At 37.0% G+C, this 57,671-nt stretch carries 49 protein-coding genes, 11 tRNA genes, 1 rRNA gene and 1 riboswitch (1 of these 62 running past the window's edge); of the genes, 11 read left to right on the forward strand and 50 right to left on the reverse strand.

What is annotated here, in order from left to right:
- From ACI48O_RS19570 to ACI48O_RS19630, 13 genes are all read right to left on the reverse strand, one after another.
- Positions 1-292 (reverse strand): 16S ribosomal RNA (locus ACI48O_RS19570); the annotation flags it as partial.
- Between the two features lie 110 nt (positions 293-402).
- Positions 403-476, reverse strand: a tRNA-Gly gene (locus ACI48O_RS19575).
- A 17-nt stretch (positions 477-493) separates the two neighbouring features.
- Positions 494-570, reverse strand: a tRNA-Pro gene (locus ACI48O_RS19580).
- 6 nt (positions 571-576) lie between these two features.
- Positions 577-653: transfer RNA gene (locus ACI48O_RS19585), tRNA-Arg, on the reverse strand.
- A gap of 61 nt (positions 654-714) precedes the next feature.
- A tRNA-Leu gene (locus ACI48O_RS19590) sits at positions 715-800 on the reverse strand.
- A gap of 60 nt (positions 801-860) precedes the next feature.
- A tRNA-Leu gene (locus ACI48O_RS19595) sits at positions 861-945 on the reverse strand.
- Between the two features lie 17 nt (positions 946-962).
- A tRNA-Lys gene (locus tag ACI48O_RS19600) sits at positions 963-1,038 on the reverse strand.
- Between the two features lie 6 nt (positions 1,039-1,044).
- Positions 1,045-1,119 (reverse strand) — tRNA-Gln (locus ACI48O_RS19605).
- Between the two features lie 18 nt (positions 1,120-1,137).
- Positions 1,138-1,214: transfer RNA gene (locus ACI48O_RS19610), tRNA-Asp, on the reverse strand.
- Positions 1,215-1,227: 13 nt separating this feature from the next.
- Positions 1,228-1,299, reverse strand: a tRNA-Glu gene (locus tag ACI48O_RS19615).
- Positions 1,300-1,310: 11 nt separating this feature from the next.
- A tRNA-Ser gene (locus ACI48O_RS19620) sits at positions 1,311-1,401 on the reverse strand.
- 7 nt (positions 1,402-1,408) lie between these two features.
- Positions 1,409-1,483 (reverse strand) — tRNA-Asn (locus ACI48O_RS19625).
- 157 nt (positions 1,484-1,640) lie between these two features.
- On the reverse strand, positions 1,641-2,114 hold the full coding sequence (locus ACI48O_RS19630) for a SprT family protein (protein WP_435563535.1): 474 nt from the start codon (positions 2,112-2,114) through the stop codon (positions 1,641-1,643).
- Positions 2,115-2,198: 84 nt separating this feature from the next.
- Between ACI48O_RS19630 and cmpA the strand changes: the two genes are divergently transcribed.
- Positions 2,199-2,312, forward strand: a complete 114-nt coding sequence (gene cmpA / locus ACI48O_RS19635) for a cortex morphogenetic protein CmpA (RefSeq protein WP_435563536.1) — start codon at positions 2,199-2,201, stop codon at positions 2,310-2,312.
- A 23-nt stretch (positions 2,313-2,335) separates the two neighbouring features.
- Here cmpA and ACI48O_RS19640 read toward each other — a convergent pair whose 3' ends face one another.
- The 6 genes from ACI48O_RS19640 to acpS form a co-directional block, all read right to left on the reverse strand.
- The gene (locus ACI48O_RS19640; RefSeq protein WP_435563537.1) at positions 2,336-4,513 is read right to left on the reverse strand and encodes a Tex family protein; all 2,178 of its coding nucleotides are present in this window, start codon (positions 4,511-4,513) and stop codon (positions 2,336-2,338) included.
- A 307-nt stretch (positions 4,514-4,820) separates the two neighbouring features.
- Complete coding sequence (ndoA, locus tag ACI48O_RS19645; protein WP_147535908.1) at positions 4,821-5,171, reverse strand: type II toxin-antitoxin system endoribonuclease NdoA; 351 nt, start codon at positions 5,169-5,171, stop codon at positions 4,821-4,823.
- Between the two features lie 4 nt (positions 5,172-5,175).
- A complete protein-coding gene (locus tag ACI48O_RS19650; protein WP_435563538.1) occupies positions 5,176-5,457 on the reverse strand; it encodes a CopG family ribbon-helix-helix protein in 282 nt (93 codons plus the stop codon).
- Positions 5,458-5,620: 163 nt separating this feature from the next.
- On the reverse strand, positions 5,621-6,781 hold the full coding sequence (gene alr, locus ACI48O_RS19655; protein WP_435563539.1) for an alanine racemase: 1,161 nt from the start codon (positions 6,779-6,781) through the stop codon (positions 5,621-5,623).
- A 185-nt stretch (positions 6,782-6,966) separates the two neighbouring features.
- On the reverse strand, positions 6,967-7,980 hold the full coding sequence (locus ACI48O_RS19660) for a LolA family protein (protein WP_435563540.1): 1,014 nt from the start codon (positions 7,978-7,980) through the stop codon (positions 6,967-6,969).
- Positions 7,981-8,162: 182 nt separating this feature from the next.
- Positions 8,163-8,522 (reverse strand): holo-ACP synthase, encoded by a 360-nt coding sequence (gene acpS, locus ACI48O_RS19665; RefSeq protein ID WP_435563541.1) that lies wholly within the window; start codon positions 8,520-8,522, stop codon positions 8,163-8,165.
- A 125-nt stretch (positions 8,523-8,647) separates the two neighbouring features.
- Between acpS and ACI48O_RS19670 the strand changes: the two genes are divergently transcribed.
- On the forward strand, positions 8,648-9,235 hold the full coding sequence (locus tag ACI48O_RS19670; RefSeq protein ID WP_435563542.1) for a rhomboid family intramembrane serine protease: 588 nt from the start codon (positions 8,648-8,650) through the stop codon (positions 9,233-9,235).
- A 38-nt stretch (positions 9,236-9,273) separates the two neighbouring features.
- On the opposite strand, the gene ACI48O_RS19675 is transcribed toward ACI48O_RS19670, so the two are convergent.
- The 6 genes from ACI48O_RS19675 to hemY form a co-directional block, all read right to left on the reverse strand.
- Complete coding sequence (locus tag ACI48O_RS19675) at positions 9,274-10,701, reverse strand: PH domain-containing protein (RefSeq protein WP_435563543.1); 1,428 nt, start codon at positions 10,699-10,701, stop codon at positions 9,274-9,276.
- Entirely contained in the window at positions 10,694-11,173 is a 480-nt protein-coding gene (locus ACI48O_RS19680; protein WP_435563544.1) for a PH domain-containing protein, read from the reverse strand. The genes ACI48O_RS19675 and ACI48O_RS19680 overlap by 8 nt, the downstream gene beginning before the upstream one ends.
- A gap of 70 nt (positions 11,174-11,243) precedes the next feature.
- Positions 11,244-12,209, reverse strand: coding sequence for a UV DNA damage repair endonuclease UvsE (gene uvsE, locus ACI48O_RS19685; RefSeq protein ID WP_435563545.1), 966 nt, complete (start codon positions 12,207-12,209; stop codon positions 11,244-11,246).
- Between the two features lie 96 nt (positions 12,210-12,305).
- Entirely contained in the window at positions 12,306-13,760 is a 1,455-nt protein-coding gene (gene cshA, locus ACI48O_RS19690; RefSeq protein WP_435563592.1) for a degradosome RNA helicase CshA, read from the reverse strand.
- 347 nt (positions 13,761-14,107) lie between these two features.
- Entirely contained in the window at positions 14,108-14,794 is a 687-nt protein-coding gene (locus ACI48O_RS19695; RefSeq protein ID WP_435563593.1) for an alpha/beta hydrolase, read from the reverse strand.
- 166 nt (positions 14,795-14,960) lie between these two features.
- A complete protein-coding gene (hemY, locus tag ACI48O_RS19700; protein WP_435563546.1) occupies positions 14,961-16,376 on the reverse strand; it encodes a protoporphyrinogen oxidase in 1,416 nt (471 codons plus the stop codon).
- Between the two features lie 330 nt (positions 16,377-16,706).
- Here hemY and ACI48O_RS19705 point away from each other — a divergent pair, with 330 nt between their 5' ends.
- The gene (locus tag ACI48O_RS19705; RefSeq protein ID WP_435563547.1) at positions 16,707-17,465 is read left to right on the forward strand and encodes a hypothetical protein; all 759 of its coding nucleotides are present in this window, start codon (positions 16,707-16,709) and stop codon (positions 17,463-17,465) included.
- Between the two features lie 12 nt (positions 17,466-17,477).
- Complete coding sequence (locus ACI48O_RS19710; protein ID WP_435563548.1) at positions 17,478-17,906, forward strand: transposase; 429 nt, start codon at positions 17,478-17,480, stop codon at positions 17,904-17,906.
- A gap of 154 nt (positions 17,907-18,060) precedes the next feature.
- Here ACI48O_RS19710 and ACI48O_RS19715 read toward each other — a convergent pair whose 3' ends face one another.
- The 3 genes from ACI48O_RS19715 to ACI48O_RS19725 all read right to left on the reverse strand — a co-directional run bounded on the left by ACI48O_RS19715 (position 18,061) and on the right by ACI48O_RS19725 (position 22,011).
- Complete coding sequence (locus tag ACI48O_RS19715; protein WP_435563549.1) at positions 18,061-19,428, reverse strand: UDP-N-acetylmuramoyl-tripeptide--D-alanyl-D-alanine ligase; 1,368 nt, start codon at positions 19,426-19,428, stop codon at positions 18,061-18,063.
- A 63-nt stretch (positions 19,429-19,491) separates the two neighbouring features.
- Positions 19,492-20,574 carry a D-alanine--D-alanine ligase gene (locus ACI48O_RS19720; protein WP_435563550.1) on the reverse strand — a complete coding sequence of 361 codons (1,083 nt, stop codon included), beginning with the start codon at positions 20,572-20,574 and terminating at the stop codon, positions 19,492-19,494.
- Positions 20,575-21,234: 660 nt separating this feature from the next.
- Positions 21,235-22,011 (reverse strand): hypothetical protein, encoded by a 777-nt coding sequence (locus tag ACI48O_RS19725; RefSeq protein WP_435563551.1) that lies wholly within the window; start codon positions 22,009-22,011, stop codon positions 21,235-21,237.
- A 236-nt stretch (positions 22,012-22,247) separates the two neighbouring features.
- On the opposite strand from ACI48O_RS19725, the gene mgtE reads away from it, so the two are divergent.
- Together mgtE and ACI48O_RS19735 are read left to right on the forward strand one after the other, a co-directional pair.
- On the forward strand, positions 22,248-23,606 hold the full coding sequence (mgtE, locus tag ACI48O_RS19730) for a magnesium transporter (RefSeq protein WP_435563552.1): 1,359 nt from the start codon (positions 22,248-22,250) through the stop codon (positions 23,604-23,606).
- 201 nt (positions 23,607-23,807) lie between these two features.
- Positions 23,808-24,998 (forward strand): FtsW/RodA/SpoVE family cell cycle protein, encoded by a 1,191-nt coding sequence (locus ACI48O_RS19735; protein ID WP_435563553.1) that lies wholly within the window; start codon positions 23,808-23,810, stop codon positions 24,996-24,998.
- 57 nt (positions 24,999-25,055) lie between these two features.
- Here ACI48O_RS19735 and ACI48O_RS19740 read toward each other — a convergent pair whose 3' ends face one another.
- Entirely contained in the window at positions 25,056-26,381 is a 1,326-nt protein-coding gene (locus ACI48O_RS19740; RefSeq protein ID WP_435563554.1) for a hemolysin family protein, read from the reverse strand.
- Between the two features lie 270 nt (positions 26,382-26,651).
- Here ACI48O_RS19740 and ACI48O_RS19745 point away from each other — a divergent pair, with 270 nt between their 5' ends.
- The 3 genes from ACI48O_RS19745 (at position 26,652) to ACI48O_RS19755 (ending at position 28,704) form a co-directional block, all read left to right on the forward strand.
- Complete coding sequence (locus ACI48O_RS19745) at positions 26,652-27,518, forward strand: SPFH domain-containing protein (protein WP_435563555.1); 867 nt, start codon at positions 26,652-26,654, stop codon at positions 27,516-27,518.
- A gap of 12 nt (positions 27,519-27,530) precedes the next feature.
- Positions 27,531-27,689 (forward strand): type II toxin-antitoxin system antitoxin, encoded by a 159-nt coding sequence (locus tag ACI48O_RS19750; protein WP_435563556.1) that lies wholly within the window; start codon positions 27,531-27,533, stop codon positions 27,687-27,689.
- A 166-nt stretch (positions 27,690-27,855) separates the two neighbouring features.
- The gene (locus ACI48O_RS19755) at positions 27,856-28,704 is read left to right on the forward strand and encodes an undecaprenyl-diphosphate phosphatase (RefSeq protein WP_435563557.1); all 849 of its coding nucleotides are present in this window, start codon (positions 27,856-27,858) and stop codon (positions 28,702-28,704) included.
- Between the two features lie 43 nt (positions 28,705-28,747).
- Here ACI48O_RS19755 and ACI48O_RS19760 read toward each other — a convergent pair whose 3' ends face one another.
- The 4 genes from ACI48O_RS19760 to ACI48O_RS19775 form a co-directional block, all read right to left on the reverse strand.
- Positions 28,748-29,902, reverse strand: coding sequence for a mannitol-1-phosphate 5-dehydrogenase (locus tag ACI48O_RS19760; RefSeq protein WP_435563558.1), 1,155 nt, complete (start codon positions 29,900-29,902; stop codon positions 28,748-28,750).
- Between the two features lies 1 nt (position 29,903).
- Positions 29,904-30,341 carry a PTS mannitol transporter subunit IIA gene (locus tag ACI48O_RS19765; RefSeq protein ID WP_435563559.1) on the reverse strand — a complete coding sequence of 146 codons (438 nt, stop codon included), beginning with the start codon at positions 30,339-30,341 and terminating at the stop codon, positions 29,904-29,906.
- Position 30,342: 1 nt separating this feature from the next.
- Positions 30,343-32,469: a BglG family transcription antiterminator gene (locus ACI48O_RS19770; RefSeq protein WP_435563560.1), complete on the reverse strand. Its 2,127-nt coding sequence runs from the start codon at positions 32,467-32,469 to the stop codon at positions 30,343-30,345.
- A gap of 260 nt (positions 32,470-32,729) precedes the next feature.
- A complete protein-coding gene (locus ACI48O_RS19775) occupies positions 32,730-34,145 on the reverse strand; it encodes a PTS mannitol transporter subunit IIBC (protein WP_435563561.1) in 1,416 nt (471 codons plus the stop codon).
- Positions 34,146-34,470: 325 nt separating this feature from the next.
- Between ACI48O_RS19775 and ACI48O_RS19780 the strand changes: the two genes are divergently transcribed.
- Positions 34,471-34,773 carry a hypothetical protein gene (locus ACI48O_RS19780; RefSeq protein ID WP_435563562.1) on the forward strand — a complete coding sequence of 101 codons (303 nt, stop codon included), beginning with the start codon at positions 34,471-34,473 and terminating at the stop codon, positions 34,771-34,773.
- 109 nt (positions 34,774-34,882) lie between these two features.
- On the opposite strand, the gene ACI48O_RS19785 is transcribed toward ACI48O_RS19780, so the two are convergent.
- From ACI48O_RS19785 to ACI48O_RS19830, 10 genes are all read right to left on the reverse strand, one after another.
- Positions 34,883-36,526 (reverse strand): CE1 family esterase, encoded by a 1,644-nt coding sequence (locus ACI48O_RS19785; RefSeq protein WP_435563563.1) that lies wholly within the window; start codon positions 36,524-36,526, stop codon positions 34,883-34,885.
- Between the two features lie 53 nt (positions 36,527-36,579).
- The gene (locus ACI48O_RS19790) at positions 36,580-37,557 is read right to left on the reverse strand and encodes an alpha/beta hydrolase fold domain-containing protein (RefSeq protein WP_435563564.1); all 978 of its coding nucleotides are present in this window, start codon (positions 37,555-37,557) and stop codon (positions 36,580-36,582) included.
- 134 nt (positions 37,558-37,691) lie between these two features.
- Positions 37,692-38,387 (reverse strand): TerC family protein, encoded by a 696-nt coding sequence (locus ACI48O_RS19795; protein ID WP_435563565.1) that lies wholly within the window; start codon positions 38,385-38,387, stop codon positions 37,692-37,694.
- A 69-nt stretch (positions 38,388-38,456) separates the two neighbouring features.
- Positions 38,457-38,552: riboswitch (yybP-ykoY riboswitch) on the reverse strand.
- A gap of 81 nt (positions 38,553-38,633) precedes the next feature.
- Complete coding sequence (locus tag ACI48O_RS19800) at positions 38,634-39,917, reverse strand: SLC13 family permease (protein ID WP_435563566.1); 1,284 nt, start codon at positions 39,915-39,917, stop codon at positions 38,634-38,636.
- An 80-nt stretch (positions 39,918-39,997) separates the two neighbouring features.
- The gene (locus tag ACI48O_RS19805) at positions 39,998-41,164 is read right to left on the reverse strand and encodes a sialidase family protein (RefSeq protein ID WP_435563567.1); all 1,167 of its coding nucleotides are present in this window, start codon (positions 41,162-41,164) and stop codon (positions 39,998-40,000) included.
- Between the two features lie 22 nt (positions 41,165-41,186).
- Entirely contained in the window at positions 41,187-41,636 is a 450-nt protein-coding gene (locus ACI48O_RS19810) for a NanQ anomerase/TabA/YiaL family protein (protein ID WP_435563568.1), read from the reverse strand.
- A gap of 8 nt (positions 41,637-41,644) precedes the next feature.
- On the reverse strand, positions 41,645-42,673 hold the full coding sequence (gene pdxA, locus ACI48O_RS19815; protein ID WP_435563569.1) for a 4-hydroxythreonine-4-phosphate dehydrogenase PdxA: 1,029 nt from the start codon (positions 42,671-42,673) through the stop codon (positions 41,645-41,647).
- A 13-nt stretch (positions 42,674-42,686) separates the two neighbouring features.
- Positions 42,687-43,586, reverse strand: a complete 900-nt coding sequence (gene dapA, locus ACI48O_RS19820; RefSeq protein ID WP_435563570.1) for a 4-hydroxy-tetrahydrodipicolinate synthase — start codon at positions 43,584-43,586, stop codon at positions 42,687-42,689.
- Between the two features lie 11 nt (positions 43,587-43,597).
- Positions 43,598-44,755, reverse strand: a complete 1,158-nt coding sequence (locus tag ACI48O_RS19825) for an iron-containing alcohol dehydrogenase (RefSeq protein ID WP_435563571.1) — start codon at positions 44,753-44,755, stop codon at positions 43,598-43,600.
- Positions 44,739-45,989 (reverse strand): four-carbon acid sugar kinase family protein, encoded by a 1,251-nt coding sequence (locus ACI48O_RS19830; protein WP_435563572.1) that lies wholly within the window; start codon positions 45,987-45,989, stop codon positions 44,739-44,741. The genes ACI48O_RS19825 and ACI48O_RS19830 overlap by 17 nt, the downstream gene beginning before the upstream one ends.
- Positions 45,990-46,160: 171 nt before the next feature.
- On the opposite strand from ACI48O_RS19830, the gene ACI48O_RS19835 reads away from it, so the two are divergent.
- Entirely contained in the window at positions 46,161-47,948 is a 1,788-nt protein-coding gene (locus tag ACI48O_RS19835) for a sigma-54-dependent transcriptional regulator (RefSeq protein ID WP_435563573.1), read from the forward strand.
- 323 nt (positions 47,949-48,271) lie between these two features.
- Here ACI48O_RS19835 and ACI48O_RS19840 read toward each other — a convergent pair whose 3' ends face one another.
- From ACI48O_RS19840 to ACI48O_RS19870, 7 genes are all read right to left on the reverse strand, one after another.
- Positions 48,272-53,263 (reverse strand): sacsin N-terminal ATP-binding-like domain-containing protein, encoded by a 4,992-nt coding sequence (locus ACI48O_RS19840; protein WP_435563574.1) that lies wholly within the window; start codon positions 53,261-53,263, stop codon positions 48,272-48,274.
- A gap of 466 nt (positions 53,264-53,729) precedes the next feature.
- Positions 53,730-54,914 carry a spr1629 family repressor/antitoxin gene (locus tag ACI48O_RS19845; protein WP_435563575.1) on the reverse strand — a complete coding sequence of 395 codons (1,185 nt, stop codon included), beginning with the start codon at positions 54,912-54,914 and terminating at the stop codon, positions 53,730-53,732.
- A 27-nt stretch (positions 54,915-54,941) separates the two neighbouring features.
- Positions 54,942-55,712 carry a spr1630 family ClpXP-sensitive toxin gene (locus ACI48O_RS19850; protein ID WP_472850886.1) on the reverse strand — a complete coding sequence of 257 codons (771 nt, stop codon included), beginning with the start codon at positions 55,710-55,712 and terminating at the stop codon, positions 54,942-54,944.
- A gap of 100 nt (positions 55,713-55,812) precedes the next feature.
- Positions 55,813-56,304: a Tn7-like element transposition protein TnsE gene (locus ACI48O_RS19855; protein ID WP_435563577.1), complete on the reverse strand. Its 492-nt coding sequence runs from the start codon at positions 56,302-56,304 to the stop codon at positions 55,813-55,815.
- Between the two features lie 111 nt (positions 56,305-56,415).
- Positions 56,416-56,646 carry a hypothetical protein gene (locus tag ACI48O_RS19860; protein ID WP_435563578.1) on the reverse strand — a complete coding sequence of 77 codons (231 nt, stop codon included), beginning with the start codon at positions 56,644-56,646 and terminating at the stop codon, positions 56,416-56,418.
- Between the two features lie 168 nt (positions 56,647-56,814).
- Positions 56,815-57,273, reverse strand: a complete 459-nt coding sequence (locus tag ACI48O_RS19865) for a hypothetical protein (RefSeq protein ID WP_435563579.1) — start codon at positions 57,271-57,273, stop codon at positions 56,815-56,817.
- 24 nt (positions 57,274-57,297) lie between these two features.
- Positions 57,298-57,671, reverse strand: partial view of a hypothetical protein gene (locus ACI48O_RS19870; protein ID WP_435563580.1) — the 3' portion only. It continues 208 nt past the right edge of the window; the window shows 374 of its 582 coding nt (coding positions 209-582); its start codon lies beyond the right edge, outside the window; its stop codon occupies positions 57,298-57,300.

A 57,671-nucleotide genomic window follows, 5' to 3' on the forward strand; every position in this document is an offset into this window, starting at 1 on the left:
CGCATCGTCGCCTTGGTGAGCCGTTACCTCACCAACTAGCTAATGCGCCGCGGGCCCATCTGTAAGTGACAGCCGAAACCGTCTTTCAGCTTTCCCTCATGAGAGGGAAAGGATTATCCGGTATTAGCTCCGGTTTCCCGAAGTTATCCCAGTCTTACAGGCAGGTTGCCCACGTGTTACTCACCCGTCCGCCGCTGATATCAGGGAGCAAGCTCCCATCAACCCGCTCGGCTTGCATGTATTAGGCACGCCGCCAGCGTTCGTCCTGAGCCAGGATCAAACTCTCCAAGAAAGTTGATTTAGCTCATAAAGTTACGTTGGCTAGTGTTTCTCGACCGAAGTCAATCACACTATAAAATATTATTGTTGACGTTTGTTTGTTTAGTTTTCAAAGAGCAATATTGGAGCGGGTGATGGGAATCGAACCCACAACAACAGCTTGGAAGGCTGTGGTTTTACCACTAAACTACACCCGCATATATAATAAATGTAATGGTCGGGAAGACAGGATTCGAACCTGCGACCCCTTGGTCCCAAACCAAGTGCTCTACCAAGCTGAGCTACTTCCCGATATAATGGCGCGCCCGAAAGGAGTCGAACCCATAACCTTCTGATCCGTAGTCAGACGCTCTATCCAATTGAGCTACGGGCGCATTTTTTAATTGACAGCTTAATTATTATATCAAACCTGACTGTCTGTGTCAACAGTTTTTTTGGTGCGGCCGAGAGGACTTGAACCTCCACGGGGTTGCCCCCACTAGGCCCTCAACCTAGCGCGTCTGCCATTCCGCCACGACCGCGTTTAACAGCGACAAAATTTATCTTACCACCATTTCAGTTGTAAAACAACTGGTAATGAATGGTGCGGGTGAAGGGAGTCGAACCCCCACGCCTTGCGGCGCTAGATCCTAAGTCTAGTGCGTCTGCCAATTCCGCCACACCCGCAATATTCTATTAAAAGATGGTGAGCCATGAAGGACTCGAACCTTCGACCCTCTGATTAAAAGTCAGATGCTCTACCGACTGAGCTAATGGCTCAAAAAATGGCTGGGCTAGCAGGGATCGAACCTACGAATGACGGAGTCAAAGTCCGTTGCCTTACCGCTTGGCTATAGCCCAATAATTATTAAAATAAAATGGCGGTCCGGACGGGACTCGAACCCGCGACCTCCTGCGTGACAGGCAGGCATTCTAACCAACTGAACTACCGGACCATTTAATTGAAAGTGACCCCTACGGGATTCGAACCCGTGTTACCGCCGTGAAAGGGCGGTGTCTTAACCGCTTGACCAAGGGGCCTATATATAAACTGGCGGAGAAGGAGGGATTTGAACCCTCGCGCCGGTTACCCGACCTACACCCTTAGCAGGGGCGCCTCTTCAGCCTCTTGAGTACTTCCCCAAACAAATGGCTCCGCAGGTAGGACTCGAACCTACGACCGATCGGTTAACAGCCGATTGCTCTACCACTGAGCTACTGCGGAACAGTAATATTAGGAAACTAATTTTCACTGCCGAAAAGTCATAATATCTTATCGACTTTTCTTATTATAAAAACTCTTCTTTCAATTGTCAACCTTAAATTTTAACGACTTTTCAACTGCAAACTAAGCAGTCACGGTATATAAATTTATCACGTGATTAACCTTCTGTCAACTCTTTAACTTTAATTAATTTTCCTCGGCATTTTCCACAAACGTATTTTGCTGTATTTATAGCTCTTTTCCGTTTATAAACTTGCGAACAATCACCACAAATGTAAACCAAAATTCTTTTAGAAGCTTTACGTTTCTTTGAATCCGGTAATGGTGTACAAAAGCGTGGCGCCCCTACTTCCTTTAACAAATACTTAAAGTCAGCATCTCGATGTTGATATCCTTTTCCCTCTAGGTGCAGATGGTAGTGGCATAATTCGTGTTTTATTATTCCAATCAGTTCTTTTTCTCCGAATAGTTCAAAGTATCTCTTGTTTATTTCAATATTATGATTGGAAAGAAGGTATCGCCCACCAGTGGAGCGGAGTCTAGGGTTAAAGTATGCTTGATGCCTGAATGGCCTTTGAAAGAATGTAATTGATATTTCTTCAACTAATTCTTGAAGTTTCTTATTATCCAAGGAATCCACCCTCCTTCTACTGAACGGGACAAATTATTATAGCATATATTATTTTGAAGAAATACATTTCGGGAGGGTGTGTTTATGCCGACCTGGTTCCAAAAACAAATGCAGAGGGCTTTTTACGAAAAAAATCGTTATCAAATTAAATTATTAAACCAATGCTGGTTTTTATACAGAAAAAAACACTGCCCTTAGAAGCAGTGTCTTTTCATATTGAACTATTGAGTTGGTGGCAGCATGGTTAATGATACTCTGCCTTTTTTTACATCTACTCCATCAACCCAAACGGTGACAACATCACCGACAGAAACGATATCTAACGGATGTTTAACAAAACGGTTACTAAGCTTGGAGATGTGGACCAATCCGTCCTGCTTTACGCCGATATCAACAAATGCTCCAAAATCAACCACATTGCGGACTGTCCCTTGAAGCTCCATTCCACTTTGCAGATCCTCCAACTGGAGAACTTCTTTTTTCAAAAGCGGTTTTGGAAGCTCATCGCGAGGATCTCGCTCCGGTCTCATTAACGCATCGACAATATCTTTAAGCGTTAATTCACCAATTTGAAGCTGTTCAGCGGTAGCTTTAATATCTAGATTCGATAAGGCCGATTTCAATTCATCGCTGCCTAAATCCTTTGAATGAAAGCCCAAATTAGAGAGTAATAATTTAACTTCCTTATAGCTTTCTGGGTGAATCCCTGTGCGGTCAAGTGGTTCCTCTCCATCAACAACTCTCAAAAATCCAATTGCCTGCTCGTATGTTTTAGCCCCAAGCCTTGGAATCTTTTTTAATTGATTTCGATTGGAAAACTTCCCTTCTTCTTCCCGCTTCTTAATGATATTATTAGCCACTGATTTTGAAAGACCCGCGACATATTGGAGCAGGGAAGAAGATGCAGTATTAACATTTACCCCTACTTGGTTAACGGCAGTTTCTACCACAAATGTCAGCGACTCAGACAATCTCTTTTGTGATACGTCGTGTTGATACTGTCCAACCCCAACGGATTTTGGATCTATTTTAACTAATTCAGCTAATGGGTCCTGCAGACGGCGCGCGATTGAAACAGCACTTCTTTCCTCAACCTTAAAATCAGGAAATTCCTCTCTGGCCAAATCGGAAGCTGAATAAACACTTGCCCCTGCTTCATTAACAATTATATAGAAGATTTCATCAGCTAATTCTTTAAGAATGTCCGCGACAAATTGCTCCGTTTCACGAGATGCGGTTCCATTTCCGATTGCCACCATTTCCACCTTATATGTCTTTAGGATGGACTTCATTTTTTCGCGGGCTTCCTTTTGTTTTGAAACCGGCGGATGTGGATAAATGACATCGATGGCTAACACTTTACCCGTTTCATCGACGACAGAGAGCTTACAGCCCGTTCGATATGCCGGATCCACCCCTAGCACTATTTTCCCCTTCAATGGCGGTTGCAATAAGAGATTGCGAAGGTTTTCTGAGAAAATATGAATCGCCTGCTCCTCCGCTTTTTCGGTAAGCTCGTTTCGTATTTCGCGCTCAATCGATGGTTGAATTAGCCGCTTATAGCCGTCCTCGATTGCTTCTCTTACAAGGTGTACAGCAACCGAGCCGGATTCCTTAATCCACTTTTTGATTAAATAGTTCAGTGCTGAATCACTGTTAGGCTTAATTACAACACGGAGAATTTCCTCTTTTTCACCGCGGTTTAAAGCAAGAACGCGATGCGGAACTATTTTACTAACAGGTTCTTCGTATTGATAGTACATTTCATACACATTTTTTTCGTCTTTATCCTTGTCTTTAACTGACGCTTCAACCATTCCATTTTTAAATGTATCATGGCGGATCCATTTTCGACTTTCCGCATCATCGGATACCCACTCTGCAATTATATCTTTTGCACCGGCCAAGGCATCTTCAATCGTTAAAACCTCTTTTTCTTCTGAAAGGAATTCTTTAGCCTTCTCCTCTGGTGAACCCGTTTTCGGAAGAGTCATGAGCCATTCAGCAAGTGGTTCTAATCCTTTTTCTTTGGCAACCGTTGCTTTTGTGCGACGTTTTTGCTTATAAGGCCGGTATAAATCTTCTACCTCTTGGAGTTTTACGGCATGTTCGATCTGGCCTTGCAGTTCTGGAGTGAGTTTTCCTTGCTCATCAATGATGCGGATCACTTCACTTTTTCGTTGTTCTAAGTTTTGTATGTATTGCCAGCGTTCGATAATATCGCGAATTTGTACCTCATCTAATGCACCTGTCATTTCTTTTCGATAACGAGCCATAAACGGGACAGTATTACCTTCATTAAAAAGATTGATGACACTGCGGACTTGGGTCACTTTTAATGACTGCTCGGTGGAGATTTGTTTTAAATATTTTTCTTGTTTATCAATGGTTTGTTCCAATCGTTTGCCCTCCAACTCTCGAATTTCCTATAAATTATTGTAACAAATATACATATGTAATTGCACAGGTTGTCTACCCATCAATTATTTGCATATGGATGAGCAGACAACAGCTTCGCTGACCGCCGCCAAAGGATGTGATCAGTTGATTTATGAAGCATAAAAGGCAAGCCCCTAATAAGGCTTGCCTAAGTAATCTGAAATATGTAAAAGAAACCGACAAACGTCCGTTCGCCGTTTCTTAATGAACCTACTTAAAAATTTTAAAACATGACAGAAAAAATTATTAATGCAGTGAAAAGTTTTCTTAAAATTCGATGAGTCCTAAGCTTACTTGCAAGGCATCATCCACTTTATCCATCATTTCATCATCAAGATGAGTGATTTTGTCGGTCAAGCGTTGTTTATCAATTGTCCGAATTTGTTCTAATAATATGACCGAGTCTCGTTCGAAACCGTAACGCTTCGCATCAATCTCAACATGAGTAGGCAGCTTTGCTTTTTGAATTTGAGCGGTAATTGCTGCAACAATGACTGTGGGACTAAACCGATTCCCGATGTCGTTTTGAATGACAAGCACCGGACGAACGCCGCCTTGTTCTGAACCAACAACTGGGGATAGGTCTGCAAAATAAACGTCACCACGTTTCACAATCAAGAGATTACCCTCCGCTTACTAGGCGTTCTACTGTGTGCTCTGCCTCATATTCTGCTTGAAACGCTTCCGAAGCAATTGTTAGATTAATTTTGGCCATTTCCATATAGCCACGTCTCATCGACTCACGAATCTGCCTTTTTTTCCGTTCGCGAAGATACATTTTCGTTGCTTGATAAATAAATTCACTACGATTAACGTTTTCCTGTTTTACAAAACCATCCAACTCGGTTAAAAGATGTTGCGGTAATTTTACCAAAATCTCAGTTGTTGCGCTGGATTCAGACACAAACATACACCTCCACCATCACTACACACCATTTTATCTCTATCCGTTATCTATATTACCATTATTTATTCAGAATGCAAAGGCAATTCGTATTCTCATGGATATTCATCCAAGGAAACTATTTCTTATGCATGCCTTTAGTTATTACCTAAATGATTTCTTTTTAATCTGCAATCGCATTATAAACATCTACGATTTTTCCATGCTGTTTATAAATACGCGGAACGCGATTGGAGATAATACAGGTTATTTCATAGTTTATCGTATCCGTGCGTTCTGCAATTTCATTAACCGAGATTACTTCTCCGTTTTGTTCTCCAATTAGCGTAACCTTTGTTCCAAGCGGCAATTCGCAAGGTAATTTGATCATGCATTGGTCCATACAGATTCGACCAACAATCGGAACTCTTATCCCATTCACTAACACTTCTTGTCCTTGCAGCTTACGTATCCATCCATCGGCATAACCGATCGGAATGGTTCCAATCCACTCCTCAGCTTGTGCTTCATAAGTGGCGCCGTAGCTAATTTTTTCTCCCTTTTGAAGCTTTTTTACATGAACTAAACGGGAGTGTAAAGAAAAGGATTCTTGTAATGGGAATGGAAGCTCTGGTTCCATTTCGATAGACGGAGTCAATCCATACATAACAATCCCCATTCGCACTGCATTAAAGCCTGCTTCCTTAAATCTTAATGAAGCAGCACTATTGCTTGAATGGATGAGTTTCGGACGATTGTTAAACCAAGATAGCATTTCTTGAAAGCGGGTAAACTGTTGTTGATAATAATCTGTATTCAATTCATCCGCAGTCGCAAAATGAGTAAATACACCTTCTAATTCTACCCTTACATCTTTGTTAATTTGCTGTTCTAAAGTTTGAAGCTCCTGCTTATCACGAATTCCAATCCGGCCCATACCTGTATCAAGTTTCACATGAAGCTTTAACGTTTGTTCTTTTCCCAAATGGGTTAAGGCTTCTGTGAGCCAATCGGTGCGATATACCGTTAAGGTTACTTCGTGATTTGATGCGATACTAACATCTTGAGGTCTGCTTGCTCCTAAAACAAGGATTGGAGCAGTAATTCCCTTTTTCCTTAATGAAAGGGCCTCGTCTAAAAAGGCCACCGCTAAATAGGTTGCTCCAGCCATTAAAGCTGTATTGGAAATTTGAACATCTCCATGACCATAAGCATTCGCTTTAACAACCGCAATAATTTCCACATCATTAGGTAAAAGCTCTTTTAACCCTGTTATATTGGCCGAAACCCGGTCTAAATCAATTTCAGCCCAAGTATCCCGGTAAAAGAATCCTTGCTCTTCCACTACATCCACTTCCTAATCCTTCAATGTACCGCTTTACAGTGACGGGGGACAGTCCCCCAGCGCTTCAGCGCATTAAATTGTTCTATTGTTGATTATCAAACTCCATACTTTTATTGTCAATTGAATTTAATGTTCTCGATGAAAAAAACAGGCCCGGATGTATCGAGCCTGTTCTGTGATTGCCTTTATTTCACTGCGTCCCCTTGAACTGAGCGGGCCACCATCGCCATTTCATCACGAGTAAGATCTTTAGAGGATAGCGAGAAGTCAACACCTTGATAGGTCCAGGTAATTCGATTATCCGATAAAGCACCGATTGTAAATCCTAAATCAACTGGTTCACCTATTACCGCCGCGGACGATGCGGTGGCCGGCATGATTTCGGCTTTTTCCTGAACAAGTGTAAAGGATTTTTCTCCGTCAAAGGTTAACACAACCCGTTTCCCGTTATCAGTTTTCATTTCCTTTTCACTGACCAGGCTCACTCCAGGAAGCTCTTCTTGTGGATATTTCACCGAAAAAGATTTTTCCTTTACATTGCCCATTACCGGAACCTCTAATTGGGCACCAGTCATGTTCTTTTGCATATCAAAATCCTTTTTATCAAAGCTTGCATCGAATTTTACTGAGGTAAATTCAACTGTCACTAAAGCATTTCGGTCTGAATCCATCACTTTCACACTTACTGGCGCTAAATCTTTTTTGCTGATCGTAATTTCTTGAAGCGGAAGCATTTTGTTGTTTTGATAACGTGTTTTCGTTTCAAAAACAAAATGCTCTTTCGTTGCTTTAAATTTGGCTTGCTTATCCTCAATAATATCCTTGATTAACGATTCATATAAATAGGCTTGGCTGCTGTTTTGCGGCCAATTACTTTGGAATCGGAAGCTTTTGTTAAGGGCCGGCGTTAGGACAAAAACCCCTTCATCGTTACGAAGAATCATTTGGCTTTGATCCTTTTTGGCATTTTTTAAGTTGACTCGATAAAAGGAAGGATCCTTATGCCAAATTTGCACATCATAGGTTTGTGGCTCCGTTCCCATTTGCAGCGTCATTTTCGCATCTGCTTTATAGGAGGTTAATTTCCCTAGTTTTCCATCTAATTCTTTCACCACATCTTCCTGTGTTTTCGTACCACAGGCGGCCAATACAAGAACCATCATGAGTCCGGCGAGAAGCAATAACCAGCTTTTCCTCATTTCTTCAACCCCTTTTAGTCTCATTCTCGTAGAAATAGAGAGCAAGCTAAGAATTAGACAATGACGTATCATTGTGACTATTTTTACGTCAATGTTCCCGCCGCCTAGCCTTGTCTCCCCTATCGCACTATGAATATATGAGACAACCTTAAGGAATATACCAATGAGGTGACAAGCATAACTTATTTCCCGGTTTTTTCGATTACAACTTGAGCAACAGCATATTGTTCACTATGGGAAATAGACAAATGAACGCCTTCAGATAAAGGTTTCAAAATAAATGGCTTTCCCTTATCATTTTTATGTATTTCAATATCAAGAAAAGAAAGATCCTTCCCTATCCCTGAACCAAATGCTTTTGAAAATGCTTCTTTTGCAGCAAACCGTCCAGCAAGGAATTCAACCTTTCTCTTTTCTGATAATGTTTCAAAGGCGTCTCTTTCAAAGGGAGTTAACACTCGATCAAGGATTTTTTTCTGCCGCTCCATTAACTCTTTCATCCGCTTTAGTTCTACGATATCAATCCCAATACCTTGAATCATTTTTTCACTTCCTTCTATATAAAATTTATTCATCATACAATATGGTACGAGCGTGTGAAAATCATCAAATATGTAAAAAATGATATATTAAAAGAAACCCAATATATGCTAACAGGGGGCAGCCTATGTTTTCAAGAACGGAAAGCTTTCAACAATTTATCCGGTTTTATCCAATCGTCACGGCTATTATATTTGTGCACCTTTTCCTTTATCTAGTTACACTGTTCCCATTTTTCCCGACACGATCGATTTTTGAATTGTTGGCTGGAGTAAACTTATATATTGCCGAAGGAGAGCTTTGGCGTTTCGTTACTCCGATCTTTTTGCATAGTGGATTTGCCCATATGTTATTTAACAGCTTTTCACTCGTGTTATTTGGACCGCCATTAGAAAAAATGTTAGGAAAAACCAAGTATTTTCTACTTTATTTAACAGGGGGCATCCTAGCCAATGTTGGAACCTATCTCGTTAATCCATTAACCTATACTCATGTAGGCTCGAGTGGTGCTATTTTCGCGTTATTTGGTTTTTATATTGCCATCATTTACTTAAAAAAACACATGATGTCTCGCCAAAATTCACAAATCGTCTTGACGATTACGGCTATTGGATTGATTATGACCTTCCTGCAGCCAAATGTAAATGTTGCCGCCCATATTTTCGGGCTTATTTCCGGGCTTGTAATTGGGGCTATTGCCTATTATCCTAAGTGAACAACCTGTACAAAAAACTATCCATACGGATAGTTTTTTCAGTTTGTTTTATCATAGGAAAACCACTGTAAAATCTGCACTGCATCCTTACGTCCGATATCGACGACTCGGCCACCTGCTCCGCCACCTCCGGATTTAACCGATGCCTGAATAGTTGAAAGCTGTTTTTTTGTTTGAAAAAAGCTTTCATTCGTTCCGACCGCTTGGATCTTCCTTTTTTTCATAAAAACAATATGCTTACTTATATCACGATATTGCAACGTCAGTTGGTCTCCAAAAATGCTCCACCCGGAATCTCTAAAGGACAAATATTGCCAGTATAAAACCGGGCCAATCAACATGAGTGCTAACCATCCCCATGGTCTTAGAAACAGTAAGGAAAGAGCTATCAAAGGAATCAGCACGAGCCAACCTCTAAAGAAATATCTCCTTAAAGCATGGTTAGGAATGGCTTGTAATGTTGGGGCAAGTTGATATTCCGGCACCCACTTACCAAGGATTCCTTCAACATCCTTCTTTTTCACTAAAGGGAGCAGGATAATTTTCCCCGTGTTGCCATCCTCTGCAGCTCCTCCGGCATTTTCTAAAAAAACAGTCGCATAGCCAAGCGGCTGCCTAAGTAGATTTTGTGAAATTCGAATCGCTTGAATTCGGTTTAAAGGAACGGTTATTTGCCGTTTTTCAATCAGTCCTTTTGAAATCACCAAATCATCTTTTGTTTTTGTAACCGTAAATCGTGCATATTTTAACATGATGCTTCCAAGGGCTAACAACCAGACAAAAACAAAAACTGTCAACAAGGCCAAACCAACTAATAAAATGCCACTTGAAATAAAACTCTCAAACTGATCGAAGATTCGTTCAAACGGAAGCAACTCATCGAACTGCGCAAAAAAGGCAAAAATTGCGGATAGAATGACGCCCACCCCACCTGAGGTTAATGCTAATAGAAACAGCTCTTGGGTGGATATTTTGTAAATAACCTGTTTTTCAGGAGTACACGATTCCGGTAATGTCGCCGGATTCCCCTTCCCTTCAGCAACCATTGCCCGGATGAAATCGGCCTCCGCCTTCGTTATTGCCGTTAGATCTGCTTCTGTCTCATCTTTACCACCGGCAGCCGTTTCGATTTTTAACTTAACTAAACCAAAGGGACGCTGAAAAATTCCTTCTGATTGATTAACGCTCTGGATTCTTTCAAACGGAATGTACCGTTTTTTTCGAACAAACACACCAGACTCAATCCGTAATTCATTTTCTTCCAATCGATAGGAAAACCGAAGCCAGGATAAAATTCCGCTAATTAGCGCAAAAATAACCGCCCCAATAGGGAAGAGAAGATTGCCCCAATCAGCTCCCCTCCCACCAAAAACAGTAGCGGCAAGAATAGGGAAAATCATCTCCTTCAATAGTTTTAACGCGTTTGAAATGACCGCAATCGGATGAAGTCGTTTTGGCTCAGACATCCTCATCAGCCACCCTTGTTAGTTTTCCTATATATAAACGGAGGCGCTCTGCTTCCACGAGGTCTAAAGCTGGTATTTCATGAATCGTTGCAGCTGTGGAGATTTCAACCGTTGCTAAGTTGTATTTTTTATAAATAGGACCTTGCTTTGTATCAACATGCTGAACACGAATCATCGGTATGAGCGTTCTTTTTGTAAAAATAACCCCATGCTGGAGCTCAATTTCCGTATCACGCACTTCATAGCGCCACGTTCTCCAGCGTAACTTTGGCATCACCACGATAAAAACATATGTATATCCAATTGCAACAAAGGCGATTAATACCCTAATCCAGTTAGCCCATTCGAAGATAAGCGACATGGTCACTCCTACTCCGCAAACCACAATAAAAAAGAGGCTATTTATAATTGCATGAATCCTCCACGCCTTAAGGGCTTTTGAGGATATTCTTGACTGCGGTTCCATCAACATAAAAAAATTCCTCCTGAATCCTTGTCTTTTCTAAGTATACAGGAGGGAGGGAATATAATACATATATGCATTATTTTATTCGAAAGCTTGATTGATCGATTTGCTCGACAAAATCTAATTCACTTAGCTGATTAGACAAGTGGAACAAGGCTGCATCCTTTTGTTTTGCTTCAATCATACAGTGAAGCTCCGGGGTCGACCCTTTAATGGATTGTAAAAAGGTTACAAACATGTCGAGGTCGACATAATCAGCATGGGCCCTAAAATCCTTCTTCGACCTTGGACTAGAAATATGCATTTTAATTGGCAGCTTCGAATGATGCCATGTCCCCAAAATTCGCTCCCATTCCATTTCCCACTGCGGATTTTCATGATGTGCCAAATGATGGTGGTAATCAAACACTAAGGGAATCCCAAGCTTCTCACAAAGATAGAGAGTGTCTTGTAGCATAAACGATGTATCATCATTTTCCAGCATGATCATTTTTTGCAAACGTTGTGGGATGAACCCCCAATTATGGATGAACTGTTCAAGCGCCGCCTCACGATCATCGTAGACTCCACCAATATGAAGAACGCAGCGATGCTCCCGATCCACCTCCATTCCTTTAAGCAAGGCTTCATGCATCGCCAATGTTTGAATAGAGGTATTTACTATTTCAACTTTTGGAGAGTTCAACACCACAAAGTGGTCGGGGTGAAAATCAACGCGGAGTTGATGAAGCTTTATATAATCAGCTAATTCTTTTAATGGCTCTTTCAACGCTTTCATATAGCTCCAATCCGATAATTCTTCATGATTGGCAAGCGGAATTAATTTGGAGCTGAAGCGAAAGAAATGAATATCATTTCCGACATTATGCTTTAATAGTCGCAAACAATTTTCCAAATTAGAGATGGCGATTCTTTCGAGCTTGCGAATCGCGGCCTCACGATCCTTAATAGCGGAAAACTGCTTAAAGGTCATCGTTTGCGAGGGTGAGCAATTTTGTAATTCTACACTCATGGCAACATACCCAAGGCGGATGATCGTCATCGTCCACTTCCCCCTTTCTACTAGGCTAGTATGCCCTAAGCTAGGAAAATGAAAAAGGCTGTTGAGATTTTTCTCAACAGCTCTGGATTGGTTAGATTAACGATACGTTTTTGATGGCTTTGAATCCCGATTATGAGTCCGCTTTGCACCGGTACGATGATTCGTAGCACCTTTTTTTCTGTTATATTCACCACCGCGGCGATTGTCCCGATCAAACGGTTTTCGATCGCGCTTAACTGGAAGTGGTGATTCCTCAGTCAGTTGAACAGGAGTCGTATCCGGCTCTTTGGTTAACATTTTTAATACGGCAGCTACAACCGTACTTGCGTCCTGCTGATCAAGTAATTCGTCCGCAGCCTGCTTATAATATTGCAAATTATTCGCTTCGATCGTCTGTAGAATCTTCTCAACAACAGCCTTTTGTTGACCTTCAAGCGCTTGGTCTAAAGTTGGCGGAACCATTTTCTCCATGCGGCGCTTTGTTGTTCTTTCAACCACACTTAAATATGATTTTTCGCGGTGTGTAACAAAGGTCATTGCCACGCCAGTCTTTCCGGCACGTCCAGTTCGACCGATCCGGTGTACATAACTTTCAGGATCTTGTGGGATATCAAAATTATAAACATGAGTAACCCCTGAAATATCCAAGCCTCGGGCTGCCACATCTGTAGCAACGAGTACATCAATGTTGCCCTCTTTAAATTTCTTTAAAACAGAAAGACGTTTTGCCTGACTTAAATCACCGTGAATTCCCTCTGCCATATACCCTCTCAAGTTAAGGGCCTCGGACAATTCATCAACCCGGCGCTTTGTTCTACCGAAGACAATAGCCAGTTCAGGCGATTGAATATCCAGAAGTCTCGTAAGTACATCAAACTTGTTTCTCTCTTGAACTTCCACATAGAATTGTTCAACAGATGAAACGGTTACTTCCTTTGCTTTGACCCGAACGACTTGCGGATCTTTCATGAATGTTTCGGCTATCTTTTGAATAGGACCCGGCATGGTTGCCGAGAATAAGAGCGTTTGTCGCTCAGTCGGAATTTGCGCTAAAATCGCTTCAATATCTTCAATAAAGCCCATGTTTAGCATTTCATCGGCTTCATCAAGAATAGCTGTATGAACATGGTCCAAACGAAGAGTTTTTCGATTAATGTGGTCCAAAAGCCGTCCAGGTGTTCCCACAATAATATGCGGGTTTTTCTTTAAAGAACGGATTTGACGGTTAATATCTTGACCACCATAGATAGGAAGGACGCGGATTCTTTTTCCGTAGCCAATCTTATATAATTCTTCCGATACTTGAATCGCAAGCTCACGGGTTGGAGCGACAACGATTCCTTGAATAAAATCAACTTCCTTATCGATTTTTTCAATTAGCGGAATTCCGAAAGCAGCCGTTTTTCCTGTACCAGTTTGGGCTTGACCAATTAAATCCTTGTTTGCCAAACTTAACGGGATGGTTTGTGCTTGAATCGGTGTAGCTTCCTCAAAACCCATTTTCTTTATCGATTTCATCATTGCCGGGCTAAGGCCCAAATCCTGAAACATAGTCAATTTTTTCAATCTCCTTTTATTACATTAACCAAGAATTATTTTTAAGCTATGTATTATTATGTATTGTGATAATTAATGTAGTGAAATGTTGTTCTCAAAAAAAGACATTCTCCGATAGGAGCATGTCTAGTTGTTAGCAATGTTTGCCCTTGTACTTTGATGTTAATCTTACCATTTTAACGCCCTGAATGCAATTAATTGGACTTGCAACCTAACGGTTTTATTAAGGATATTGCAGAAGATTTTTGCCTGAAAATGGATAAATCAAACATAAACTTGCAATTTCTTTTTTCAAATAACTCAAGTAACACACTTATATTGTTAACCCTCAGCAGCTAAAATCATTGCTGTAAAAAATCAAGCACTTCTGCAAAAAGCTGTTCTCGCTCTTCACAGTGGCAAATTAAATGCTTTGAATTTTGGAAATAAATTAGCTTTTTTTGCTCCGCCCCAATTTGATTATATAAAAAACGGGCACTTTTCGGCGGGACAATTCCATCACACTCTCCTTGGGCAATAAAAGTAGGGATAGAGATCTCGCCTAATATCGGTCTCACCTTCGATACTAAGCCCCGGAATTGCAACGTTGCACTAATAGGCGTTTCTTTCATTTTCCTTTTATAACGAATAAAAAGCTCATTATTTCCTATATTCCCCTTAAATGAATCCAACACCATTTCCTTTATATCTACGGCTAACTGCTTCGGATTCACATAATAAGCAGCCGCACTTAATAAAACCAGTTTATGAACCGGATATCGCGTAGCCAAATAACTTGCAATGAGTCCACCCATTGAAAATCCGATTACGTAAATCGTATCACATGTTTTCATTAGACGATTCAATGCGTGTTCAGCATGGTCAATCCAATCCTTATAACGAACACCCTTTAAATCCAAACTTTCACCATGACCTGGCAAAGTCGGCACAGCAAAGCGCCACTCTGTTCGTTCCTCTAAAAATTGAACAAGAGGTGCTAATTCAAACGGAGCACCTGTAAACCCATGAATACACAAGCAGCCAATCATTAGGACCACCGCCAAGTAATTTGAAGTCAACTGTGAAGGCATCGTCAATATTTTTCCCTGCCTACATTTTATCATACTAAAGGCGAATTTGTGTTTTTTATAGAGCCGGTTTTCTTCTCCAATAGAAAAAGCAGCTTCAAAATAGCAAAGCTGCTTCATCTTACTTTTATTTTTCTAAGAAATCTAACACCTTTTTCATAGCGCCTATTCCTTGGCTAATACAATCTGGTATTCCCAAGCCTTCAAATGACCCTCCAGCTAAATAGACACCTGGTAACTCAGAACTAAGTCCCGCTTTTACCTGTGCGATTCTCTCCTTATGCCCTACTGTATATTGTGGCATCGATTTTTTCCATCTGGTTACAACATGGAACAACGGTTTATCGGTAATATTCATTGTTTTGTTTAAATCGTTCAGAACGATTTTAATAATTTCATCATCAGATAAATTGACCGCTTCTTGATCATTCGGTTTTCCAACATAGCAGCGTAACAGCGCCATCCCTTCAGGAGTAGAGCCTGGCCATTTTTTATGTGTCCATGTACAAGCCGTAATTCGGAAATCACTGTTTCGTGATACAACGAACCCAGAACCGTCAATATCCTGCTTAATCGCTGATTTCGGGAAAGCCATAGCCACGTTAGCAACCGAAGTGGATGGCATCTCCTTAAACGAATCCATAAAGGAATAGTCAGAAAGCATTTGCTGGGCATGGAAGTGATCCGTTGTAATGATCACACTATCCGCTTTTTCAACCGTTCCGTTGGACAATGTTACATCATAGCCATTTTCTGTTCGGGTTACTTTGTTAACGGCTGTCCCTTTTAGCACCGAACCGGCTAAACGTTTTTCAAGTTCAACGACAATCTCTTCGAGACCGGTTGAAAGGGAGATAAACATTCCTTTTCGGGCTGGTTGTTTCTTCGCTGCCCCAGATGGCTTCGGTGGTTCAGGCATCGTCTTTTTCAAACCAAAGACAAGACTGCGATGTTCTTGCTCGATTTGATAAAAATTCGGGAATAAAGACATAAGGCTTAACTTATCAATATCCCCAGCATAAATCCCTGCCAATAAAGGCTCAATCAAGTTCTCAACTACTTCATTTCCTAGTCTTCGTCTGAAAAACGCCCCAATGGATTGATCGTCCTGTGGTTTCCCTTTTGGAAGGACGAAATCAGCAGCTGCGCGTAGTTTCCCTAACGGAGAAAATAAACCTGAGAAAGCAAATGGAGTAACCTTAGTCGGAATCCCCATAAACGAGCCCTCTGGCATAGTATGTAATTTACCATTAACGAGAATATATGATTTACCCGCTATATTTGAAATGACTTTATCCTTAAGACCAAGCTCTTCAATTAAATTTATGCCCGCTGTCTTTCGGGCAATGATCGAATCTGGCCCTTTTTCAATGACAAACCCATCCTTCTTAACGGTTTCAATTACGCCGCCAAGACGATTAGCTGCCTCGATTAATTTGATCTCAATCGGTAACGATTTCTGTTGAGCTTCTTTTTGTAAGTAATAAGCGGCAGACAATCCTGTAATCCCGCCACCGACTATGATGACCTTCTTCTTATCCATCGCTCCGTCACCTGCCTTCTTTTTTCTCTTATTTTAACTTATGTAAAAATGAATAAAATCATAAATGCCTAATTGTAGAAAAATGTTTGATTTTGGTGATTTTTGATGAAATATAACTCACAACAAAAATAATGGACCCCCTCCTTCGATCAGAGGTGATCCACAAAACCTTCACCACACTAAAGCAGCGGGGGACTGTCCCACTAGCGTTGCACGACTTACAAAATATGTAAAAGTGACTAAAATTATATCCGAAAAACAAATAAGCTCCTATTGTAGAAGAAATGGACCATACTTGTTCCCTCATCTTCTACAAAAGGAGCTCAACGCATGAGTAAAAGTATAGGTCGTGAAACACTGATTTGTCAATGTTTATCGTTACTACCAATGGATGATTTTAATTGTCTGCTATTGGATTATCAATACGATAAGCTTTCAACTAAAGCTTTACTAAAAACATTTGTAGCTGCACAGTTAGATAAATGGAGTTCATATCCTCAATTTGAAGAAAAATTGAGAGCTTATCCAAAGATGCGAAAAGAACTTGGAATAACTGAAATTAGTGGCTCCCAACTAAGCCGTCGAATCAATGATCTTCCAACAGAGTTGGTTCAAAAACTCTTTGTTCGAGTGATTCAGATAATTCAAGAGCTTACCAAAGGACATACTGGAATTTCAAAAAAGATAGGTCGCTTAAACATCGTTGATTTCACTCAAATCAGATTGCCCAAAAATTTATGCGATTGGGCATACATTTCAAAAGAGTACAATGCAGTTAAAATGCATACTCGATTGGTTGTTGCCTCGAAGGACGCCATTTATCCTGATAAAATTATTCCTTCATCAGGGATAGTTGGTGATCCAGAGACTGCTGGTGCACTTATTGAAGCCAAAGATGCTACATATATAGTCGATCGAGCGTACCCAACAACCAAAAATCTAGAGGACTGGCTTGAAACAAAAATTCTGTTTGTGGCTAGAATCACTAAGAGTCTTCGACTCTATTCATTAGAAGAATATAAGCCAACACATCCATCAGTTCTAAGAGATGAAAAAGTAAATTTCGGTACTTCCCATGAACCAGTATGATATGTTGAATTTGTGGATGAACAACAGCGAATCTATAGAATTCTAACAACTAGATGGGATCTTACAGATCAAGAGATCATGGAAATTTATAAGCAGAGGTGGATGATTGAGCTTTTCTTTAAGTGGGTGAAACAACATTTAAAGCTGACTAAAATTTGGAGTACAAAACCGCAAGGTATTTGGAACCAAATGTTCCTTTCGCTTATTGCCTACGGACTTTCCCTAATTGTAAAGCTACAAACGAAATCGACTAAAACACTATGGGAATTCTTTCAAATGCTACAGATTTATCTTTATAAGACATGGAATAGTTTCATTAAAGCGTTAAATCGAAAGAAGACCAAAACGTCAAGAGGACGGCAGAAAATACCGATCCCGCTTGAGAAAAAGCCAATTGTTTTTGGAACAGTCGCCATATGTAAAGAAAAACGAAAAAAATAGGACAAAATCATCATAAGGAAAAAATTGGGAACAAGGTCTTTTTAGCACCCTGTTCACCTTTTTTATTTTCTGGGGTTTACACAGATGTTAATTTTTCCCATTTATTCAAAATTATTGCTTTGATGCAACGCCAGTGGGACTGTCCCCCGCTGCTTTAGCGTAGTGCAGTGACGATTTCTTCTAGTTTCATGCCGCGGGATGCTTTTACAAGGACTAGGGTCCCGTTGGTTGTATGGTTTTTTAGTTCAGCGATCAGTTCGTGTTTATCAGTAAACGATAACACTCGTTCCGGAGTAAGGACCGTCGCTGCGCCCGCGGCGATTTTCTCCCCTAAACGCCCATATGTTAACACTAAGTCGATTTTTTCCGGGTCTATCGATTGACCGATCTTGAAATGGAATTCTTCTTCTTGTGGTCCAAGTTCAAGCATATCACCAAGTACAACAATTTTTTTCGCAAAACCCTCTAGGTTTGAAACGAGCTCGATGGCAGCATTCATCGAAGTTGGGCTAGCATTATAAGCATCGTTAATGATTTTTTCTCCATTACCACCCTCAACGAGCTCCATTCTCATATTGGTTAATTTCAGACTTGAAAAACCGGCATTCATTTCTTTAAATGGTACGCCAAAGAAATGAGCAACCAGCATCGCAGCAAGCGCATTTAAAACATTATGCGTCCCTAAAACAGGTAATGAAAACGGCTCATCATATCCATTGATTGTAAACACGTTTCCTGTTTCGCTTTGCTTAATCTCAACCGGGTATAAATCATTTTCATTACTGCGCCCAAATGTTTTGACGTTACCTGAAAAGCTCTTTAACCGATTTTTAAGTAGCGGCTCATCTCCATGATAGACAATGAGCCCATTCTCCTGCAGTCCGGAGATAATTTCCAGCTTCGCTTCAGCAATTCCCTCTCTTGAGCCAAGGTCTAATAGATGTGATTCACCAATATTTGTAATGATGACCGCATTGGGTCTTGCCAATTCCGTTAGAAATTGAATTTCCCCGCGAGCGCTCATCCCCATTTCGAGGATCGCGATATCAGTGTCTTCATCAAGATTAAGAACGGTTAAAGGTAAGCCAATATGGTTATTATAATTCCCTTCCGTTTTTTGCACTTTATACTTGAGCGCCAATAAATTTGCCGTCATATCTTTTGTTGTCGTCTTCCCATTACTTCCTGTTATCCCGATTACATTTAGCTTTAATTCATTTCGGTAGCTCCGTGCTAATTCTTGCAGAGCAACTAGTGGGTCCTCGACCACAATAATAGGCAAATGGAGCGGAGGATTGGGTACGCCTTTTTGCCAAAAGGCTGCGGCTGCACCTTGATTAATCGCTTCCTCAACATAAACGTGACCATCCACCTTTTCCCCTTTAAAAGGAATAAATAAATTCCCACGGCTTATTTTTCGGGTATCAATACAAACTCCATTGATTACAGTGTCTGCAAAAGCGGTAAGGTCATTTTCAACCGAGATCATTTTGGCGATTTGAGCCAACGTTCTTTGAATCATACGAACCGAAACCTCCTACTAATAAATAACGAACACGGCTTAACAGCCGTGCCATCATAAGGTTTATATTGTATATTTAATCTTTTGCTTTTCGGCATGTCGTTCCTGAGCTAAACGAACCAATCTTTCAATCAACTCTGGGTAAACAATTCCTGTTTCATTCCAAAGAAGCGGGAACATGCTAACCGGAGTAAAGCCTGGCATCGTATTAACCTCATTGATTAACCACTTTCCATCCTGAGTTAAGAAAAAGTCTGCACGTACTAGTCCTGAGCAATCCAATGCTTTAAAAGCCTGAATCGCAAACTTGTTCATTTCTTCATATTGAGACTCAGTGATATCTGCCGGAATGATTAAACCTGTATTATCGTCCTCATATTTTGCTTCATAATCGTAAAAAGCAGCTTTCGGTACTATTTCACCAGCAACGGAGCAGTCAGGGGAATCATTACCAAGAACAGCTATTTCAATTTCACGTGCTACAACACCTTGTTCAACAATAATTTTGCGGTCAAATTGGAACGCCTCGTTAAATGCCTTGTCTAGCTCAGCGCGATTCGAACATTTACTGATTCCAACACTTGAACCAAGATTAGCCGGTTTAACAAAGCAAGGATAGCCAAGCTCTTGTTCAACTTTAAGATACGCTTCCTCTTCAGCTTTTTCCCATTCGTTGCGGATAAACCAAACATAGTCAACTTGTGAAAGACCAGCTTGGGCAAAGATATTTTTCATGATGACTTTATCCATCCCAGCCGCAGAGGCTAACACCCCATTACCAACGTATGGCAAATTCAGCAGCTCCAAAAGACCTTGTACCGTACCATCTTCCCCGTTCGGACCATGAAGCAATGGGAAAATAACATCAAGCTGTGTTGAATCTCCATCTATGTTAGTTTGAAATAAACTTGGTGATAAAATTCCAGAAGAAACTTCCCCTGTCGAAGATAAATCTAACTCTTTAACATCCTCTACCGGCTTTAATAGCTGAGGACCTTTAATCCATTGACCTTCTACCGTTATGTATATAGGAAAAATATCAAATTTGCTTAAGTCCAGCGCTTTAATAACTGCCATCGCTGTTCGCATCGATACTTTATGCTCTGCAGATTTCCCACCGTATAATAATCCCAGTTTCGTTTTCATTATTAAACCTCCATTTTATCAATCACACCTTTTTATTTTACCACTTTCTAAAAAAAGGTGGTCATTGTTTTTCCATTACTATTATTGTATGAACGAAATAGCTTGGTTCAAACCCATTAGATTCCAACTTTCTAGTACTGTTAATAAATGCAAAATTGCAAATTAATATGAAGAAAAATATTGTTGTTTTTTTATTTAAGGTCGGAATAACGGAATGTTGATTTCACTGTTTATGAAAAATAAACGGAGAAATTCCGGTTAAATTGGGAAATACCCATATTTCCTTAAAAATAAGGGAAGTTTTTCCGCTTATATGATCAAAATCAGTGGATTTTGTCTTATTTAGAGCAGTTAATCGGAATTTCTCCGCTTATATCTGCCTTTTTATCTTTCTCTTTATACATTAGACGGAAATTCTCCGCCTATGAATTCCCATACCTACACAAAAATCGATACGGAGAAGGCGGAAATGGTTTAATAAGCAAAATCCGAAGAATTAGCAATTTTATGCAAAATAGCAAGGGTATAAACCCTTGCTATTTCTATTTTTTAATCTCTCTAGCCTAACATTTTATAGTGCAAAAAGGTTTGCATTTTCCTGTGCAATTTGACGTTTTACGATAGGTAACGGAACCCTTTACAATATTGGGCCGCCTTCTTTTATGGGGCAACTAGTGTCCATTCCCTATTTCTTTTTTCAAACACCAGCTTCGCATCACATTTTTCAGTTTTCATTTGATTATATTCCTCAAACATATCATCCATATTGTCAAAATCGCCAATTACCCAAATAGGAATTTCGATCCGATTTCTATTTTGAACAGCGTTTCGCAATGAAAACACCGTTCCTTCACGCATGAATTTAGATAAAGATAGGATAATATCCAGATTGACGGGCGGATACGATCTTTTCTTTCGTAAACCGATTAATGTTTTTTCTAATTTCAAATCGGCCAGTTTAATTGAAATAACTTGACCTAGCATTCGGTAGAAATCATTCATATGACGATAATAGGTTTTATTAAACCAACCGTCATCACGAGATAAATATACATAACGATTTCCCAATTTATTATAAAAAGGCATCTTTAAATGCTGTTTTAAATGCCCTAAATAGAGTAGTTCCGCAATTTCATTCCCTGTTAATTCATCTAGACCTTCATTTTCTTCAAAATCAATCCAGCAAAAATCACCGTAACCATAAATATTATCCTGGGCCAGTTTTCTTATCATATCTTTTGTTACATATTCCAATTGAGTATGGCGATTAACCTCACCGTCATCAAACTTGTGCTTTAACAGCAATAAATGATTTAACGAGCGTGGCAAAGACAAGGCGAATTCTACGAACTCGACTCCATAGGAGATGACATATTGACCGTTTTCATTCAAATGGACATAGACCAGATCCCGAATTTCTTGATTTTGCTTTTTCAACTGAATCCCCCCGAACCTTCTAGTTCGTCCAACTTTTTTAATAGAAAAGACAGCCCCTAACGAAACGGTCTGGATGGATGTCATTTCGAATAATATTATCTTTATATATTTTAGCAAAAACAGTGAAAAATATCTTATATTGAAAAATAAAAAAATCCTATTATTATTTCTTTCTTTATATTATTTTTTTATAATAATCATGGCGAGTTAAACGGCGGAAGGAGTGTGAAGAAGAAATGATCATGAACATGACAGAAGAACAAATCATCTTGCAAATCATCAGCACATTAATAGAAAGCAACAAAGCCCAATTTGAGGCAATTGTTGACGAGCTGCAGCCCTATGATATCGCCCAAATATATGACAACTTGCCTGAAGAACATAAAACACGCTTTCTATTATTTTTAAATATCGACCTTCTTGCCGATTTAATTCAAGAGTTGAGTAAAGAAAAGCAAATAGAAGTTTTAAATAAAATTAGCCTGGAGAAAAAAGGGAAAGTCCTTGATGAAATGGACAATGATGACCTCGCTTCCCTCCTTGAAGATTTATCCCCTGAAAAAATGGACGCTCTGTTGGCGGGGATGAAAAAGGAAGAGTCAAAAATTGTTCAGGATATTATGAACTACCCATCCGAAACAGCAGGACGATTAATGACCAATCGCTTTGTCTGGATTCGCGACTATTTCACGGTGCGGGAAGCAGTCGATAAGTTAAAATCGTTTGCAGACTTTGCCGAAACGATTAATTATTTATATGTTATCGACCAAAAGCGTCAGCTTGTAGGCGTTGTCTCATTTCGGGATCTGCTGATCGCTGAACCTGATCAATTAATTCGTAACATTATGTTTGAGCGTGTCATTTCCGTTTCCGTTACGATGGACCAGGAAGAAGTCGCCACGATGATTGAACGCTATGATTTTATGGCGATTCCCGTCGTAGATGAACAAAATACTTTATTAGGGATTGTTACGGTCGATGATATTATTGACGTTGTCATAAAAGAAGCAAATGAAGATATTGAAAAATTATCAGCTTCAGGAAAATCGATCGACTTTGATACGAAGGCCTTTGTGGCAGCGTACCGACGACTGCCTTGGCTCATTTTGCTATTGTTTATTGGGCTTGTCTCAGGAAGTATCATCAGCGGGTATGAGGAAACATTAAAAAAGGTTGTGGCATTAGCGTTCTTTATGCCGATGATTGCCGGGATGACAGGTAACACAGGAACCCAATCACTTGCGGTAGTGGTAAGAGGACTGGTCTCGAAGGATATCGATAAACAGGAAATAATAAAATTGATTATCCGTGAATTAATGGTCGGGATCATTATTGGTGTCACTTGCGGAATTTTAATTTCAATCATTGCGTTTGTATGGCAAGGAAATGCGATTTTAGGTGTTGTTGTTGGCTGTTCCCTCCTGCTTACCTTAATTATCGGGACATTAGCGGGAACGATCATCCCGATTATTTTATACCGCTTTAATATCGATCCGGCCGTTGCCTCTGGGCCGCTTATTACCACACTAAATGATATATTTTCCTTAATTACTTATTTTGGTATCGCAACCACTTTCATCAATCATTTGATGTAATTTTACGATAATTTTTTTGGATAAACACGGAGGTTTTCCGTGTTTATTTTTTTTTAACAAATATTTAACACGATGCTATTGTTGATCGTTTTTTTCTTTGATACGATAAATATGTAAGGTTTTTCCAGAACATACTAACTCCTAAGACTCAGCCTCTTTTGCTCATTACGATCCCCAATACAATAAAGGTCAGGTGCTCATATGATCAAATCCTCACAAAAACCACCGGACAAATTCGACTGGACATTAAGTCTTATTTTGCTTCTTTTGTTTATATTCAGCTGTGTAGCAATCTATAGTGCTCAAACTACAGGACAATACGAAGATAACTTTTTATTAAGGCAAATTTTCTGGTACGGGGTTGGGATTGCCATCATTATGGTGGTGATGCTGTTTGACAGTGAACAATTTCGTAAACTCTCCTGGTACTTATATGGACTTGGGCTCTTCTTATTAATCCTTGTCATAATCGCTCCAGAGTCGATTGCACCAGTCAGAAATGGTGCAAAGAGCTGGTTTATCATCCCAGCGCTAGGTTCCATTCAGCCATCGGAATTTGTTAAAACCTTTTTAATCCTGGCTTTAAGCCGTCTCATTTCCGATCATCATCTGCATTTTCCTAAAAAAACTTTTAAAACCGATGTTTACCTATTGCTTAAAATGGGGTTTGCTACCGCTGTCCCTCTTGCGTTAATCATGCTTCAACCCGACTTAGGAACAAGCCTTGTCATCATTGCGATTTTTACCGGGCTATTGCTCGTTTCCGGAATTGCTTGGCGCATCATTCTGCTTATTTATGGAACTGGGGCCACACTTGCTGGCACTGTACTTTACTTTGTCATTAAAGCTCCAGATGTACTTGAAAAATATTTAAAGGTTAAGGCCTATCAATTTGAGCGAATCTACGCATGGCTGGACCCGTTCAACCACCAAAGCACATCAGGCTACCATCTTGATAAATCACTTAAAGCGATTGGCTCAGGGCTGATAACCGGAAAGGGTTTTTCAGAACGAAAGGTGTATATCCCTGAAAGCCATACGGATTTTATCTTTAGTGTGATTGGAGAGGAGTATGGTTTTGTTGGGGGCAGTATTTTGATTATCCTTTATTTCATTTTAATTTATCACTTAACAAGAACCGCGCTTGAAACAAATGAACATTTCAATACCTATATTTGTGCCGGCGTCATCAGTTTAATTACCTTTCATGTCTTCCAAAATATCGGGATGACGATCCAAGTGCTGCCCATTACAGGTATCCCGCTTCCGTTCGTAAGCTACGGCGGCAGTTCCCTGATGGGAAATATGTTAGCGATGGGGCTTATCTACGGGATTCGCTACCATCATAAAACCTACATGTTCTCTTCGGAATCGCGATATTTGCAAGGATAACAGCTGAAGTCCCCGTTAAGCGCATAAGTGAATTCTTTATAAAAAAAACCGGTAGGATTATTCCTCACCGGTTTTTACTAGTTCTATAGATGCTTTTTGTTTTTGCACTTCAACATATAGGATATGATGGCCGTCTAATTCTTTTACTTTAAATTCGAATCCTTCAGTTTCCACTGTATCATTTAGCTGAACATCATATTTTTGAGTTAAAATCCATCCTCCCAAAGTATCTACATCATCATCCGGGATATGTGTGGCTAATAAATCGTTGACATCTTCAATTAATAATTTTGCGTCAAATATGTAATGATTTTGGTTTATCTTGCGAACTAATGGAATTTCATCGGTATCAAATTCATCACGAATTTCCCCAACAATTTCCTCTAAAATGTCCTCTACTGTAACTAAGCCGGCTGTTCCACCATATTCATCAAGCAAGATCGCCATATGATTCCGTTCCTTTTGCATTTTAACTAACAAATCATGGATCGGAATCGTTTCGATCACTCGTATAACTGGATTTATATATTGCTCGATCGAAAATTCTTCTGAATTCACGTTTAAACTAGCCGTCAATAGCTCCTTAATATTAATCATTCCGATAATATTATCCTTGTCCCCGTCGACCACAGGGTACCTTGTAAATTTTTCTTCGCTAATCACCACAAACATTTCTTCTAGCGATGAGCTTTTATCTAACGCAACGATTTCTGTACGAGGAACCATAATCTCTTTTGCAATCCGATTATCAAATTCAAAGATATTGTTTACATAACTGTACTCCGACTGGTTTATTTCTCCTTGCTCATAGCTTTCCGATAAGATAATCCGAAGTTCCTCTTCACTGTGCGCAATTTCATGTTCAGATGCCGGTTTCAATCCAAATAAGCCGGTAAATAGTCGTGCCGATGTATTAAGGGCCCAAATAAACGGAAATAAAATTTTATAAAACCAGATTAATGGCTGTGAAAAATTTAATGCAATCGCCTCTGCTTTTTGAATCGCAAAGGTTTTCGGCGAAAGCTCACCGACGACAACATGTAAAAATGTAACGATCGCAAAGGCAAAGCCAAACGAAAGAACATGCTCAATCGATTCGTTTAAGGGCAGCCGTTCAAAAACAGGGCTCATTAACACCTCGAAAGTCGGCTCTCCAAGCCAGCCCAGTCCCAGTGCGGTAATCGTGATCCCTAATTGACAGGCTGATAAGTATTCATCTAAATGGGTTGTTACCTTTTTGGCAGAAATAGCTTTTCGATTGCCTTCTGCTATAAGCTGATCAATTCTGCTTGAGCGGACTTTGACGATGGCAAATTCCGATGCTACAAAAAATGCTGTCAACGCAATTAATAATCCTATGAGTAAAAGGTTCATAAGTTCCAATGAAGAGTCCTACTGCAAAAGTAAGACACTCACCTCCTAAAACGAAAATGCCGGGGCCATTTCGCTTATTCTCGATGGCAATAAAAACTTCTTTTACTACCTTCATTATCTCCATTATACCAAAAAAAATGGGATGGAAAGGTTTTCCGACTTATTAACACCTCCTTTAACTATGTTGTACCAGATTTATCCAAAAGGGTTTCTTTTTTTATATCAATGTGATATCATATTAGTATCAAAGTAATTTCATTTGAAACGGGGAGTGGTCTTATGAAAGAGAAAGAAATCTTTAAGTTGAACGGCTTTGTAGGAGTCGGAATTGTATTGCTTTTAGGTATCGCGGCTGTATCTTTGTTTAGACTGTTTATTCTTGATGGAAATCCAGCCAGCTTAATTGCATTTGTGATTGTCGCTCTCATAACTGCTGTCCTGGCAACTGGATTTACGATAAACCAACCTAATCAGGCTAAAGTGTTTACCTTATTTGGTTCCTATCTTGGCGTGATTAAGCAAGAAGGCTTTTGGATCTCGATTCCGTTAACATTAAGAAAAAATGTTTCGTTACGCGTGCTTAACTTTAATAGTGATAAACTAAAGGTTAATGACCTTGAAGGAAATCCAATTGAAATTGCAGCGGTTGTCGTTTATAAAGTAGTCGACTCTGCGAAAGCAGTGTTTGATGTCGAGGACTATCGCGGCTTTGTTCATACACAAAGTGAAACTGGATTGCGTCATATTGCCAGTCAGTATCCGTATGATAATTTTAATAATGATTATGAAATTTCGTTAAGACAACATTCCGATGAAGTCGGCGATGAGTTAACAAGGGATCTCCAAAAACGGTTAAAGGTTGCCGGTGTTGAAATTATTGAAGCTCGCATCATGCATTTAGCTTATTCCAGCGAAATTGCCTCATCCATGCTGCAAAGACAACAAGCAAAAGCCGTCCTTGCTGCCCGAAAGGTCATTGTCGATGGAGCCGTTTCGATGGTAAAATCGGCAATAGAGCAATTAAGTAGTGAAGGTGTAGTCGATTTAGACGAAGAAAAGAAAGCCCAAATGGTGAATAACCTAATGGTTGCTCTTGTTTCAGATAAAGGAAATCAACCAGTTGTCAATACAGGGACCATTTATTAAGGTAGTGATTTTGTGGCTGAAAAAAAGAAATTCCTACTTCGGATTGACCAAAAGACATATGATGCCCTTGAAAAATGGGCAAGTGACGAGCTTCGCAGCGTCAATGCCCAAATCGAAATACTTTTAAAAAAAGCAATCAAAGAAGCAGGTCGTTTAAAAAACGAAGAGTAATGAAGGTTCCATTTAAAATGAGGATGACTAGAATGGTCATCCTTTCTTTTTTTGTCTAATCTAGGTCTTCTTCTCCCCCCAACAATTAAGGTATAATCATAACTAGTTGTTAAAAAGTTAGAAAATAAAGCAGATAAATATAGAATAAAGGAGAAATTTTACGAAAATGGAGTTCCTAACAATATTAAAAGCAATTATATTAGGATTAGTTGAGGGTCTGACTGAATTTGCACCTGTCTCTTCAACTGGCCATATGATTATTGTCGATGATATGTGGCTTAAGTCCGTTGAATTTTTAGAATCAAAATATGTAGCGAATACGTTTAAGGTAGTAGTTCAGCTTGGGTCGATTTTGGCAAGTGTAATTTTCTTTAAAGACCGTTTTATCGATATGCTCGGTTTAGGGCGTTGGTTGAACAAAAACGATAGCAAGCAGCAACAGCCTAACCAAAGCAGACTTAAACTTACTCAAGTCATTGTTGGGTTGATTCCTGCTGGGGTGTTAGGAGTGTTGTTTGAGGATTACATCGACGAGAATTTATTTTCGACCAACACAGTCTTGATCGGCCTCGTTTTAGGCGCTATTTTAATGATCATTGCGGATCTGTTCGGCGGAAAACGCCCTACAGTAAATACGGTGGACCAAATTACGTACAAGCAAGCTTTTACGATTGGGTTAATTCAATGTTTTTCCCTCTGGCCAGGGTTTTCCCGCTCAGGAGCAACGATTTCCGGCGGTGTACTGATAGGCCTTAGCCACCGTGCCGCTGCCGACTTTACCTTTATTATGGCTGTGCCGATCATGGCGGGTGCAAGTCTTATTTCTTTGTTAAAAAACCTGGAGTACTTCACCATTGATGCACTTCCTTTCTTTATAGCAGGCTTTATTAGCGCATTTGTGTTTGCCTACCTTTCCATCCGCTTTTTCTTAAAGCTGATCAATAAGGTGAAGCTGATTCCATTTGCGATTTACCGTATTGTTTTAGCAGCGGTAATTTACTTTGTCTTTTTATAAATAGCAAATCCTCCTGAAATTTTTCAGGAGGATTTTAATATTCCTATTTTACCTTCAACATATTATATTGCTCAACAATCCCCTTGAATAGTGGTAAAGTAGGGTCAAGCTTTGTATACTCTTCGATCGCCGCTGCAAGTCCTTTTTCTACAATCGTGTTTTGGACTTTAACCGCTTCATCATCGCCCTCGAAATTGTAAAGAAGCGCCGCTGCAATACCTTTCATCAGATATACAGGTTCTTTCCCCACTTCATCAATATATTGGCGAGCTGGGCTTACAAGACGGTCATTTGGCCCGAGCTTGCGAATCGGCGAACGACCTACTCTAGTTACTTCATCAACGATGTAAGAATTAGCAAATCGCTGCAGGATTTTATTAATATATTTCTCATGGGCAGAGGCTTCAAAACCATATTTCTTGATTAAAAAATCGCCGCTCTCCTTTAACGCACCTTCAACCATTTCATGAATTTGACTGTTATCCATGGCAGCATTAATAGTCTCGATTCCAAAATAATAACCAAAATAGGCAGCAAGGGCATGACCCGTATTGACAGTAAACAGTTTTCTCTCAATGAATGGGACTAAGTCATGAACATATGTGATTCCATCAATCTCTGGCTTTTCACCGATGATGTTCGTTTCTTCAACGACCCATTCATAAAATGGTTCAACCTTAACCATTAACTTATCTTCATTGACTTGGTTCGGAACAATCCGATCCACCGCAGAATCCGGAAAACCAAAACGTTGATCAAATAAGGATCTCTCCTCATCAGTTAGTTTCTCATACACCTTTTCTTTTAAAAGCGAGCTTCCGCCAATCATATTTTCACAAGCGATCACATTAAGTGGCTTTTCAGTCCGTTCAAGCCGCTTTCGCAAACCATCTGCAATTAATCCAGAGATTAATGGAAGAATATTTGGTCCAATTGCCGTTGTTACCAAGTCCGCCTCGGCAATCGCCTGAATGACAAGTTCCGGATTGGACGCACTATTTATGGCCCGTACATTTTTTACGGTAATTTCTTGTTGTGAAGGATCCGCTAAAACAACTCGATACTCCTTCTTTTCATTTAATAGGTCGACAATTACACTATTTACATCAACAAAACAAGTTTCATATCCGGAATGGTATAATAGATTTCCGATAAAACCTCGTCCAATATTTCCTGCTCCAAAGTGTACGGCTAACATATTAATTCACTCCTTCAAAGATCGCTAAAACCTCTTCTGCTGTTTGCGCGTTAACAAGCTTTTCAATGTTTTCTTCTTCTGAACATACAATCGCGATATTAGAAAGGATATCTAAATGTTCATTGTTTTTCCCAGCAATCCCGATTAATAGTTTAACAATATTCCCTGCACCAAAGTCTACACCTTCTGGAACTTGGATAAAGGAGATTCCCGATTCTTTAACATATTGCTTTGAATCTTCTGTTCCATGAGGGATGGCAACAAAATTCCCCATATAAGTAGAAGTTAATTCTTCTCTTTCAAGCATTTTTTCAATATAGTCTGCTTCAACATAACCTCTGCTAACGAGAACACTGCCAGTTAAGCGAATCGCCTCGTCTTTTGACCCTACAGTTGTATTTAAGATGATATTTTCTTTAGTTAAAATTGAGTTTGACATATTATTCTCTCCTTAATTCCTGTATTTTTTCAGTAAAAAATTGATCGAATCGGGCTGCTAATAAGCCTTCAATTCTCCCCTGGTCATTAGATTCAAATATAGCGGTACTTTCTTCGCTTTCAATTAATAGGGAGCTTAAATAGCTGATGACCTCCAATGCCCATTCGGAAGTCTCTTCTGGTGATAACAAAAGAAAGAGATACTTCATATTCATCAATTTGTCATCCATTCCTTTTACTGGATTTGGCTGCCTCAAACAGTAAATCGTAAAGGAAGGCATGAATATTTGCTCTGATCTTGTATGGTAAAGCGCAATCCCGGTATCCGGAATTCCTAAGCCGCCGAGTCTTTCTCGATCGAGTAAAGCCTCAACAAGCCTTTGGCTATCTTGAACAATCTGTTTATTGGTTAATTCCTCGCAGGCTTGAACTAAGATTTCCTCTGTTGATAGACTCTCGGTCATTTCCCTTAGCTCAAAGCCCTTCAAAATGGACGTTATTGCTTTCGAATATTCTTGAACCATCAACATTTCTTTTAATAATGTTTTCATACTCTTCTTATCAGACCGATTGATCGCTGAGACCTGCTTAACTTTCAGCTCAGAACCAGGCAGTTTGAAATGTTGATTAATATAGGTGCGAATCTTGATAATTTCTTCTTTCGTTAAAATCGGGCTAACTAGTATATACTCATCGGAAAAGTCCGGCAACGGAATGGTTGAAATGATCAATTGATAATCTAAGTCTATTAACTTATTTAATTCAAGTGCGGAGGCACTTCGAATCTCTTTCATTTCCGGAAATTCCTTTTGTAATCTTGTCACGAGCATTTTCGACGTCCCAATTCCGCTAGAGCAAATAACAAGAGTATTTAAGCTGACCGTTTCCTTATTTCCTAGAACGGCTGCACCAAAATGCATAACAAGATATCCGGTCTCTTCTTCCGGTACGTTAAATTCATGAAACACTTCTTCAACGGCTTCTTGCACAACCGAGAAAAGCTCGCCATAATCACGTTTTACTCTATCTAGCAACGGATTGCTGATTCCCATATTCTGTTTTAGCCGAAATAAAGCAGGCTTTAAATGCATGACCAAACCTTCAAATAATGAAGTATTACCGGACAGATGTTGACCTAAGCGATTCTCCACTTTCTGAATAAGCTGTTTCGTTTTCATTGCCGCTTCTAAGCTCGAGTCCTCAATTAAGTACTCTTTGTCATGCCGCATTTTTGCTCCCCTTAAATGCATCGATACATAGCCGATCTCTGCTTCAGGGATGTTAATTTGAAATACCTGCTCCAGTTCACGAACGATCTTTTCAGCAAAAAGAAATTCTTTCGTTGATTTCTGATTTTCCAGGTACGATGGATCAATGGAGATCCCTTCCCCTTTTTGGATTCGCTCTACGGCTAAGGCCAAGTGAACCACCAAGCCAATGTAAGCACTATCTGCCATCGAAAACGGAAGTTCCTGGCTGACCGATTCGAATACTTTTTCAACAATCATCAGTTTGTTTTTTTCCACTAAGCCTAAAAGTCGTTCGGAAATCGTATTGATTTGCTGCGTTGACCGTTTTTGGATATTTTCTCTGGCGAGGGATAGAATTTCTGATTCATCTAAGTGCTCAGAAATGATGCTTCTCATCGCTCGGCGTTTTGCTCCCTCAGGGCCTTCAATTTCGACTCCATAGCCTCTTCTTCGTAGCAAGGTTAAGCCGGATACGCTCAACCGATCCTCTAATTTTGTTAAGTCACTGCTTACCGTAGCAATCGTCACGTTTAAATCATTCGCAAGTCCAACTAATTTCACTGGACCATGTGACTCAAGCAGTGCACAAAGAATCATCGTTTGGCGCTCATCAGGAGTATATTCTGTATGGTTGAGATTAAATAGGAACAGTTCAAGCTCCCGAATCTTTCCTTTATCCCCGATAATTTGAACGCCTACACCAGACTTCTTTTGTAATGAGAGGTCATATTCTGAAAGGATGTCTTCAACATTCTTCAAATCTCGATGTATCGTTCTTCCGCTTACGCCAATTTGATCTGCAAGATCCTTAACGGTTAGTTCATTGTTTTCTAAAAGCAGGATTTCAAGAATTTGTCTTTCTCTTGCGGAAATATACATTTTCCTCACTCCGTGAAAGAGTTTTCCTTACTAATATCTATCGTTTATAATGTTGCCAAAATCTAATTTATATATTTACATCTTCATTTTAAACCTGACAATAGCCTTATACAACAAAGGGTAAATTGGAATTAGTCACGACACTTGTTGCCAAATTTAAAATAACCCTTTTAAATTTGGCAACAAGTGTCCTTTAACTCAGCCCTTAAAATAAAAGAGCTTAGCATGATGTAAAATGCTAAGCTCTTTTTACTAATTGATTAGTTTTTTAATTGATCAACTAACTCATCATATTTTGGGCTATTTAAGAAGTTTTCAACAGAAATATGTGTTGCATTTGGAAGTTTTGCTTTAGCACGATCTGTTAAATCCTTATGAGTAATAACAATATCCGCATCTGACGGTAAATTGTTAATCGCCGTGTTGATAACAGTAACATCGATCTCTGCTTTTTTCATTTTATTTCTAAGGATGGAAGCTCCCATTGCACTTGAACCCATACCAGCATCACAAGCAAACACAACTTTGTTTACTTTGTCAGCAGAAACTTGTACTTCGCTTGTTAAAACTGAAGAAACTGAGCTTTTCTTACCTTTCATTTCTTCCATTTTAGCTGTTGCTGTAGTTAAATCTTCTTCTGTATCTTTGCTTGTTTTTAAAAGCAATGCCGCTACTACAAACGATACTGCTGTTGCTACTAACACCCCAGCAAGTACCCCAAGATAGCCTCCCTTTGGAGTCATCGCAAGTAATGCGAAAATACTACCTGGTGATGGAGCTGCAACTAAACCAGCATCAAATAGGTTAAATGTGAATACTCCACTTACCCCACCGGCAATCGCTGCAAGAAGTAATACTGGCTTCATTAAAATATACGGGAAGTAGATCTCGTGAATACCACCTAAGAAATGAATGATTGCTGCACCAGGTGCTGTTTGTTTTGCTGTTCCTTTACCGAATAACATAAATGCAAGCAGGATTCCTAGACCTGGTCCAGGATTTGTTTCTAACATGAACATAATAGACTTTCCTGCGCTTGCTGCTTGGTCAATTCCTAATGGACTTAAAATACCATGGTTAATTGCATTGTTAAGGAAAAGAATCTTTGCCGGTTCAATAATGATATTGGCAAGTGGCAATAGATTCGCATCAACGATTGTTTCAACTCCAGAAGCTAATACTTTACTTAAACCTTCTACAACCGGACCGATAGCTTTATAAGCAACTAGCGTTAAAGCCCCACCGATAATACCTGCTGAAAAGTTATTTACAAGCATTTCGAATCCTGATTTAACTTTTCCGTGAATCGCCTGGTCAAACTTCTTGATTAGGTAACCACCAAGAGGTCCCATAATCATAGCGCCCAAGAACATTGGAATATCTGTTCCGACAATAACCCCCATCGTTGCCGTAGCACCGACTACTCCTCCGCGGACGTCATGAACCATTTTACCACCAGTATAACCGATTAATAATGGCAATAGATAAGTGATCATTGGGCCGACTAGCTTAGCTAGATCTTCATTTGGCCACCAGCCTGTTGGAATAAAAAATGCTGTTATAAGTCCCCATGCGATAATTGCGCCAATGTTTGGCATAACCATACCGCTTAAAAAGCTACCAAACTTTTGGATTTTCACTTTTACATCTGATGTATTTTGACCCGTTTGGTTCATTTTGTGTAAATCCCCCTTCAATATAAATTTGTTTTGTCTTTCTATTTTTATATTAAAGCGTTTGCAAAGCCTAATCCATCTATTCAAAATTGCATTTTGTCATAGTGATTGTTGCCAAGATTTTAGAATTACGACAAAAGCGCAAATCCCTAATTCCTTTATTAAAAAATATCAGAAATCATCCACAATGTTAGCGGATTTCTTATTTACTTCATTAATTCAATCGTTTTTAATAAAAAAGAGAGCAGCAAAAGGACAGTTACTTTTCCAATGATTTTATTTAAAAATAATATTTTTGATGTTCATTGAATAAGGAGAATGAGTTATGCCAAGATTAGAAACCCGGGAATTTATCATCGAAAGAGCTCATCTTTTCCGTGAGCAAGATGACCTTGATCAATCAATCGGCAAATGGACGCTATTTTTACTTTTTGGTTATTTGTTTTCCGCATTGATGTTATTTCTAACTTTATTTTATGGCTTTCACATTTTTAAAATTTCCCTTTTCTTCCTTTCAACATCCTATATCATAGTTAGCCAAGTTAAGGTACGCAAATTAAAAAAGGAAAAATTTAACGTACAGGAAAAAATTATTTTTTTGAGAAGTGAATTAGAAAATAATCTATAATCCAAAAAACACGAGGAAAACTGGAGTACCCATCCAATTTTCACTCGTGTCATTTACCAATTAGTTTAACCAATTATACATAATGAATTAGAAAATATATTCTTTAGGATTATGCCCCCGCATCAATGACTTTTTTTGAACCTTCCGGACGGCTAAAACGCTTCAAAAATGCCCATGCAGCACGGCTTTGGTCATAAATTGCACCGTGTGGCATGTCTTTCATGAGTGTAAAGCAAACTCTTACCTGACCATCAAAGTTTTTAAAAAAATAAGTCTGGAAACGGTCACCATCCGTATATTTGTTTTCTTGAGTGTAGTAGTTATCACCATTGCACACCCCATCTGGGATAAATCTCATATGAATACGGGGTTCGGCTTCTTTTATACTACAATTGTTTACTTTAAGCATATCCTCTAGCAAACTGTCTAAATTATCCCATAAAAGGACTTTTTCGTCATTATCACCTGTAAAAATAAAACAGGGGAGCTCATAGCCGCTTGATAATAATTCTTCAAAACTGTCGACAAACGGTGCGCTCCATGGAGAAGTTGCTGCAAAAAGTTCCGGATGTTGATTCCCTACCTGACGAGTGATCATACCCCCATTAGAGAAACCAGTAAGATATACTCTTGTTTTGTCTATTGAATAAACTTCATTAAGCTTATCGATAATTTTGCCGAATACTTCACCATCCCGCTCAAGCAACCATATGTTTTGTGGTGAATCGGGCAGAACCAGGATAAATTCCTTGGTTTCATCCGCAAGTTTATTCCAACCGTTCTTGGTAGAAAAAATCCAAGATGGCTCCCCTCTGCCATGAACGCTGAAAACAACAGGAAGTCCCGCAACATCTTTATTAGTCATTCCCTCAGGAAGATATGTGAAAAATTCGTACTTATTATTATTCAACGTTACCGAGTCACGAAAATAGCGATCGGATTCGTAAAAGGCAGCCTTGCTAAGATATGGTTTTAATGTGCCGTCCGGAGCATTCTTCCAGCGAATGAATTTGTTGAATAAATGATTCATAATTGTCTTGGCAAGTACTGGAGTAGCCGTGAACTCCCCGAGAGAAACTCTAATTTGAACAGCTTCCTCAGTTCTATTTTTATAAAGCTCTGTGATGATGCCATCATATTCTGCTAATTCGGAGGGATTAGTGATTTGGTTACTCACAGAAAAATATGCAAGCGCCTCTTTTGCAAAATTTTCGTTCTGTCCAAACATCCAGAGGCAAACCGGGATATCACGATTTTTCTTATTATAGCCAGGACTTACGTTGCTAACAAGCCAATGGTCGGAAGGGTTTGACTGGGCTGAATAATCGCATGGTACACCGTTAACAAGAGCAACACCGGCAAAACGGTTTGGACTTGTAACAGTAACATTTCCGGCAAACACCGCGCCTTCCTCATAGCCCACCAAATAGACAAGGGTTTCCCAGCACCAAATGAATCCATCTCGTCCAGGTATACTGTCACCATTTTTTGATTTAAAGTTTTTCCTGGTTTCACTATAAAATTCCGCAATCATTGTAGGACTCTGTGCTTGCCAACCATTTTTTGCAATAGGCATAACTAGAACTGCACCATCATGTTCTGCTAATTCAAGCCAGCCGGAGTTAATTGCAAATTTTTCCACAGATTCATATGATTGAGCATCTCGATCAGGCACACAAACGTAAATTGTCTTCGCAGGAGTGTATGAATTTGCTAATGTTGAAATATAAAAAAAGATCTCAAATTTCCCCAAAAATTTTCCTCCATTTTTATCCTTTCCGATTATTAGTATTATATATTTTTTTCTTACAGTCTGTTTTTTAAGAACTGATATGCCATTTGATCAGCTTCATTTCCCATCGTTGGGCCATGATTAGCCTGGGAAGACGATAAATACATCGCATCCGCATTAGAAGACACTAGGGCTTTGTAAAGACTTTCGCTTTGATCAATAGGCACGAGCGGGTCCTTGCCACCGTGCAAAATCATCATCGGTGGACAATCGGCACTTACATATGTAATAGGACTACATTTTTCGGCTAATTCTATATACTTCCAATCTGGGTCACAAATATCGCCGCTTTCTAGCAATTGATTCAAATCTAATAACGATTTTCCAGGTTCAGTATATCCAAGGATTTGGGTTATCACATCATCCATGGATTTGCTTGCATTATCGACTTCTGTTCCAGACAGATTCTTTTTTGCTTGATTCGCATCGTTCCTGAGGAGTGCTACCAAGTCGGATGGAGCATAAAAAATTGTTGCAGCCCTTACTGCACTCGTATATTCTAGGTTACCGCCGACATCGCCTTCCATTTCACTGCAATTTGCGCTCATTGCGACCATTGCGGCTAGATGTCCACCAGCAGAGTTCCCCAACACGCCAATCCGTTCGGGATCGATATGATATTTCTCTGAATTTGCTTTCAAAAACCGTACGACTCCCTTACAGTCATGAATACACGCTGGGAAAACAGACTGACTAGCCAAGCGATAGGATGGAGATACAACAGTAAATCCTTGCTCAACCAATCTTATAAGTTCCCGGCAATATACTGCTTTTTGGGTAACCTGCTTGTATTCTCCATACATCCATCCCCCTCCGAAATAGTAAATGATGCAGGGGCCTGGCGTTTTCTGGTTAAGATCTTGATAGATATCCATTTTCAGGGTGTATGGCTCCCCATTATCCAAGGTTACCTCCGCAAAAGGAACATCTTCGTAGCGCGGCGGGCGCCCCGGAGGACATAAAGGTTTTACTTTAGGTAGTTGTTGTTCCATACAATTTCTCTCCCTATATTCTATAAGTTTAGATTTACAACCTTCTTGCAATAGATTTCATTCTTGAAAAAAAACCCCTGCCTCCAGGAAAAGGCAAACCGTCAGCAAGGGTGCCCTTTTACTTTTCAACTCATTCAACCAACCTGTTCTACTTCCCCTTTTGCATCACTTACACTTTTCTTTAATACCACTTTATTCTCTTTTAGTTTACCAGCAATAATAACCCCGGCAATGACCACTATTTCGAATCCATATTTAATGAAAGAGTTTGTGAAAAATTCATTTAAGTAAGGTTCACCTACGATCATTTTCGATGCTGTCCAAGCTAAGATTCCTGATCCAAATGTGATAATTACAGGGAATCGTTCAATCCATTTCAAGATTAATGTACTTCCCCACATCACAACAGGCACAGAGACAAGTAGTCCAAGAATAACAAGCAAAATATCACCGTGTGCTGCTCCAGCTACTGCTAATACATTATCTAATCCCATTAATGCATCAGCTATAATGATGGTTCGAATGGCCGCCCAAAAATTTTCCCCTGATTTAATATCACCATGTTTTTCATCATCAACTAGTAGCTTGTATGCAATAATTACTAGAAGAAGGCCCCCTACTAAATGTAATCCTGGTATTTCCAAAAGCCATACAACTGCCAGAGTTGCAATGGTCCGAATTATAATGGCACCTACAGCACCCCACATAATTACTTTCTTTTGTTGATGCACAGGTAGATTCCTTGCCGCAAGCCCAATGAGTATGGCATTATCGCCCGCTAGTACCAAATCAATGGCAATAATCGTAAGTAACCCTGTTAAAAATTCCATTTATATTCCTCCCTATATCAAAAGTAAAAATAAAGAGACCTTTGCCTGTAATTAGGCAAAGGTCTCGCTAAGCATAGTATTATGCCAACAAAGCCGATGGAGTAATCCATGTATTGACGACTTTGTTTCAGGTTATACCTGACGCTACTCCCCTTTACGAGGTTAATATATAATTTATAAATCCTTAATATCACCTAGCTCCAGTGTCATAACCTGTGAAATCTACCTGTTCCTTCTATCACTTTATTAGCTTACAGGGAACAGAAGCATAGCACCTATACATAGCACAATAATGCGGATCAGGTACATAGGTACTGAGAACAACCAGAACTGTGGAAGCTTATATTTACCCATGCCTAAAATCATCGCTGGCATACCATCGATTGGCATATACCCGCCGTTCCATCCAGATATTACAACTGCAGTTGCGGCAGCAACAGGATTAAGTCCCAAACTAACGCTGGTTGCAATAGCGATTGGTGCAAAGATGTATACAGAACCCATATTTGAACCAGTAAAAGTAGCACAAGTACTAGTTAGAATTGCGAAGATGAAGATAAGAATGAATGGATTGATGTTAGTACCTAATGAATCCGCCACAACTTCTCCGATCATAGCTGTAAATCCAGAGTTAGCCAGAGCGTCAGCAACACCGATAACACCAGCCATCATAAGGATTACAGGTGCCCCCATATTATCTCGAACTTCCTTGAAGTCAAGTACGTTGATTATTAATAAGAATGCTCCAAAAAGGCCAGGGATTACATAAGCTGCATTGCCCAATACGTTCATAAGCATCATACCAACAACACTGAGGATAAATGCAGCGATAGTGAAGTATTCTTTCCATGCAGGCATAGCCCCAATCTCAAGCGTAGCCGCCACCTCATCAAATTCAGAAGCTTCCGTAATTGGATGATCCGGTAGAAGACGATAAGCAACCAAACTCCATGCCAAGAAACCAAGAGCCAGGATGAAATTCACTACAGCAAATTTCGACATAGAAAGCCCGGCGGTATAACCTGCCGTTTCCAGTACACTAACAGTAACACCATAGAAAAGTGCAACATTGAAAGGAATTAAAGGGTGGTTAGTAGCAAACCCTAAAGGCATCATCAGCTTGGACGTAGGCATTTTTTTATTATAAGGGATAGTAGATATTAAGGATAGAATCAGAACATAGTAACCAGTGGCACCGGCACCTGGTAAACTGGCACCAAGCATAACTACCACAAGCAAAAGTGCATAGCTCTTATAACCGCCCTTCTTTACCAAAGCGAGCATAGAGGACTGAACCTTACCAATCAAGCTAGTCTTCATTAGTCCCGCCATAACAACCATAAAGCCAGCGATCATGATAACGCTTGGGTTCACGAAGCCTGCGAAAGCCTCCTGAACAGTGGACAGACCTGTAACTACTAGCAGAAGGCATGCCAGGATTGGTGGTGCACCGAAGGCGAATTTGTCTGACATGATCATGACAATCATTATGACCAAAATACCAAGGGCAAGACTCATTGACATTGTCATTTTTTGTTTCTCCTCTCTTTTTCATAACTAGTTTATTGGATATTTTGTTAACTCGGGTTAATTATGTGATAACTTAATATCTAACTTATTTCTCCAGATGTAGGATTGTAAACCCCTTCATTTTCACGTTTTTTACCATATAAATCTTCCACTGAAAAGCCGTTATATTTTACACATAATCTATTTTTATATGCATATACTAAATGTAAAAGTCCTTTTGAATCTTGATAAATAGTAGGATATTCAAATTGTGAATTATTCGTTTTATTCTCTGCTCCAATGAAACCTTCTGCGTGTTCAATAATTCGTCCGATTGGCCAAGTATTTCCGCCATCTTCAGACACTGAAACCACTACCGGGTTTCTTAATCCAGGCCATGCTACTTTACCTTTTTCAGGATTATTGGCAGCGTTTGCATTATATGCAAGAGCAATTGCACCGTTATCCAGCTTGATTGCACTTATACTTGCATTATTATTTGGTAAGATTGTTGGCTCAGGCACTGTCCAAGAATCTCCATAATCCTTTGACTCACTTCTATAAATATAATCGGCAAATCTACTTCTCATAAATGCCACTAAATGACCATCTTCCAATTCTATAACATTGGCATGTACTCGTCCGTTACTTTCAGGCATGCGGACTGCTTTCCATGTAATTCCTTCATCATCTGATACTTGGAATACTGTAGGATCGTTTGTAAGACCTAATTCTGAATCTTCACATACCCATGTGCCAAATATCCATCTACCATTACTTAATACTTGAATAGTTTGTCGAACAAATGTACCAGGCTGGCTAAATAATACTTCTGGTTCAGTCCAACTTTCACCATTATCGTAGGTTTTCTGATATTTAATAATTGACGTAAACTGCATATTATCTTTCCCTGGTTGTCGACCTTCCTGAGAAGTATAGATTAACCATACTGATTTATCAGGTGCTAGGAAAAATGATGGGTTTTGCTCACTACGCGTATCATCCTGCGAGACAATTTTCGGTTCATTCCACTCCCCAGATTCATGATTAAATTTTGATAATACAATTGAAATATCAGGACTGCCTTCAAATGAACCTGCAAACCATGCACATAATAAATCTCCATTGTCTACCTCAATGATAGTTGGTGCATGTGCGGTTGAAAAAGGACCAGATGGAATTAAAGAAAAATCAATATTTGTATAAGCATCATGATATAATTTACCGTTTGGAATTGACTCGTTAATTACGATCTTATTATTACTCATACTGATCACCTTATCTTTCTATTTAAATTTCTATCTTGATTACCGCTTTAATGTATTTCGTCGCTTTATTAATATGTTTTAACGCTTTGTGTCCATCGTGAGGCAGACAAATATAGGCCATGCCCTTACTGATTTCGATGATTGCTTTCGGACTACCGTTTAATCGAACCACATCCTTTCCAGGATTATATTCAACATCAACTACTAATTGATTAATTGGTGCCCAAGCTACATATTCAGATCCATCTAAAACAATTTGAACGTCAATATATTTTTTATGTGCTTCAAATGTCCCCTCATCTATATGATTCGTAGTTCCTTCCTGAAAGAACAAATAACCACCATCAAAATCAAATCGTCTATTATAATCTACTTCGACTTCGTTTAATTTCTCTAAACCGTTGGCGATTTTTGGATTAAGCGATATATATTCATCTAAATTTTCTATTAAATCAAATATCACTCTATTCACTTCGTTTCTTATTTAGCATTATTTGCTAGCTGTACCGCGTAATCAATTGCATTTTCAAGACTAAGTTCACTCGCAGTCATATTACCTGCTTGATCAAATGCGGTTCCATGATCCACTGAGGTTCGAATAATTGGTAATCCCAATGTAATATTAACTCCAGAAACCTCTTTCCACTTATTTTGTTCTTTATCAAATACAAACCCTAATAATTTTAATGGGATATGTCCTTGGTCATGGTACATTGCCACAACGATATCATACATACCACCACGAGCTTTTGAGAAAACTGTATCTGGAGGGATAGGCCCGAATACATTTAGCCCTTCACCTTTAGCTGTTTCAATAGCAGGGATGATCTCATCAATTTCTTCAGTACCAAATAATCCATTTTCTCCACAATGTGGATTTAATCCCGCCACAGCAATCCTTGGATTTTCGAATCCTAAGTTTACACAAGCTTGATGCGCAATTTTTATGACATCTAATACTCTCTCTTTTTTAGCTAAATCGCAGGCTTGTCTTAAAGAAACATGCGTTGAAACGTGAACCACTCTTAAATCACCATCAGCTAACATCATCGAAAATTTATTAGTATTGGTAAGCTGTCCATAAATTTCAGTATGACCAGCAAAGTGATGTCCTGCTAAGTTTAACGCTTCTTTATTTAATGGATTCGTAACGGTTGCATCTACTTTCCCTTCAAGTGCTAACTCAATGACTTTTTCAACATAGCGATATGCAGCATTTCCGGCTTCTTTAGACACTTCACCAATCCGTAATTCATTTGCATCTACAGATGCTAAGTCCATTACATCCATTGTTCCCCATTCATACAATCCATCTTCCGGTGTAGTAATGGCATTAACTTTTATGTTAAATTCCGGGAATTTCTCTAAATAGCTCTCTACAATACTTTTATCTCCAATAAGTAGGGGTTTACATTTTTCGTATAAGCTTTTCTTTTGAAAAGCTTTAATTGAAATCTCAGGTCCGATACCTGCAGGATCACCCATTGTTATTCCAATAATTTTTTTCATAATGTCCTCCTAACTACTTCATCCCTGCTTCACTATTTACATTCAACACTGATTTTAATGCAGTAATTCCTTCATCAGACACTTGATTAAATGGTGCACGGCACTTGCCAACTGGATAGCCTAGTAGTTCAACTGCAGTTTTTACCACGGTATTTGGATTCGCATATTTAAAACAATCTCTAAAACTTCTGATAGAATCTTGATATTTACGAGCTTCTTCAATATTATCGTTTACAAATTGTTCGTATATTTGCGCCATAGTAAACGGATAAACATTAGAACATCCTGCAATACCGCCTGTTCCCCCAGCAAGTAACGTCCATAATATTAATGAATCATTACCTGATAGCACAGAGAAATCTTCTCTATTTCTTGTTCTTTCAATATATTGAAGAATATTATCAAAGTTTCCACTACTATCTTTGACACCAACAATATTTTCAATGTGACTTAGTCTTTCAACAGTCGCAGGTTGAATAGTATTGCCGGTTCTAGCTGGAATATTGTATAAAACAATTGGCATATCAACCGCTTCAGCAATTGTTTTAAAATGAGTATAAATCTCTTCTTGAGTTGCTGATGCAAAATATGGCGTAATGATTGATAGGTAGTCAACACCCACTCGCTTTGCTTCTAAAGACAAGCGAATTGTATCTTGTGTCCCAACTAATCCTGTTGATGCATATACTGGAACCCTGCCCGCTACCGTATCAACTACTGTTTCCATGACACGCACTTTTTCTGCTTCACTTAAAATATAGCCTTCTCCATTAGTACCAAACGTAAAAATACCATGGACACCATTCTCAATGACTCTATTCACCTGATTTACGAGTTCTTCATAGTTAACTTCTTCATTGTCATACATAGGTGTGACAATTGGTGAAATAATTCCTTGTAATTTGTTATGCATACTCATCACTCCTACATAATTTCTAGATAAATTTTACGAGCATCTTCTGGAGTTACTTCTCTCATATTATTCACAAGTAATCTTTGAACATCCATTCCAGCCTCGACTAATTCGTCTAGATCTTCCTGAGGTACATTGAAGGTTTTTAAGCTAGTCGGAATTTCAAGTGTTTTCACAATGTTTTCTATTAAATCGATGATATATTTTGATTTTTCATTTACAGTTAATTCTTCATTTTTTTCTTTTACAACTCGATCATATGCTTTAGCTAAGAGGTCTTTAATAACTGGCTCATTAAACTTCATAACTGGTGTTAGTAGAATTGCATTAGAAACACCATGAGCAATGTGATATTTTCCACCTAAAGGATAAGACAATGCATGTACAGCGGTTGTCCCTGAAGATGTAATCGCTACCCCAGCATAGAAAGAACCTAATAACATATTACTTTTAGCTTCAAGTGCATCTGGATTTGTGCAAGCTTCAATAATGTTATTCATAATTAAATCTAATGCCTCTAGTGCAAATGTATCACTGATTGGGTTAGCTTTTTTTGAAGTAAAACATTCTATCGCATGTGCTAGAGCATCAACACCTGTTGCTGCAGCAATAGGTTTAGGTAAATTTTTTATCATGTTGCTATCTAAAATCACATGGTCAGCAATTAATTCACCATTTACAATACCAACTTTTAGATTTTTTTCAGGTACACCTACAATGCTATTGGGAGTTGCTTCAGATCCTGTGCCAGCTGTGGTAGGAATCATTAATGATGTCACTTGTTTTTTAGCTAATAACGGATCCTCTAGTAAATCTTTCACCGTATAATCATCAGTAGATAACACGGATGCTAATTTAGCGATATCCATAACACTTCCACCACCAACTCCAATGATAAAATCAGAGTTCAATGCTTTAAAATGATCAACAACCGCTTGAGCTTCTGTGTAAGATGGCTCTGTTGGGATATCAGATAAGATTTCGTACTCGATATGATTCTTTTCGATAATACTGATGACTTCGTCTAGCAAACCAACTTTAAGTATGCCTTTATCTGTAAATATCGTGATTTTTTTCACACCGTCTTTGATAATGGTATTTAGGTTTTGCATGGCATCAGAACCTGCAAACACATTTTTTGGCATTTTTAAATTATATTGATTTAACATAGTATGCATCTCCTTTTTCACTAATTAATGCATTTAATTTAATAAACAGATCTTCATTACCCAATCCGCCAGATTTCGTAATGACATAATGTTCTTCATCTTTAAAATCAATACTTCCTAGAACAATTCCGGGGAATAATTCTTTCAAAGGTTTAATTTCAGTAATCCCAAATACTCTCATCGATTGATATAATGTATCTCCACCGGTAAATAATATTGTTCTTTTAATACCATTTGAGATGAGATTCTTTACTAAGTATCCGAGTGACTGTCCTATCCTAAATCTTAGTTCATTTCTTTGATCAGATAATTGATTTACTTTATCTGTCGACACATTCCCAAATGTTTCAAACATTAAAGGTTGTTCCATTTTTAAATATTGATTTATATCTTCTCGCCCTTTTACTGTATCCCAATATTGTTTATCCCAAAGTTGCTCCAACGTTAAAGATATTCGTTTAAATCCATTCACTTCCGCAAATACAATTTGTTTTTTTGTTACTGGATTAACACTTCCACTTACAATTAATAATGGAAGTTTAATATCGTTTTGCGTTGTATCCCTTTTTTCATAGATTATATTTGCTAATGCTTTAGCAAACCCGGCACACCCCACCGTTATATTTAATGCACCATTCATTAATAGTTCATACCCTTGAGATAGCATCTCCTCATCAGAGTGACTTTCTATTAACAAAATTCTTTCTTGTTTTGGAGGAATTTTATATGTTTTTGTAATATAAGTTGTTAACTCTGCTTCTTTAAGTAGAAGAGTTGGAATATGGCTTTCCGTTACTGGTTCGTACGGATCTTGTCCAAAAACACTTTCACTTACTGGTATTGAATCTATAAGTAATATTCCATCGCAACTAAAGCGATTTTGTTCAGGATACGCCGGAATAAACGGAATGGATACATCTTCGAAAACATCACTCAAAGCTCTTAACTCAGAAGCAACATTTCCTCTTAACGCTGAATCCACTTTTTTAAATATATATGGAATATTTTCTTCTTTAGCTTTTAAGGCGATCTTCTTGATCACTTCATATGCATCACGTTTATTCAAATATCTTGTTTCAGTATTGAAGACAAGTACTTCTATTTGACGTGTAGTTTCACCAAATTCAAACTCTAAATCAGAGGTCACTACAGTATTAACACCGTAATTTGAGAACTGGACTCCGGTATCAAGCGCTCCCGTAAAATCGTCAGCCATTATAAGTACCCTGATCATTTATTCACCACCTTAGTACTTTATAATGAAATTATAGGCTTATACTCGACCTAAAAAAATATGATAACGATAATTATTGTTACATTTTGAAACTTTTTTATAGAAAACGCTACCATAATTCAAGGATTAGCGTTAAACTGTTTATATATGAAACACATAAGGGGAATGCATATGCAAAAGATAACAAAAATCCTTGGTATAGCACCTTACGAAGAGTTAAGATACTCAATGGAAAATGTAGGATCTACTTTCGCAAACATTTTGCTAAATACGTATACGGGCGATTTACAAGAAGGGAAAAATTTAGTCCTGGAGGTAATTCATAACGATTACGATGTTGTCATATCAAGAGGAGGTACAGCTGACTTAATTAGGAAGAATGTATCTATACCAGTTATAGATGTTTCAATATCTGTATATGACATTTTAGGAGCGATCAAACTAGCAAATAACTACACTTCCAAATTTGCTATTGTGGGTTATTCAAGTATTACTGAAACTGCCCATTTAATTTGTGACATATTAGACTATTCTGTGGAAATATATACTATAGATGATTCAAGTGATACTTTAGGCCTACTAAAATCACTGGGGGAAAAAGGGATTGAATTAGTTCTTTGTGATGCAATAACAAATAAACTAGCACTAGAAATTTCTTTAAATACTATCCTAATTACATCAGGAAGTGAAAGTATTAAACGGACATTCGAACAAGCAATCGAGTTAAGTATGCATCTTCAAAGATTAAAAATACAAAATAACTTACTTAAAGAAGCTATTGGAAATTTTAAAACTGACTGCTTAATTTTATCCAGTCAGTTTGAATTGATTTATTCAAGTTTAGATACAGAAATTAATTTCTCAATCTATAATTATTTGCTTAATAAAAAAGATACAGTTCTATTTAATGAATCACATACTTTTTATCATTCAGTAAACAACACTTTATATAACTTAAAAATAAATATTTCAAATAAGAAAAATGATATTTTTTATATTGTAACTGTTCAAAAGTCTGTAACACCTATCATGAATTCTAAATTCGGTGTTACATATGAAGATAAGGCAGAAGTGGAAAAAAAATTAAATAATCACTTATATAAAAATCCTATTATCACAGATGATATTAACGATAAAATTAAACAAATCAATTCAAATAATTCGCCAATTATATTACTAGGAGAAAGAGGTACAGGAAAAGATATCGTCTCTCAAAGTGTATTCACCAGTCAAAATCATAACAATAATACAATGGTGGCGATTAATTGTAACTTACTAAATGATACGATGTGGAAACACCTTTTAAACACAAGTAACGGCCCTTTCCTTGAAGCTGGTAATACAATCCAGTTTAATTACTTTGATAAAATTTCAAATGAAAACTTCGAAAAGTTAATTACTATTATTGAATCCACTAACTTACACGTAAATAATCGACTGATCTTTATTTGTGAAAAAACATCTGAAGGTATTACATCAGAATTCTATAAAGAATTAATGAATCGAATGAATTGTATTAGTTTTCTTCTACCAACATTAAGAGAAAGAAAAAATGAAATATCAGCTATATTAACGATGTTTTTAAATAAGGTAAATATTGAAAACAATACTGATATTATCGGGTACGAGCCCAATGCTCTCGCTACTCTTTCACAATATAATTGGCCAGGTAATTTCAAACAGTTAAAACAAATTCTAACCGAATTAGTATATTTATCTAAATCGCTATATATAACTAGTAATAATGTCAATAGTATTTTGGGCAAACAAAAATTGGATGGAAATATTTCGTATTCAGAAGATGGAATGAATATTTCATTTAACAGTAGTAAAACATTACATGAATTTAATTTGGATATGATTAAGCTAGTACTTGATCAACATAATGGCAACCAAACTTTAGCAGCTGAGCAGCTTGGTATCAGTCGAACAACGTTATGGAGATATTTAAATAAATAAAAAAAGCTATTTCACAAAAACAAAACCTTGATACATTCACTGTATCTGTTGGTTTGAAATAAAGATTGATTAAAAGCGGGGTACAAACGTTGATTTTATAATAGAGGAAACCCACAAATTTTGAATAAAGATTGATCAAAATTTGTGGGTTTGGTTTTTGATTGAATCTAACTTTTATAAAAAAGATTGATAATTTGTGAACCAGAATAATTAATTAGGATGCCTAATTGCCTTATACTATTATTAAAGCGAAGCACTCTTTAACACTTTTAATAATTTTCTACTTACAATAAGATATTATCTTTCCAGCCCATTCGAACACATTATCCTCTAACTTCATTTATTACATTTTCATAACTTGAATCGAGAATTGTCTTAGGATTTTGAATCCAACCATATTGAGATTTTGCGTATTGAGATACATTTAAAGATAAATAATCTCCCAATTTTCTATCTGTAATGTATTTATAGTTAAGAGTTACCTCATCCACCGACTCATTTATTGCTTTAGTTAAATAATGAGTCCATATACCATTTTTTAATTTATCACAAGAATAAGAACTTTCCCCATCTTGACATGACAAAAATAATGCATAGTGAGGAAACTCATTTGAGAAAATCATCAATTCTTCGGTATTGATATTAGATATAGTACTTCTAGAGTATTGATCTATAAAACTTTGAGCACATGCATCAATAAAAATGAGTGCATTATTGCATTTAGAGTGTTTTAATGGATCAAGTAATAACTTTCGTAATGAAATTGCAGTGTTCGATATATCTGTTTTACTCATATCGTATGTTGAGATATAGTTAGTGGTACCATTATGAAACCCATGTCCCACATAATAAAATATAAGTCTATCTTCTTCAGTCATAGAGAACATTTGGTATTTAACAACATCTTCTATCTCATTTTTTATAGTTTGTTCATTTTTTAAAAATATGATATCACTTTCATCTATCTTAAATTTATTTACTAGTATTTCTTTAAATTTTTCAGCGTCATTGTTAGCATATTTTACTGGCGATATTGGATTTATTTGCTTTGGAAAATAATTCTCTATTGAAATAATAATAGCTACTGTTCTTTTAAACTTTGGATTATTTACCATCAAATCAGTTTTCCCTGTTTTATCGTCTAGTACCACAGTAGAAGATACTTTTCGGATATACTTTTGATTATTCAAACGTATATCCTCATCAGCTTTTTCTGTTTCAATAACAAATACTAATTCTTCACCTTTTTTTATCCAATCAAAACTTACATTAGGCGTTGGATTAAGCATTGCAATTGCCTTATTTGTTATATCAATAACATTAAAGTCCGTACTAAGTCCAACAATTTCATTTTTTATAGGTGATAGCTCTTTTATACCAAATACTATAGTACCACCATTAGTATTAGCAAACGAGGCAATTACTTTAGCTGTTTTTTCAGGTGAAAAAGGCACCGCATCAAATTCTAATATTTCAGATTTAGGATTATCAAATTCAGCATCTTTAATATTGATTTTTTTGATCGGTATTTTATTAATTTTTGTCATTTTCAAGAGTTGTCCAAGTGTAAATTGTTTAGGAGGTGTAATGCCATCCTCATACCAAATCTCTGCATCTACATATTCAAGAACATCAAATTCAGAATCATAATAGAGTCTAATTTTATCATTATCTGATGGTCTAGCCACTACTTTTATATCGTTACCATTTTTAATTATACCTCCAATAACACTTTCTGAAATTACATCAGCAGCGGTACAATCATATTCTGGTAATGTACTAAGATGTTTAAGTACATTATCTACGGCTCTTGGAATAAGTGATTTTATATATGTCTTTCTACTAAGATGCTGCAATGAATCTTCAAAAAAGTCTTCTGATATATCTTTTTTATAGGTATCATTGTCGCCCTCTGATATTGCCAAACTAGTTATATCTCTCATATTTTTTAATGGTACTTCAATGCCTTCTTGAAAAAAGTATTTACTTATTTCATCACTTTCAGCTCTTAATAAAAAATCAAGCTTACTGCTATATCCCTCTAATCCAAAATAAGTGCATAGGTTTTCTGCCAATTTTAATAGTACACTATTTGAATTCCACGGTTTTGTTACATAAATCTTATTTTTATCAACATGCAAGTTCACATATTTCATAAAGTTCATTTCTTCATATGTTATTTTTAAATCTTCTGCTTCATAAATTTCCAAATCATCAATATTATTTTGTAACTTTAATATATTTTGTTTAGTATTGTCATCGATTTCTTCATGTTGTATCCATGATTTAAAATAAGGAACAATAATATTTAGCTTAATTTTTAGACTATCGCACTTTTCTTCATTAGCACATACTAATTTGAAATGATTTTGGGTCAATAACTTCACTTGAAAACACGTCAATAATATTTTAAGATTTGGATGATTTTTATTTTTAGCATTCAATTTTATAAAAGCATATTGTTCTTGAAAAATAGTCTCATTACCATCTATAAAATAATATAAATTGTTACACTCTGTAAAAGTATTTTTACTATTCAACAATCTATTATTTTTAGACCAAATACCAACTTTTTCAATATCACTTTCACTCCAATTAATACACTCATCAAGCAAAATTGTATAAATTGCTTGTAATCTTTCGTTATTTTCATTTTTCAACATACCATCTTCTTGAACATCTAAAGAAATTTGTAGAAGTATATTTAGATAATCATTTAAATCTATCATCGTTTTAAATTTAAAAAAAGCTTTCCAGTCCTGCGATAGGTCCGGACCTTTAAATACCGGCAAATATTTTCCAGCAATATCTTTTATTCCTTTTTCATTTAAAAAAACTTCTGAAGATACATATGTTTTACCTTGAAGCGTGGGAATACATTTTATATTTTTAATAAACCATGGTAAATAATTAGCTATGGGATCCCCAATTATGCGACCAGCCTTACCATAATTCCCCCAATATGCTATTGCACTTTTATTAAGTTCTGATAAAGTATTATTTTCTATACAATCTTCCCAAAAAAGAAAACTTACCTTATAATTATTTTCGATATTATTTATTAAATTTAAACTAACAATGTTAGAAAATTCATCAGCATAAAATGTTGTAATATATGGAGTATGACTCATATCTTCTGTATTAAAAAAATCCGCTTTAACACCATAGGTTAACAACATAGATTTAGACTCTTTTTCATTAAAGAGAATAGGGTTAATTCCATCCTTAACCCCCAGAAGTTCAAAAAATCTTCTCCAATCCTTTTTCTCTTGAATGTTATAGCAATATTCTTCACTAATGAATATGTCTTCATTAAGTATCTTTTCAATTTTCAATCTCGGATTATAGAAATCAGACAGGTAACACTCAGATGCTCGCAATAATGTGTTTTTACTAGTCATTAGTTTAATCTCTGATAATTGCATTATAAGATTTTCTTTGAGATCGCCTTTTTTATATAATGAAAATAATTTTTGAATTTCAGATATTGCATTATTTCCATCAATATAGGTACTTGCATATGGTAGGATATTTTGTTTTATGTAAGTTATATCAGTCTTTTCTTCTACTCCAAGATTTTCCAACCAGATTTTTATTTCTAATTCATGTAACAACCAGACTAGTATATCTTTATGGACAAAAGATAATTCATTCTCTATATTATCCCAGTTATCATCACCAACTGCTGGAAAACAAACTTGTTTAGGATAATTAATTTGATTTTTATGATCCCAAATAAAAGGAAGGTTGTATAGGTATTCTTCGGTAACATCTTTAACCTTTTCTGAATCACAACACCACTTTAAATATTTAATTAACTCCATGTTTTTTTGAATCGCATGTGTTTCTTTGAAAAATACTGACTTTAAAAATAATTTGAAGTCTTTCCATTCAAAACTTCTAACCCCAAGATTTTTTAATTTGCTCAAAAATGAACATTGTTTAACAAAAAACTTAGATGTGACCGTAGAATCATATTTTATAATGAAATTCTTGATAGCTTCTTCATTTATAAAGTTCTTTTCAGATGAATAAGTAAAGTCTATTAACGCTTCTCTTACTTTTATTAATTTATTTTCACGAGATAAAAGAAAAGCTATTTTTTCTTTTGCCTTCTTCACACCTATATTATATGAATTTGCTAAATCGTCACTATATGATATTGGTTCAGGTATTAATTTATATGATTCAAAAGAAATTTCAGTGATAACCAACTCTGAAACCCATTTAAAAACTTCATACGAAATGGATTCAAACAACCATTGATTCCATTTTGAATCTTTATGAATACTTTCCCTATTAGCCGACATAATAAAATTCGTGTTTACCAATACAGGAAACTCGTACTTTGTTTCCCCTGTAGGTAAATATGAATATAAAATTCTATCTTTTTTTTCTAAAGGAACAATGCTGTTGTTAACAATTTGTGCCGCAAAAATCATTTCAATAAAATCGGCATCTAATAATTTCGGGGGAATATGCCGTTCTTCTAAAAGGGTTTTTTTTAAATCCTCTGAAACATTTAAATTAATATTTTTTAATAGCCATTCTTTTTGAGATTCCTTACCTTTATTTAGTATTATTCTATCGATGTTAGATCGATCAATTGTAATAACTTTATCTTCAAAATTAATTTCTGTTATATTCTTTAAAAACAAAAACATATTAATATTCTCTGATAATTTACAGATTGCGTCTATCGTTTCTTCAATATGATTTATTTCAAGTATTGTTGCAACATTTGCATCTATATCTGAAATGAATTTACTGACTTCTTCTCTAATTTCATTACTTTCGGTATATATAGGTATTATCTGCCACGGATATTGAAATATTCTATTATTTTCATTTTCCCAGTCTTTTTGCGATATATCTTCCCATTTCCACCCAAAATTGTACGAACTATCAAATCTAAAAAATTCGCCATCAGTATATATTACAACTTTATTTGACTGACCAAATACTGATTTAAATCCAATTCCTTTATATCCAGTCTTTTTTAAATCGTTTTTTTTGGTTCCATTGTTAATATTACAGATACCAATAATATCTTTTTTATCAAATACTTTACCTGAGTGCGCCACTACTAACTCATCATTAAAGACTTTTATCCAAACTTTTACTCCATCAGCTCTGCAAATTGAATCATCAGCATTTTGTAGAAGCTCATATATAAATCTATCAGAGTCTGTGTAAAGATCTACTGATAAAGCAGTTATAGAATCAGCTTGGTTCACTGCTTGTATTGGATTTTGATAACATGTATTATCATTAAAAATCTGCTGCACCGATGTCGACAATTCAGTACTGTTCATAATATCACCTGCACTAATATATTTTAGATTAACTAAGGATAATCATTTACTTATTTTCTGATAATTAATGGTATATGTAGAGGTTCCCATTTCAAATTGTTACTATTCATCTACATAAATATAGGGTAAATATTTCGATCATTGATGTATATCTCCATGCGGTATTTGTAATTTAATAAATTTTGTACGACGTAATTTTTAAAATTACCATATTATAACATGAAATCAAACAAAAAAAGGAATGTTAAATAACACCCCCTTATTATCTAAATATTAGCTTAAACAACTTTTTATATCAGTAGCTAATAATTTCAATCCTGCCACACCCTTAATAAATTTCAATTCTCCACTAGCAGACCAATCAATCTCTCCTAAATCCAATAATTCATTGGAAATTTTAACCAAATAATAGAAAATAAAAAGAAGACTTCATTCAATTCTGAAGAACAGTCTTCTAAATTCTACATTAATTAATGATTTTTAAATCATTAATCGAAAAGCTTCGCTGGTTATTATCAAGGTACTTTGCAAAAAACTCCTCTTCAATCCCAGTAATACTTGCTAGAAATATTATATCTACTTTTAATTCTTCTGTTAATTGTTGTAAATCAATTATCTTCTTCTCCAAGATTAGCTGAAGTATACTTCTTACTTTCATTGGCTTCTCAATAGGAAGAACAGCATCTAACGGTTCTTCTTTTCTATATCCATTTTTATTTATGGACATAAAAAAATAACGAAATTGTTGATGCGTAATTAATTCCAAGTTTCTAGCTCTCATAGCCATAGCTTGTAACGAGACTAACCACTTTTCTTTTAATTCTCTATAAGCATTAGGATTAGATACCTTATTGATTTTTGAAACATCTTCAGTAAATGCTTTCATAGGCATAAGAAACTCTGAAGCGAATAAGTGAGCCTCATCTTCTTTTATTTTATAAGATGAATTATCAAGCATATTAAACTCTGTTTTGTAATGTAACAATAAATGTCCTAATTCATGGGCTAAATCAAAATTCCGTCGTGCTGCTGATTTTTTCATATTACCTAATACAATATATGGAATATCATCTTCTGACCATAAACTATATGCATCAATTGTTTCGCCAATTGATTTTTCAAAAATAAATACACCTGATTTTTCCAAATGAAATAAGAAGTTTTTATTATTATCATCCGATAAATTAATATGCTTTCTAGCCAATTGTGCTATATAGCGAATTTGCAATTCACGTTCAATATCTTGATTAGAATTCAAATACTCTAATACCTGTTGGCGTAATGATAATATTTCATTTTTAGGATATTTTATTTTTTTGCCTATTTTCTTTATAAATGCATCTAAAAATTTCACATGCACTAGTTCGCTCTGAGTCTTCATTGCTGAATTTATTGACTCTGAGCGATAGGCTATTCTTTCTATGCGGATATTCTCTGGTTGACTGTTCTCTAGTAAATCTTCGCGAAAAAAATAAGCTGATTTAACTTTAAATAAAGTTTTCATCTTATTTACTACTTCTAATTTAGGAGACACATAACCATTTTCATATTGCCAAACAGCTTGTTCTGTAATACCCAGTTCTTCAGCTAGCTGTGAACGACTTAGCTCATTTAAAATCCGGATATTAGTTAAGCTTTTACCAATAAACAAATTAGTAGCTCCTTTCTTAATTTGATATTAACTCTCTCCAGTTGCTTCATCGCTATCATCTTCGACAATTTCAATATCATATAAACTAGCATCAGGCATTTCAGTTGAATTTTGTAAGATTGCCTTAGTTTGATCTTCCATTTCAATTATATGAGATGTTTTAGTATTGATAAGATCCGTTAAATCTTCAACTAAGTAAGCTTTATTATTTACGGGATTAGGCATCCATAGCTTAATAGCACTAATTAAAAATTCTTCATCAATTTCATAAGTAACAATATAAAACCTGTCATATTGTTTAGCTATTTCTGACACTTCTTCATTCGTTAAAGAATCGAAGGGTGTCTCGTCAAACAATACTAATTGGCGTGATTGACCACCTAGAGTTTTATTAGTCTTACTAGGAAACTCTACATCCTCATTAATACTTATAAATTCCTCCATATAAGCTGATTTCTTACTTTTAGAACGTCCATAAGTATCCTTACCTCTATCAACAGCTTCTGGATCAAAATAACGTGCATTTTTTATCAAAAATAGTGTTTTGATATCTTCAACACTAAATTGTAAATATTGCCACGTAACTCCAGCTTTCGAAAGCTTACTTTCCACCCCTAATTTTTCACATTGAACTGCCACGTGGTGATCAATATGATTTCCTTTTACCCATGCGTAAGCACCATGAACTTTTAAATTACGTGCTGCTTCTTTTCTAACACGTAAATAATCCTTGTACCCTTCGATAATTCCATCAACAATGCTTTCATTTAGCTCTTCTGACAAACAAAACTTTTTCATCAACAAACCAATCCCCTTTGCATTTTGTCGATAAAATCACAATAAAAAATGATTTTCTTTAATTATAATTAAAGTTTAAATGTATTAAAAGGATTATCTATTAAATATCCGAAATTTTATTGATTACCGTCTTTTTAAAGTTACTTGTGTGCTTTACTTTATAAATTGCTAGTCTCTTTTCCCATTTCACTAAACCTTCTTTTAACCAACTACCTGAACTGAATATAATATATTTTAATAAAGGCTCAATATATAATTTAATATTTGACCCATTCAAGGATGTAATAATTAAAGTAGATACACTACGCCCAGCTCTTTCAACTTCTAATAATGCAACTTCTTTTCCGTTCCTTAGTTTTACATATACCACTATATACTTCCTAGGGGTAACGCCATCATCTAATAACGCAAATGAACGCTCTCCTATGTCCGTTAATTCTCCAACATATGCATCCACACTTTCTACAAAATAAGTCATTGATAATTCATTTAATACTTCTATAAAATCCGCTAATTCACCATTAACATATGTATTTTGTAATGACTTAACTTCCAAACCTTTTAATATATTTGTTCCGCCAATATCACCCATTGAACTGCTATTAGCATCTGCTTTAACTGTCTTTTTTGTATTATCATCAATTCCGTCACGTTGTTTAGTTGAGACCGTTCTTTGTCTAGTGATTAATAGAGGATCTATGTACTAATGAGTTAAAGTGTCAGTTACTACCTCATCAAATTCATTTGTACGTCCATCAACTGTTGCATCAGCTTCATAATCACCTGAATTTGAAAGGGGGAGAATTATACGTTTTCTTGGCTCATTCGATTTTTCCTGACGAACAAGGCTAGGGTGACTAATCTCTAAATTAGAAATCTGTAGTTCTTTTTCTAGCATCGCTTTGATATTTAGAACTGTATATCCTGTTGCCATTTTTTTACACGTAGCCTAAGTTTAATTGATGTTTGAAATGGCCATTCAAACTTTATAGAGTTATTAAAATGAAAGTTACTAGACATATTCTCATATACTTTGCGAACGATATTGTTCATTAACAGCCAAACTAAATGATGCAAATACTCATTCTTTAAATACTTTGCATTATAAGAAGATGTGAAGTGTAATCGTAATAAATCTAAGCTCATATTGCTCTGTGAAATATAGTGGCAAAGAGTTCATTTCAAATAAGCAATTCAATAGAAATGCATTAGGTGCAATTATTCCTCTAAGTACTTCAATTAACGGTAGGTAGAAACGCTCTCCATTGTATTTGATAACGAAAGTTTGCGATGTTTCCGTATAGTTTGTTCCACGTATTGAATAGTTTTGTTCAAAATATCCAACGTAATTTGGATCTATTGTAATTATAATTTCTTCAGTTTGATTAGGTGCGATAGGTTTCGTAATAACTCCATCAACGTAATAATGCTGGATTATTAAAGGAGTTAATACGGTCCAATCAAATATTAACTTTTCAGTTGTATAATACCCATTAACTTTTCCACTAAAATAAACTGGCAGCACGACTTTTTTTTCGTATCTAAAAGGCGACCGATCCAATCTAATTTCACGCGTGCCCCTTTATCAAACGGCCAAGATATAAGCTTTATATCTTTGCTGTTCATCGATTCCACCTTCCTGTAAATATACCTCTAGTATTGGTCGAATTGTTTTAAAATCCTTTGGCTTTATTCCTGCTAACCTTTGAACACGCCATAATTTTACATCGCTCAATTCGCACTTCAGATTATCAATGATTTTACAGCACCGGCGAATTTGAAATTGTTGTACACTTTCCGTAATTTGCTCTAATAAACGCTTTGTAATAGGCAGCTTTTCTAAATGTCTTTCAAGAATGGCTAATATACCTAAACGTTTCCCTAGAAGAGATATCGTAATTCGAATAGGCTTTTCAGACGTCCACAATTGCTCATATAGCGTTTTAATTGCATTTGTTT

It is taken from the genome of Neobacillus terrisolis, assembly GCF_051233475.1.
Classification (GTDB): domain Bacteria; phylum Bacillota; class Bacilli; order Bacillales; family Cytobacillaceae; genus Bacillus_BU.

Coding starts and splice junctions, on each gene's coding strand:
- dapA (WP_435563570.1), bottom strand. CDS start 43,586: ATGCATAACAAATTACAAGGAATTATTTCACCAATTGTCACACCTATG.
- ACI48O_RS19770 (WP_435563560.1), bottom strand. CDS start 32,469: ATGTATATTTCCGCAAGAGAAAGACAAATTCTTGAAATCCTGCTTTTA.
- ACI48O_RS19805 (WP_435563567.1), bottom strand. CDS start 41,164: ATGAGTAATAATAAGATCGTAATTAACGAGTCAATTCCAAACGGTAAA.
- acpS (WP_435563541.1), bottom strand. CDS start 8,522: ATGATTCAAGGTATTGGGATTGATATCGTAGAACTAAAGCGGATGAAA.
- ACI48O_RS19835 (WP_435563573.1), top strand. CDS start 46,161: ATGCAAAAGATAACAAAAATCCTTGGTATAGCACCTTACGAAGAGTTA.
- ACI48O_RS19765 (WP_435563559.1), bottom strand. CDS start 30,341: ATGTCAAACTCAATTTTAACTAAAGAAAATATCATCTTAAATACAACT.
- ACI48O_RS19760 (WP_435563558.1), bottom strand. CDS start 29,902: ATGTTAGCCGTACACTTTGGAGCAGGAAATATTGGACGAGGTTTTATC.
- ACI48O_RS19780 (WP_435563562.1), top strand. CDS start 34,471: ATGCCAAGATTAGAAACCCGGGAATTTATCATCGAAAGAGCTCATCTT.
- ACI48O_RS19680 (WP_435563544.1), bottom strand. CDS start 11,173: ATGTTGATGGAACCGCAGTCAAGAATATCCTCAAAAGCCCTTAAGGCG.
- ACI48O_RS19795 (WP_435563565.1), bottom strand. CDS start 38,387: ATGGAATTTTTAACAGGGTTACTTACGATTATTGCCATTGATTTGGTA.
- ACI48O_RS19825 (WP_435563571.1), bottom strand. CDS start 44,755: ATGTTAAATCAATATAATTTAAAAATGCCAAAAAATGTGTTTGCAGGT.
- ACI48O_RS19830 (WP_435563572.1), bottom strand. CDS start 45,989: ATGATCAGGGTACTTATAATGGCTGACGATTTTACGGGAGCGCTTGAT.
- ACI48O_RS19790 (WP_435563564.1), bottom strand. CDS start 37,557: ATGGAACAACAACTACCTAAAGTAAAACCTTTATGTCCTCCGGGGCGC.
- ACI48O_RS19695 (WP_435563593.1), bottom strand. CDS start 14,794: ATGATTGGCTGCTTGTGTATTCATGGGTTTACAGGTGCTCCGTTTGAA.
- ACI48O_RS19670 (WP_435563542.1), top strand. CDS start 8,648: ATGTTTTCAAGAACGGAAAGCTTTCAACAATTTATCCGGTTTTATCCA.
- ACI48O_RS19745 (WP_435563555.1), top strand. CDS start 26,652: ATGAAAGAGAAAGAAATCTTTAAGTTGAACGGCTTTGTAGGAGTCGGA.
- ACI48O_RS19855 (WP_435563577.1), bottom strand. CDS start 56,304: ATGGGTGATATTGGCGGAACAAATATATTAAAAGGTTTGGAAGTTAAG.
- pdxA (WP_435563569.1), bottom strand. CDS start 42,673: ATGAAAAAAATTATTGGAATAACAATGGGTGATCCTGCAGGTATCGGA.
- cmpA (WP_435563536.1), top strand. CDS start 2,199: ATGCCGACCTGGTTCCAAAAACAAATGCAGAGGGCTTTTTACGAAAAA.
- ACI48O_RS19860 (WP_435563578.1), bottom strand. CDS start 56,646: ATGGCAACAGGATATACAGTTCTAAATATCAAAGCGATGCTAGAAAAA.
- ACI48O_RS19735 (WP_435563553.1), top strand. CDS start 23,808: ATGATCAAATCCTCACAAAAACCACCGGACAAATTCGACTGGACATTA.
- ACI48O_RS19705 (WP_435563547.1), top strand. CDS start 16,707: ATGAGTAAAAGTATAGGTCGTGAAACACTGATTTGTCAATGTTTATCG.
- cshA (WP_435563592.1), bottom strand. CDS start 13,760: ATGTTTCAGGATTTGGGCCTTAGCCCGGCAATGATGAAATCGATAAAG.
- ACI48O_RS19660 (WP_435563540.1), bottom strand. CDS start 7,980: ATGAGGAAAAGCTGGTTATTGCTTCTCGCCGGACTCATGATGGTTCTT.
- ACI48O_RS19775 (WP_435563561.1), bottom strand. CDS start 34,145: ATGAACCAAACGGGTCAAAATACATCAGATGTAAAAGTGAAAATCCAA.
- uvsE (WP_435563545.1), bottom strand. CDS start 12,209: ATGACGATCATCCGCCTTGGGTATGTTGCCATGAGTGTAGAATTACAA.
- ACI48O_RS19675 (WP_435563543.1), bottom strand. CDS start 10,701: ATGTCTGAGCCAAAACGACTTCATCCGATTGCGGTCATTTCAAACGCG.
- ACI48O_RS19720 (WP_435563550.1), bottom strand. CDS start 20,574: ATGAAAACGAAACTGGGATTATTATACGGTGGGAAATCTGCAGAGCAT.
- mgtE (WP_435563552.1), top strand. CDS start 22,248: ATGATCATGAACATGACAGAAGAACAAATCATCTTGCAAATCATCAGC.
- ACI48O_RS19715 (WP_435563549.1), bottom strand. CDS start 19,428: ATGATTCAAAGAACGTTGGCTCAAATCGCCAAAATGATCTCGGTTGAA.
- ACI48O_RS19800 (WP_435563566.1), bottom strand. CDS start 39,917: ATGACAATGTCAATGAGTCTTGCCCTTGGTATTTTGGTCATAATGATT.
- ACI48O_RS19850 (WP_472850886.1), bottom strand. CDS start 55,712: ATGAAAAAGTTTTGTTTGTCAGAAGAGCTAAATGAAAGCATTGTTGAT.
- ACI48O_RS19755 (WP_435563557.1), top strand. CDS start 27,856: ATGGAGTTCCTAACAATATTAAAAGCAATTATATTAGGATTAGTTGAG.
- ACI48O_RS19840 (WP_435563574.1), bottom strand. CDS start 53,263: ATGAACAGTACTGAATTGTCGACATCGGTGCAGCAGATTTTTAATGAT.
- hemY (WP_435563546.1), bottom strand. CDS start 16,376: ATGGATAAGAAGAAGGTCATCATAGTCGGTGGCGGGATTACAGGATTG.